General features: G+C 72.4%; 52 protein-coding genes, 1 tRNA gene and 1 pseudogene (1 of these 54 cut by a window edge). 27 read left to right on the plus strand and 27 right to left on the minus strand.

Features of this window, described 5'->3' with window-relative positions; translation table 11 throughout:
* Nucleotides 1-312 precede the first annotated feature (312 nt).
* A complete protein-coding gene (locus IG62_RS0121295; protein ID WP_051798382.1) occupies nucleotides 313-3696 on the plus strand; it encodes a S41 family peptidase in 3384 nt (1127 codons plus the stop codon).
* Between the two features lie 84 nt (nucleotides 3697-3780).
* On the opposite strand, the gene IG62_RS0121300 is transcribed toward IG62_RS0121295, so the two are convergent.
* Nucleotides 3781-4680: a helix-turn-helix domain-containing protein gene (locus IG62_RS0121300; RefSeq protein WP_037838917.1), complete on the minus strand. Its 900-nt coding sequence runs from the start codon at nucleotides 4678-4680 to the stop codon at nucleotides 3781-3783.
* 243 nt (nucleotides 4681-4923) lie between these two features.
* Here IG62_RS0121300 and IG62_RS0121305 point away from each other — a divergent pair, with 243 nt between their 5' ends.
* Nucleotides 4924-5550, plus strand: coding sequence for a L,D-transpeptidase (locus IG62_RS0121305; RefSeq protein WP_030805434.1), 627 nt, complete (start codon nucleotides 4924-4926; stop codon nucleotides 5548-5550).
* A gap of 154 nt (nucleotides 5551-5704) precedes the next feature.
* On the opposite strand, the gene IG62_RS0121310 is transcribed toward IG62_RS0121305, so the two are convergent.
* The 4 genes from IG62_RS0121310 to IG62_RS0121325 all read right to left on the minus strand — a co-directional run bounded on the left by IG62_RS0121310 (nucleotide 5705) and on the right by IG62_RS0121325 (nucleotide 9535).
* Nucleotides 5705-5944 (minus strand): hypothetical protein, encoded by a 240-nt coding sequence (locus IG62_RS0121310; RefSeq protein WP_030413406.1) that lies wholly within the window; start codon nucleotides 5942-5944, stop codon nucleotides 5705-5707.
* A 125-nt stretch (nucleotides 5945-6069) separates the two neighbouring features.
* Complete coding sequence (locus IG62_RS0121315) at nucleotides 6070-6951, minus strand: SDR family oxidoreductase (RefSeq protein ID WP_030805441.1); 882 nt, start codon at nucleotides 6949-6951, stop codon at nucleotides 6070-6072.
* Nucleotides 6948-8000, minus strand: a complete 1053-nt coding sequence (locus IG62_RS0121320) for an alpha/beta fold hydrolase (protein ID WP_030805444.1) — start codon at nucleotides 7998-8000, stop codon at nucleotides 6948-6950. The genes IG62_RS0121315 and IG62_RS0121320 overlap by 4 nt, the downstream gene beginning before the upstream one ends.
* Nucleotides 7997-9535, minus strand: a complete 1539-nt coding sequence (locus IG62_RS0121325) for a flavin-containing monooxygenase (protein ID WP_030805447.1) — start codon at nucleotides 9533-9535, stop codon at nucleotides 7997-7999. The genes IG62_RS0121320 and IG62_RS0121325 overlap by 4 nt, the downstream gene beginning before the upstream one ends.
* Before the next feature lie 303 nt (nucleotides 9536-9838).
* On the opposite strand from IG62_RS0121325, the gene IG62_RS0121330 reads away from it, so the two are divergent.
* The 3 genes from IG62_RS0121330 to IG62_RS0121340 all read left to right on the plus strand — a co-directional run bounded on the left by IG62_RS0121330 (nucleotide 9839) and on the right by IG62_RS0121340 (nucleotide 12212).
* Nucleotides 9839-10573, plus strand: a complete 735-nt coding sequence (locus IG62_RS0121330) for a MerR family transcriptional regulator (protein ID WP_030805450.1) — start codon at nucleotides 9839-9841, stop codon at nucleotides 10571-10573.
* A 98-nt stretch (nucleotides 10574-10671) separates the two neighbouring features.
* Nucleotides 10672-11208 carry a hypothetical protein gene (locus IG62_RS43315; protein WP_158795068.1) on the plus strand — a complete coding sequence of 179 codons (537 nt, stop codon included), beginning with the start codon at nucleotides 10672-10674 and terminating at the stop codon, nucleotides 11206-11208.
* A 65-nt stretch (nucleotides 11209-11273) separates the two neighbouring features.
* Nucleotides 11274-12212, plus strand: a complete 939-nt coding sequence (locus IG62_RS0121340) for a hypothetical protein (RefSeq protein ID WP_158795069.1) — start codon at nucleotides 11274-11276, stop codon at nucleotides 12210-12212.
* A 118-nt stretch (nucleotides 12213-12330) separates the two neighbouring features.
* Here IG62_RS0121340 and IG62_RS0121345 read toward each other — a convergent pair whose 3' ends face one another.
* The 6 genes from IG62_RS0121345 to IG62_RS47315 all read right to left on the minus strand — a co-directional run bounded on the left by IG62_RS0121345 (nucleotide 12331) and on the right by IG62_RS47315 (nucleotide 15053).
* Nucleotides 12331-12510 (minus strand): hypothetical protein, encoded by a 180-nt coding sequence (locus tag IG62_RS0121345; protein ID WP_030805460.1) that lies wholly within the window; start codon nucleotides 12508-12510, stop codon nucleotides 12331-12333.
* 258 nt (nucleotides 12511-12768) lie between these two features.
* A complete protein-coding gene (locus IG62_RS0121350; RefSeq protein ID WP_037838882.1) occupies nucleotides 12769-13623 on the minus strand; it encodes a helix-turn-helix domain-containing protein in 855 nt (284 codons plus the stop codon).
* Nucleotides 13624-13650: 27 nt separating this feature from the next.
* A complete protein-coding gene (locus IG62_RS0121355; protein WP_030805464.1) occupies nucleotides 13651-14178 on the minus strand; it encodes a DUF6879 family protein in 528 nt (175 codons plus the stop codon).
* Complete coding sequence (locus IG62_RS0121360; protein ID WP_030805467.1) at nucleotides 14156-14383, minus strand: hypothetical protein; 228 nt, start codon at nucleotides 14381-14383, stop codon at nucleotides 14156-14158. Before IG62_RS0121360 ends, IG62_RS0121355 begins: the two co-directional genes overlap by 23 nt.
* 261 nt (nucleotides 14384-14644) lie before the next feature.
* Nucleotides 14645-14773, minus strand: a complete 129-nt coding sequence (locus tag IG62_RS49590) for a hypothetical protein (protein ID WP_267887893.1) — start codon at nucleotides 14771-14773, stop codon at nucleotides 14645-14647.
* Between the two features lie 79 nt (nucleotides 14774-14852).
* The gene (locus tag IG62_RS47315; protein WP_158795070.1) at nucleotides 14853-15053 is read right to left on the minus strand and encodes a hypothetical protein; all 201 of its coding nucleotides are present in this window, start codon (nucleotides 15051-15053) and stop codon (nucleotides 14853-14855) included.
* A 169-nt stretch (nucleotides 15054-15222) separates the two neighbouring features.
* On the opposite strand from IG62_RS47315, the gene IG62_RS0121370 reads away from it, so the two are divergent.
* Together IG62_RS0121370 and IG62_RS0121375 are read left to right on the plus strand one after the other, a co-directional pair.
* Nucleotides 15223-16053: a helix-turn-helix domain-containing protein gene (locus IG62_RS0121370; RefSeq protein ID WP_030805473.1), complete on the plus strand. Its 831-nt coding sequence runs from the start codon at nucleotides 15223-15225 to the stop codon at nucleotides 16051-16053.
* Nucleotides 16050-16250 carry a DUF397 domain-containing protein gene (locus tag IG62_RS0121375; RefSeq protein ID WP_030805475.1) on the plus strand — a complete coding sequence of 67 codons (201 nt, stop codon included), beginning with the start codon at nucleotides 16050-16052 and terminating at the stop codon, nucleotides 16248-16250. The genes IG62_RS0121370 and IG62_RS0121375 overlap by 4 nt, the downstream gene beginning before the upstream one ends.
* Before the next feature lie 96 nt (nucleotides 16251-16346).
* Here IG62_RS0121375 and IG62_RS0121380 read toward each other — a convergent pair whose 3' ends face one another.
* Entirely contained in the window at nucleotides 16347-17150 is an 804-nt protein-coding gene (locus IG62_RS0121380) for an exodeoxyribonuclease III (RefSeq protein ID WP_030805478.1), read from the minus strand.
* A 103-nt stretch (nucleotides 17151-17253) separates the two neighbouring features.
* Here IG62_RS0121380 and IG62_RS0121385 point away from each other — a divergent pair, with 103 nt between their 5' ends.
* The 7 genes from IG62_RS0121385 to IG62_RS0121415 all read left to right on the plus strand — a co-directional run bounded on the left by IG62_RS0121385 (nucleotide 17254) and on the right by IG62_RS0121415 (nucleotide 23493).
* The gene (locus IG62_RS0121385; protein WP_030805481.1) at nucleotides 17254-17772 is read left to right on the plus strand and encodes a GNAT family N-acetyltransferase; all 519 of its coding nucleotides are present in this window, start codon (nucleotides 17254-17256) and stop codon (nucleotides 17770-17772) included.
* A gap of 124 nt (nucleotides 17773-17896) precedes the next feature.
* Nucleotides 17897-18829, plus strand: coding sequence for an ABC transporter ATP-binding protein (locus tag IG62_RS0121390; RefSeq protein ID WP_234326658.1), 933 nt, complete (start codon nucleotides 17897-17899; stop codon nucleotides 18827-18829).
* Nucleotides 18826-19818 carry an ABC transporter permease subunit gene (locus IG62_RS0121395; protein ID WP_030805487.1) on the plus strand — a complete coding sequence of 331 codons (993 nt, stop codon included), beginning with the start codon at nucleotides 18826-18828 and terminating at the stop codon, nucleotides 19816-19818. The genes IG62_RS0121390 and IG62_RS0121395 overlap by 4 nt, the downstream gene beginning before the upstream one ends.
* 148 nt (nucleotides 19819-19966) lie before the next feature.
* On the plus strand, nucleotides 19967-20362 hold the full coding sequence (locus IG62_RS0121400) for a GntR family transcriptional regulator (protein ID WP_030805490.1): 396 nt from the start codon (nucleotides 19967-19969) through the stop codon (nucleotides 20360-20362).
* Nucleotides 20363-20494: 132 nt separating this feature from the next.
* Nucleotides 20495-21280 (plus strand): MerR family transcriptional regulator, encoded by a 786-nt coding sequence (locus IG62_RS0121405; RefSeq protein ID WP_030805493.1) that lies wholly within the window; start codon nucleotides 20495-20497, stop codon nucleotides 21278-21280.
* Between the two features lie 258 nt (nucleotides 21281-21538).
* On the plus strand, nucleotides 21539-22807 hold the full coding sequence (locus IG62_RS0121410) for a glycosyltransferase (RefSeq protein ID WP_030805496.1): 1269 nt from the start codon (nucleotides 21539-21541) through the stop codon (nucleotides 22805-22807).
* Nucleotides 22808-22962: 155 nt separating this feature from the next.
* Nucleotides 22963-23493, plus strand: a complete 531-nt coding sequence (locus tag IG62_RS0121415; protein ID WP_030805498.1) for a murein hydrolase activator EnvC family protein — start codon at nucleotides 22963-22965, stop codon at nucleotides 23491-23493.
* Nucleotides 23494-23610: 117 nt separating this feature from the next.
* Here the strand turns inward: IG62_RS0121415 and IG62_RS0121420 are convergent.
* The 7 genes from IG62_RS0121420 to galU form a co-directional block, all read right to left on the minus strand.
* Nucleotides 23611-23683: transfer RNA gene (locus IG62_RS0121420), tRNA-Ala, on the minus strand.
* A 91-nt stretch (nucleotides 23684-23774) separates the two neighbouring features.
* On the minus strand, nucleotides 23775-24833 hold the full coding sequence (glpR, locus tag IG62_RS0121425) for a gephyrin-like molybdotransferase receptor GlpR (RefSeq protein WP_030805501.1): 1059 nt from the start codon (nucleotides 24831-24833) through the stop codon (nucleotides 23775-23777).
* Between the two features lie 151 nt (nucleotides 24834-24984).
* The gene (locus tag IG62_RS0121430) at nucleotides 24985-25614 is read right to left on the minus strand and encodes a GNAT family N-acetyltransferase (RefSeq protein ID WP_030805504.1); all 630 of its coding nucleotides are present in this window, start codon (nucleotides 25612-25614) and stop codon (nucleotides 24985-24987) included.
* A 14-nt stretch (nucleotides 25615-25628) separates the two neighbouring features.
* On the minus strand, nucleotides 25629-26132 hold the full coding sequence (locus tag IG62_RS0121435; RefSeq protein WP_030805507.1) for a MogA/MoaB family molybdenum cofactor biosynthesis protein: 504 nt from the start codon (nucleotides 26130-26132) through the stop codon (nucleotides 25629-25631).
* Nucleotides 26129-26611 (minus strand): cyclic pyranopterin monophosphate synthase MoaC, encoded by a 483-nt coding sequence (moaC, locus tag IG62_RS0121440; protein WP_030805510.1) that lies wholly within the window; start codon nucleotides 26609-26611, stop codon nucleotides 26129-26131. The genes IG62_RS0121435 and moaC overlap by 4 nt, the downstream gene beginning before the upstream one ends.
* Nucleotides 26612-26698: 87 nt before the next feature.
* Nucleotides 26699-28015, minus strand: coding sequence for a gephyrin-like molybdotransferase Glp (glp, locus tag IG62_RS0121445; RefSeq protein WP_030805513.1), 1317 nt, complete (start codon nucleotides 28013-28015; stop codon nucleotides 26699-26701).
* A 4-nt stretch (nucleotides 28016-28019) separates the two neighbouring features.
* Nucleotides 28020-28922 (minus strand): UTP--glucose-1-phosphate uridylyltransferase GalU, encoded by a 903-nt coding sequence (gene galU, locus IG62_RS0121450; RefSeq protein ID WP_030805515.1) that lies wholly within the window; start codon nucleotides 28920-28922, stop codon nucleotides 28020-28022.
* A 111-nt stretch (nucleotides 28923-29033) separates the two neighbouring features.
* On the opposite strand from galU, the gene IG62_RS0121455 reads away from it, so the two are divergent.
* A complete protein-coding gene (locus tag IG62_RS0121455) occupies nucleotides 29034-29633 on the plus strand; it encodes a 5-formyltetrahydrofolate cyclo-ligase (RefSeq protein WP_267887894.1) in 600 nt (199 codons plus the stop codon).
* 157 nt (nucleotides 29634-29790) lie between these two features.
* On the opposite strand, the gene IG62_RS0121460 is transcribed toward IG62_RS0121455, so the two are convergent.
* Complete coding sequence (locus IG62_RS0121460) at nucleotides 29791-32508, minus strand: penicillin acylase family protein (protein ID WP_030805522.1); 2718 nt, start codon at nucleotides 32506-32508, stop codon at nucleotides 29791-29793.
* Between the two features lie 209 nt (nucleotides 32509-32717).
* On the opposite strand from IG62_RS0121460, the gene IG62_RS0121470 reads away from it, so the two are divergent.
* The 5 genes from IG62_RS0121470 to mscL all read left to right on the plus strand — a co-directional run bounded on the left by IG62_RS0121470 (nucleotide 32718) and on the right by mscL (nucleotide 39132).
* Nucleotides 32718-34238 (plus strand): potassium/proton antiporter, encoded by a 1521-nt coding sequence (locus tag IG62_RS0121470; protein WP_030805528.1) that lies wholly within the window; start codon nucleotides 32718-32720, stop codon nucleotides 34236-34238.
* 324 nt (nucleotides 34239-34562) lie between these two features.
* Nucleotides 34563-35930: an MFS transporter gene (locus IG62_RS0121475; RefSeq protein ID WP_051798387.1), complete on the plus strand. Its 1368-nt coding sequence runs from the start codon at nucleotides 34563-34565 to the stop codon at nucleotides 35928-35930.
* Nucleotides 35931-36137: 207 nt separating this feature from the next.
* Nucleotides 36138-36479, plus strand: a complete 342-nt coding sequence (locus IG62_RS44940; RefSeq protein ID WP_078872135.1) for an FmdB family zinc ribbon protein — start codon at nucleotides 36138-36140, stop codon at nucleotides 36477-36479.
* Nucleotides 36480-36826: 347 nt separating this feature from the next.
* Nucleotides 36827-37660, plus strand: a complete 834-nt coding sequence (locus IG62_RS0121490) for an S-methyl-5'-thioadenosine phosphorylase (protein WP_030805539.1) — start codon at nucleotides 36827-36829, stop codon at nucleotides 37658-37660.
* Between the two features lie 959 nt (nucleotides 37661-38619).
* Complete coding sequence (gene mscL / locus IG62_RS0121495; RefSeq protein ID WP_030805542.1) at nucleotides 38620-39132, plus strand: large conductance mechanosensitive channel protein MscL; 513 nt, start codon at nucleotides 38620-38622, stop codon at nucleotides 39130-39132.
* A 122-nt stretch (nucleotides 39133-39254) separates the two neighbouring features.
* Here mscL and IG62_RS46490 read toward each other — a convergent pair whose 3' ends face one another.
* The 4 genes and pseudogenes from IG62_RS46490 to IG62_RS0121515 form a co-directional block, all read right to left on the minus strand.
* Nucleotides 39255-39560 (minus strand): hypothetical protein, encoded by a 306-nt coding sequence (locus IG62_RS46490; RefSeq protein WP_107053031.1) that lies wholly within the window; start codon nucleotides 39558-39560, stop codon nucleotides 39255-39257.
* Nucleotides 39561-40073: 513 nt separating this feature from the next.
* Nucleotides 40074-41071, minus strand: a pseudogene (locus IG62_RS42100) (MFS transporter); the annotation flags it as partial.
* Nucleotides 41072-41431: 360 nt separating this feature from the next.
* Nucleotides 41432-41980, minus strand: coding sequence for an AMP-binding protein (locus IG62_RS0121510; RefSeq protein WP_078872145.1), 549 nt, complete (start codon nucleotides 41978-41980; stop codon nucleotides 41432-41434).
* 567 nt (nucleotides 41981-42547) lie between these two features.
* Entirely contained in the window at nucleotides 42548-44194 is a 1647-nt protein-coding gene (locus IG62_RS0121515) for an MBL fold metallo-hydrolase (RefSeq protein ID WP_030805551.1), read from the minus strand.
* A 266-nt stretch (nucleotides 44195-44460) separates the two neighbouring features.
* Between IG62_RS0121515 and IG62_RS0121520 the strand changes: the two genes are divergently transcribed.
* From IG62_RS0121520 to IG62_RS0121535, 3 genes are all read left to right on the plus strand, one after another.
* Nucleotides 44461-45474, plus strand: coding sequence for a GntR family transcriptional regulator (locus IG62_RS0121520; protein WP_234326660.1), 1014 nt, complete (start codon nucleotides 44461-44463; stop codon nucleotides 45472-45474).
* A 1-nt stretch (nucleotide 45475) separates the two neighbouring features.
* Nucleotides 45476-46405, plus strand: a complete 930-nt coding sequence (locus IG62_RS0121525) for a sulfite exporter TauE/SafE family protein (RefSeq protein WP_030805555.1) — start codon at nucleotides 45476-45478, stop codon at nucleotides 46403-46405.
* A gap of 111 nt (nucleotides 46406-46516) precedes the next feature.
* Nucleotides 46517-47722, plus strand: coding sequence for an NAD(P)/FAD-dependent oxidoreductase (locus tag IG62_RS0121535; protein WP_030805557.1), 1206 nt, complete (start codon nucleotides 46517-46519; stop codon nucleotides 47720-47722).
* 18 nt (nucleotides 47723-47740) lie between these two features.
* On the opposite strand, the gene IG62_RS0121540 is transcribed toward IG62_RS0121535, so the two are convergent.
* Both IG62_RS0121540 and IG62_RS0121545 read right to left on the minus strand, forming a co-directional pair.
* Nucleotides 47741-48868 carry a MerR family transcriptional regulator gene (locus tag IG62_RS0121540; protein ID WP_030805559.1) on the minus strand — a complete coding sequence of 376 codons (1128 nt, stop codon included), beginning with the start codon at nucleotides 48866-48868 and terminating at the stop codon, nucleotides 47741-47743.
* An 87-nt stretch (nucleotides 48869-48955) separates the two neighbouring features.
* Entirely contained in the window at nucleotides 48956-50275 is a 1320-nt protein-coding gene (locus tag IG62_RS0121545) for an amidohydrolase (protein ID WP_030805561.1), read from the minus strand.
* A gap of 188 nt (nucleotides 50276-50463) precedes the next feature.
* Here IG62_RS0121545 and IG62_RS0121550 point away from each other — a divergent pair, with 188 nt between their 5' ends.
* The 4 genes from IG62_RS0121550 (at nucleotide 50464) to IG62_RS0121565 (ending at nucleotide 55098) form a co-directional block, all read left to right on the plus strand.
* Nucleotides 50464-51495, plus strand: a complete 1032-nt coding sequence (locus tag IG62_RS0121550; RefSeq protein WP_030805564.1) for a methyltransferase — start codon at nucleotides 50464-50466, stop codon at nucleotides 51493-51495.
* A gap of 144 nt (nucleotides 51496-51639) precedes the next feature.
* On the plus strand, nucleotides 51640-52797 hold the full coding sequence (locus IG62_RS0121555) for a low temperature requirement protein A (RefSeq protein ID WP_030805568.1): 1158 nt from the start codon (nucleotides 51640-51642) through the stop codon (nucleotides 52795-52797).
* Nucleotides 52798-53156: 359 nt separating this feature from the next.
* Complete coding sequence (locus IG62_RS0121560; protein WP_030805571.1) at nucleotides 53157-53990, plus strand: L,D-transpeptidase family protein; 834 nt, start codon at nucleotides 53157-53159, stop codon at nucleotides 53988-53990.
* Entirely contained in the window at nucleotides 53983-55098 is a 1116-nt protein-coding gene (locus IG62_RS0121565; RefSeq protein WP_030805575.1) for a P1 family peptidase, read from the plus strand. Before IG62_RS0121560 ends, IG62_RS0121565 begins: the two co-directional genes overlap by 8 nt.
* A gap of 214 nt (nucleotides 55099-55312) precedes the next feature.
* On the opposite strand, the gene IG62_RS0121570 is transcribed toward IG62_RS0121565, so the two are convergent.
* Nucleotides 55313-56017, minus strand: the 3' portion of a protein-coding gene (locus IG62_RS0121570; RefSeq protein ID WP_030805579.1) for a VIT1/CCC1 transporter family protein. 12 nt of this gene lie beyond the right edge of the window; only the last 705 of its 717 coding nucleotides appear in the window; the start codon falls outside the window, past its right edge — the gene reads right to left on this strand; its stop codon occupies nucleotides 55313-55315.

Here is a 56017-nt window from a genome sequence, read left to right on the forward strand (position 1 = left end):
GCGGGGGTGGTGGGCAGGGAACCTGCTCGTTCCGCGCTCGCGGCTCCAGTCGTCACCCTCGGCCCGTACTCGTACTCGTACAGCCACCCTCCGGCCCGTACGCGTACTCGTACGCCTACCCCAGCCCGAAACCCGCGCCCGTGCGTGCGGCTGCGGCCGAGTTGCCCCCCGCCCCCGATCCCCACCCGTACCCCCATCCGAGTTGCCACCCACTCCCCCGCCCGAAACCATGGGGGCGTGAGCGATGCACCCGAGGCCGTCGGGCCTCGCCAGGGGACGGATGTCGTCGAGACGGAGGGGCGGCTGCGCAGGATGCCGGCCGGCCCGGGGGCGTCGGCCGGGCCGGGGGCGCCGCCCGGGGCGTATCTGCGGTTTCCGCATCTGCACGGGGATCTGCTCTGCTTCGCCGCCGAGGACGATGTGTGGGTGGCCCCGATCGCGGCGGAGGGGGAGGAGCCGGGGCGGGCGTGGCGGCTGACCGTGGACCGGACGCGGGTCGGGCATCCGCGGTTCTCGCCGGACGGGCAGCACATCGCGTTCACGACGTGGCGGAGCCTCGACCCGGAGGTGCATCTCGCGCCGGTGGAGGGCGGTCCGGCGCGGCGGCTGACGTACTGGGGCAGTACCGATGCGCGGGTGTGCGGGTGGACGCCGCCAGATCATGAGGGGCAGGCGCACGTCCTCGCGGTCTCCTCGCACGGGCAGCCGTTCTCGTACTACTCGTGGGCCTACAGCCTGCCGACCGACGGCAGCCCGGGCGGCAAGCTGCCGTGGGGGCCGGTGTCCGACATCGCGGTCGCCGATGTGGAAGGTGAGCGGCGCACGCTGCTGCTCACCGGCAAGCCGCCGCACGAGCCCGCCTCCTGGAAGCGCTACCGGGGCGGGGCGATGGGCCGGATGTGGCTGCACGGGACCCGGCTGCTGCCGGATCTGTACGGGCATCTGGACTCGGTGATGTTCGTGGGCGGGCGGATCGCGTTCCTGTCGGATCATGAGGGGGTCGGGAACGTCTACTCGTGTCTGGCGGACGGGACCGATCTGCGGCGGCACAGCGATCATGCGGATTTCTACGCCCGGCATGCCTCGACCGACGGGGAGCGGATCGTCTACCAGTGCGCGGGCGACCTCTGGCTGGTCGAGGATCTGAGTCCGGAGGCGGTACCGCGGAAGCTGGCGGTGCGGCTGGGCGGGCCGCGGGCCGGCCGGCGCGGCTACCAGGTCCCGGCCGCCTCGCACGTCACCTCGCTCGCGGTGGACGCCACGGGGCGGGCCAGCGCGATCGGGGTCCGCGGCAGCCTGTACTGGCTCACCCACCGCGACGGCCCGGCCCGGGCGATCCACGACACCCCGGGGGTCCGCGTCCGGCTGCCCGAGATGCTGGGCTCCAGCGGCCGGATCGCCTACGTCACCGACGCCGAGGGCCCGGACGCCGTCGAGATCGCCAATCTGCCGCGGGCCAGTGATCCTGGGCGGCCGCGCCGGCTGGCCGCCGGTGAGCTGGGCCGGGTCCATGAGATGACCTCGTCGCCGGACGGTGAGCGGCTGGCGGTGGCCTCCCACGACGGCCGGCTGCTGCTGGTGGACGTGACCCGGCCGGACGAGGAGACGACCGAGGAGGACCGCTCGGCGGAGGAGGAGGCCGCCGGTCCGGGCGGGGTCACCGAGCTGATCCGGTCCACCAACGGCCCGGTCCGCGACCTGGCCTTCTCCCCCGACTCGCGCTGGCTGACCTGGTCGCACCCCGGCATCGGCCGTTCGCTGCGGATGATCAAGATGGCGCGGCTCTCCGACCGGCTCGTCGTGGACGTCACCAACGGCCGTTTCGAGGACGAGCAGCCGGTGTTCACCCGCGACGGCCGCTATCTGGCGTTCCTGTCCTGGCGCGGCTTCGACCCGGTCTACGACGTGCACACCGGGGACCTGTCGTTCCCGCTGGGGTGCCGTCCGCACCTGGTGCCGCTGTCGTCGGCGACGCCGTCGCCGTTCGCGCTGTCGCCGGAGGGGCGGCCCGCGGCGGGCGGGCTGGACCCGGACGAGAACCCGCCGACGACCGGCGAGGGCACGGTCATCGTGGAGGTCGAGGGGCTGGAGAACCGCGTCACGCCGTTCCCGGTCGCGGCGTCCAAGTACTCCTCCCTGGAGCCGGTCAGCGGCGGCGGGCTGGTCTGGCTGCGCTGGCCGATCTCCGGCGCGCTGGGTGAGACCTTCGCCAGCCCGGACAACACCTCCGGCAAACCCACCCTGGAGCACTTCGACCTGACCAAGGCCCGGCGCACCGAACTGACCAGCGCGATCGACGAGTTCGCGCTCAGCGGCGACGGCACCCGGCTGGTCGTCAACGACGACGGCGAGCTGCGGGCGGTCCCGGCGACCGAGCCGGCGGACAGCGATTCGATGGTCTATCTGGACCTGCGGCGCATCCTGCACGACGTCGATCCGGGCGCGGAGTGGCGGCAGGCGTACGAGGAGGCGGGCCGGATCATCCGGGCGTACTTCTGGGAGCCGCGGATGTGCGGCATCGACTGGGACGCGGTGCTCGCGCAGTACCGGCCGCTGGTCGAACGGGTCGCCTCGCCGGACGAGTTCGCCGATCTGCTGCGTGAGGTGCTGGGCGAGCTGGGCACCTCGCACGCGTACGTCACCGGCGCCCGGCGCAACGAGGGGCCGCCGCACTACCAGCGCGCGATCGGCCTGCTCGGCGCCAACTTCGTCTGCCGGGACGGGCGGTGGGTGGTGCAGCGGATCCTGCCCGGCGAGTCCTCCGACCCCAAGGCACGCTCCCCGCTGGCCGGTACGGGCATCCGGGAGGGAGCGGCGCTCACCCAGGTCGACGGGCGGCCGGTGGACCCGGTCGCCGGACCGGGCCCGCTGCTGGCCGCGGCCGGCGGCACCACCGTCGAGCTGACCTTCTGCCCGGCCGAGGGCAACGGGCACGCCCGCCGGGTCGCCGTGGTGCCGCTGGTCGACGAACGGCCGCTGCGCTACCAGGACTGGGTCGCCAAACGCCGCGCGGTGGTGCGGGAGCTGAGCGGCGGCCGGTGCGGCTATCTGCACATCCCCGACATGGGCGGCTCCGGCTGGGCGCAGTTCAACCGGGATGTGCGGATGGAGATGTCGATGCCCGCGCTGATCGTGGACGTACGGGGCAACGCCGGCGGCAACATCTCGGAGCTGGTCATCGAGAAGCTGACCCGCACCATCATGGGCTGGGACCTGACCCGGGACGCCGAGCCGGTGTCGTACACCAGCAACGCCCCGCGCGGTCCGGTCGTGGCGGTCGCCGACGAGATGACCTCGTCCGACGGCGACATGATCACCGCGGCCTTCAAGCTGCAGGGCATCGGCCCGGTGGTGGGCATGCGCACCTGGGGCGGGGTGGTCGGGATGACCGGCCGGCACCGGTTGGGTGACGGCACCACGATCACCGTGCCGATGAACGCGGCGTGGTTCCGGCTCTACGGCTGGGGCGTGGAGAACCACGGCGTCGAGGTGGACATCGAGGCGCTGCGCTCGCCGCTGCACTGGGCCGAGGGCCGGCATCCGACGCTGGGCGTGGCGGTGCGGACCGCACTGGAGCTGCTGGAGCGGCATCCGGCGGCGACGCCTCCGGACCTCTCGGACGTACCGGACCGGCGGCGTCCGGCCCTGCCGTCGCGGGAGGCGGGCGGCGACGCCGAGGAGGCGGCGGGGGCCTGAGCGGGCGGCGCGAGGCCGGCCTCTCCGGCCGGTTGCGTTGCCGCGCGTCCCGTCACGCCGGGTCGGCGCGGTGCGGCGCCCGCGTCACCCCGGGACGATCACGAAGGTCTGGTCGTCCGCGCCGGTGCGGCAGGGGACGCCAACGGCCGTGGCACCCGCTGTCCGGCCGCTGAGGCCGACGCACCGGTCGCCGTCGGTCAACCGCAGCCGGTACGCGGGCCGCCCGCCGTCGGTCGGCCCGTCGACCGGCTCGATCCGGAACCGCTGTGCGGGCCCGCCCGCACTGCAGTCGTTCTGCGGCTCCAGCAGCCCGGCCAGGCCCGGTGCGCGCAGCAGGACCAGGCAGCCGGTGCCCTCGTCCGGGTGTGACCACTGGACGAGGTGGCGGCCGTCGCCGGCCGCCGTCAGCCGGGTGTGCGGGGGCACCGCCTGCGCGCAGGGCCGCACCACCGCGACCGTGCGGTACGCGTGCGCCCGCAGCACCCGCCCGTCCGTCAGGCACAGTCCGGGCGCCCCCAGCGGACGGATCCGCACCTCACCGGTGGGCAGCGGGGTGCCGTGCTCCGCGCCGCCGTCCCCGGCCAGCAGCGGAACGCCGACGGCGAGCACTACGACGCCCAGCAGTGCGGCGCCGGTCAGCAGCCGCCGCCGGCCCACGGGCGGAGGGTCGGTGCGAGCGGGCGGGGCCGCCGTGCCCTCCTCGATGCGCCGCCGGGCCGCGAGCCACTCCCCGACCTCGTCCTCCGGGCGGCCGCACGCCCGCAGGAACGCGCCGAGCACCTCGGCCCGCGGCAGGGACTTCCGGCCCAGCACGTCCGCGAGGGTGCTGCGGGCGAGCACCTCGCCGCGCTCCGCCGCCCGCTGCTCCAGCTGACGGTAGGTCAGGCCGCTGTCGTCCTTGAGGCGTTGCATCAGTGCGACGAGCGCAGCGGGGTCGTGGGCCGCCGCGGGCCCCGCACCGCCGGTTCCCCCCGTGCGTGTCATGCCGGTCATTGAACCGCCGCCCGGCCACGGCCACAACACCCCCTCCGGTCATCCCGGACAGCGTCCCTCACCCGTCCGGACAAGCCCCGCACCCCCGTCCGACCTGCCCGGACAGCGCGCGGCCTGTCCGGGATGACCGAAGGGCCTTGCCGGACACCGGCCGACCCAGCAAGGTCGTGTCCTGCCCCGGCCGGGCACACCGCAACAGCCACCGACTACCGCTCACCCAACGGGAGATGACCGATGCGCATCCGTCACCGGATCGTTCCGCTCGCAGCCGCAGTCGCCCTCACCGGCGGCCTCGCGGCCACCGAGGCCGCCCCCGCGCTGGCCGCCCACCCGGCGCCCGGGAAGGCCGTCTCGGCTGCGGCCGGCGGTACGTACCTGTACTTCAACAAGAACTGGAGCAACCCGAGCAAGTCCAAGCTCTTCCTGATGAAGAGCATCCCGAACGCCAAGGACCAGGTGCTCGCCAAGTACCGCGCGGGCTCCGGCAACGGCGGCCGCAACGGCACGAACGAGTGCGCCAGCATGCAGGGCTGGCTGCCCACCGGCACCTACCGGGTGCTGAACCACACCAAGCGCCACAACGGCGGCCGCAGCGGCATCAACGGCTACGCGATCCAGGTGCAGGACAAGGTGTGCAAGAACCACCGGACCAAGCGCACCGAGCTGTTCGTGCACAGCGAGATGAACGTCAATGGCACCCAGGGCCCCCGGAAGCCCGGCCACGACAGCCCCTACCGCTGGGACGGCGACAGCGACTACTACTCGCTGGGCTGCATCAAGCTGACCCCGGCGCACATCAAGAACCTCTTCGCCAAGGCCGCGCACTACGGCTGGCCGACGAGGCTCAAGGTCGTCAACTGACCCTGTAGGGAACCACGGGGAACAGGGGGACAACGGGGCCACGGGCGAACCACGGGGGAACAACGGGGAATGCAGTTGGGGCGCACCCGGTCGACCGGGTGCGCCCCGCACGCATGGCGCGTACGCCGCCACGCGTGACCTTCAGGACTGCGGATCAGCTCTGGAAGCGGTCCCGCTCGTCGTGCAGCTCGTCCATCGGGTCGGGGGCAGGACGACGGCCCTGCTGGCCGCGCTCCTGCTGACCGCGCTCACGACCCTGCTGGCCGCGCTGACGGGCCCGGTCCTGGCCCTGCCGGCCGCGCTCGTCCGCCTCGTCGCGAGCGCTGCCCATGGCCTTCTGGGCCTGGTCCTTGAGCTCGTTGGCCTTGTCCTGGAACTGGTCCTTGATGCCCATGCTGTTCACTCCTAGTGGGGCGTAGGGGAAGGGCCCCGGACAAGAGTGACACGCCCGGACATTGCTCGCATTTCGATCACGTTCGACTACCCGGCGTCACAAACGCCAGGAAGGGAGCGGGTCGGTCAGCGGCCGGCGCGGGCCTTCTCGTCGGCCTCGCCGCCCGCGCCGACCAGGCCGACCCGCATACCGTCCAGCCGGTCGGCGAACCGCCGCATCTCCCGCTGGCCCGCCGCCCCGATGACCGACGGCAGGTACCCGCGCAGCGACTGCATCCCGCGCAGCCACCACTGCCCGTAGACGTGCGCGGAGCGGCGTTCGACGCCCGCCACGATCCGGTCCACCGCCGGCCCCAGCGGATAGGTCTTGTTCGTTGGCCAGGGCATCCGGGCGCGCAGTTCGCGCATGATGTCGTTCTGGTCGGCGCCGCGCACCATGTCGGTGTCGGTCCAGCTCAGATAGCCGACCCCGACCCGTACACCCTTGTGGCCGACCTCGGCGCGCAGGCTGTGCGCGAACGCCTCGACGCCGGACTTGGAGGCGCAGTACGCGGTCATCATCGGCGCCGGAGTGATCGCGGCGAGCGAGGCGATCTGCAGGAAGTAGCCGCGGGACTCCATCAGCACGGGCAGGAAGGCCCGGCCGGTGACCGCACCGCCTATGAGGTTGACCTCGATGACCCGCTTCCAGGAGACCGGGTCGGAGTCGACGAACGGGCCGCCGGTCGCCACCCCGGCGTTGGCGACGACCACGTCGACCTTGCCGAAGCGTTCCTTGACCCCGGCCGCGACCCGGGCCATCGCCTCGTGGTCGGTGACATCGGCGTGCCAGTGGTGCGCCGGGCCGTGCAGGCCCGCGGCCACCTTCGCCAGCTCGTCCGGTTCCAGCCCGACCAGCGCCAGCGTGGCGCCGCGCGCCGACAGCTTGCGGGCCAGCAGCGCACCGACCCCGCGCGCCGCGCCGGTCACGACGACGACCTGCCCGTCCAGGCTCCTGTTCCCGCTCATGTGGTCTTCTCCTTCTCCTGCGCGGTCTCCCCGGCTGCCTGCCCGGTCTCCTGCGCGGCGTTCTGGGCTGCCTTCTGTGCGGTCTGCTGGGCGGGCACGGCGGCGCCGGCGGGTGCCGTCGCGGGCCGGTCGGCGGTGGGCCGGAGGTGGTCCCGGACGAGTTCCCGCAGCAGGCCGGCGACCGCGCCGGGGTCCTCGATGGGCGTCATGTGGCCCTTCCCCGGCAGCTCCGTCAGCCCCTGGAAGTCCGGGAGCACGGAGGCCAGCCGGCGGGACTGCACCGGCGGGGTCAGACGGTCGGCGGACCCCGCGAGCACCACCGTCGGCACCTCCAGCCGGCTGACGCCACCGGTCAGTTCGAGGACGGACAGCACGTTGCCCCAGCGGGCCCGTACGGCCGTCGGGCAGGCGTGCACGATGCGGGCGCACGCCTCGACCTGCTCGGGGGTGGCGTCGGGGCCCATGGTGGCGTACTTCAGCGCGCGCCGGGTGAGGGGCGAGACCGGGCCGAGCGGGGACCGGGAGCCCAGCAGCAGCCGGTGTGCCAGACGCCGGGCGCCCTCGCTGCGGAACGGGAACACCTGTGACGCGGCGGGCAGTCCGGCGCAGCCCGTACTGCACAGCATGGCGGCGGCGGCCCGGGCGCGCAGTTCCGGGCGCTCGGCGGCGGCCATGATCGTCATGCCGCCCATGGAGTGGCCGCCGACCACGGCGCGTTCGTCCGGGCCGAGGGTCGCCTCCAGTACGGCCACCAGGTCGTCGGCGAGCGCCGTCGTGCCGTAGCCCGCCGGGCCGGTGGCCGGGCTGCGGCCGTGGCCCCGCTGGTCGTAGACGACGACCTTGTGGTCGGCGGCCAGGTCGCGGACGACCGGAGCCCAGAAGGCGGTGGAACAGGTCCAGCCGTGGGCCAGCACCACGGCGGGGGCACCCTCGGGGCCGTGGGTCTCGGTATAGATGCGGGCGCCGTCGGCCGAGGTGACCTCGGTGGTGGTGCGCGGGACCGGCGGCGCGTAGGGGCCGCTGGTGACGTGGCCGGGCCGGCGGCTCATGCGGCCACCTCCGCCCGGGCGTCGGCGGAGGTGCCCACGGGCCCGGCCGCGGTGCCGGTCTTCGGGCGCAGCACCTCGTACTCGGCGAGGTCGACCTGACGGGTCAGCCGCTTGAACTCGCCGGTGGTCCCGGGCCAGGCGGTGGTGTTCCGCCCGTTCGCGTCGAGGTACCAGCTGTCGCAGCCGCCGGTGTTCCACACGGTGCGCTTCATCCTCTCCTGAACCATGCGGTTCCAGTCCTCCACGGCCTCCGGGCGGGCGCTCAGCGCGGTCTTCCCGCCGAGCAGGTCCAGCTGCCGGAGGTAGTCGGCCAGGTAATTCAGCTGGGCCTCGATCATCAGGATCATCGAGCTGTTCCCGAGTCCGGTGTTGGGCCCGATGAGGGTGAGGAAATTCGGGAATCCGGCCGCGCTGGCGCCGCGCAGCGAGGCCATTCCGTCCTTCCATTCCTCGGCGAGCGTGGTGCCCTTGGCGCCGGTCACCCGCTGGGCGATGGGCATGTCCGTCACATGGAATCCGGTCCCGAAGACGATGGCGTCGGCCTCGACCTCGCTTCCGTCGGCGCCGATGAGGGTGTTTCCGCGCACTTCCTGGAGCCCGGAGGTCACCAGGTCCACATTGGGCCGGGCGAGCGCCGGATAGTACGTGTTGGAGAGCAGGATCCGCTTGCAGCCGATGCGGTAGTCGGGCGTCAGCGCGGCCCGCAGCGCCGGGTCCTTGATCGCCTTCTTCATGTGGTTCCCGGCCAGGAACTCGATCAGGCCCAGCTGGTCGGGGCGCTTGGTGAACGCACTGACCTGCAACTCCCGGATGCCCCAGAGCAGTTGGCGGCGGGCGGCCCGGGTGGCCGGGACCTTGGTGTGCAGCCATTTCTCGACGGCGCTGATCCGGCGGTCGGCGCGCGGCAGCACCCACGGCGCGGTGCGCTGGAAGAGCGTCAGCCGCTCGACCTCCGGCTGGATGGCGGGCACGATCTGGATCGCCGAGGCACCGGTGCCGATCATCGCGACGCGCTTGCCGCGCAGCTCGTATTCATGGTCCCAGCGCGCGGAGTGGAAGACCTTCCCCGGAAAGGAGTCCAGCCCCGGAATGTCCGGGACCTTGGGATCGGACAGCGGGCCGGTGGCCGACACCACCACATCGGCGGTGAGCCCGCCGTTCGCCGTCTCGATCTCCCAGTGCAGCGCGTCCCCGTTCCACCGCAGGTGCCGTACCTCGGAGCGGAAGCGGATATGCGGCCGCAGCCCGAAGATGTCGGTCACCCGCTCCAGGTACGCCCGGATATGGGGCTGTCCGGAGAAATTCCGCGGCCATTCCGGATTGGGCGCGAAGGAGAACGAGTACAGATGCGAGGGCACGTCGCACGCGCACCCCGGATAGCTGTTGTCCCGCCAGGTTCCGCCCACCGAGTCGGCCCGCTCCAGGACCACGAAGTCGGTGATCCCCTGACGGCGCAGCCGTACCGCCGCCCCCAGACCACCGAATCCCGATCCGATCACCGCCACCCGCACGTGTTGCTCTTCGCGCCCGGCCATCCGCCGCCTCCCGAGTCCGACGCTCTTCCTGCCCGCCCGCGGCCACACATACCGCGGCCACGGGGCGTTCCGCACACCGCCCGTCAATCGCGCCAGCAATCACTGGCACGATTGGGCACAGGGGGAGCGTAGGGCAGCCACGTACCGAGCGGTAGGGGTCGGGCGGCAGGAAGTTACCGGCAGTTGCACCCCGGACCGCCGTCACATTCCCGGCATAGGCTGACCCCCGTGGCAGCGAACGAGAAGCCGAAGGACGAGCGCGCGGAGCCCGGGGACGACCACCGCCCCGCGCGCGAATTCCGCATGACCGAGCTGGCCGAGGAGGCCGGCATCACGGTCCGCACGCTGCGCTTCTACCGCGAACGCAAGCTCATCCCGCCACCCCGCCGCGAGGGCCGGATCGCCTGGTACAACGAACACCACCTCGCCCGCCTGCGCACCATCGGCGCCCTCCTGGAGCGCGGTCACACCCTCGGCGGGATAGCCGAGCTCCTCGCCGCCTTCGAGTCCGGCCGCGACGTCGGCGAACTCCTCGGCCTGCGGGACCCGTTGCTGCCCCCGTGGTCCGAGGAGACCCCGGTCCGCCTCCGCCCGGAGCAGCTCGCCGACCACTTCAGCGAGGACATCACCGCGGAGAACCTCTCCGCCTCCCTCGACATCGGCTATCTGGCCGTCGACGGCGACGAGTTCGTGCACATCAGCCGCCGTCTCCTGGACGCCTCCACCGAGCTCGTCGGCAAGGGCATCCCGCTGGCCGCCGTCCTGGAGGCCGGCCGCAAGGTGCGCGCCCACGCCGACGCCCTCGCCGACGTCTTCACCACCCTCATCCGCACCCACGTCCTCGCCGACATCCTCGAACGCGCCACGGCGGCGAACCCGCCCACCGCACAGGAGGTCGAGCAGTTGGCCCGCACCATCGAGGCCCTCCGCCCGCTCTCCAAGGGCGTCGTCGAGGCCGAACTCTCCATGGCCATGGACCGCCGCATCCAGGCCGAACTGGACCAGTGGCTGAAGGAGCAGGGCCAGGAACCGAGCTGACATCTCGTCACCTCACCGAGCGGGCCGGCCGTTGTCCCGCCCTGTCCCGGAGGACAATTGCCGGTGGATCGCGTGCGTGGTTGGGTGCGGCGTCAGGTATGACACGACCGCATATCGAGGGGGAAATCCACGTGCGCATCCGTACGGGGGCCGCATCCGCTGCGCTGGCCGGCCTGCTGGCCGTCGCCGCCACCGCCCCGGCCCAGGCCGACGACCGCGAACCGACGCAGCCGCCCAGGAGCACCTACAGCAACGGCCACGGCCCGGGCCTTGCGGCCGGCGGGGGCGTCGGTGCCTTCGTGACCGAGGGCGACCGGGTGCACTTCTCGCACACGGTGCGCGGCGCCATCAACGCCCACGGCTGGTGGAAGCGGCTGAACGGCCCGGCGAAGAAGGCCAAGGTCACCGTCTGGCTCCAGGTCAAGAACAACGGCCACTGGTACACCCTGAACAAGGGCGTCAAAACCGTCTACTCCGGCGGCGGCAGCGGCAAGCGGGCGTCGGCCGCCTGGAAGTGCACGAACCTGGTCGCGAAGTACTCGTTCCGGAGCGTCATCGACGTGGACATCGTCGGGTACCCCGACGACGCGCACAAGAAGATCACCGACACCCAGACGCTGTTCTGCGGTACCTGAGCAACGGCTGACGGCGGCGCTGGAAGATAGCCTTCCGGCGCCGTCCGTCTTTCCGGGAGTTGCCTGTGTTTCCCCCTACCGTGATCATCGGCCTGCACGGCATCCTCCGGCGCGCACCGTGGTACGAGCGCGTCGTCGAGCAGTACAGAGGAGAACCCGACGAGGACGAGGAAGAGGACCGGGACGAGAACGGGGACGAGGACGGGCACAAGGACGGGAACGACGGCTCGGTCGAAGAAACCTCCGTCGAAGAGGACGTGCTCAGCAGCCTCGTGATCGAACGGGCCGGTGCCTACGGCTGGCAGACCGTGACCAGTTGGCTGACCGAGAACGGGCAGGTCACCGCCCGTCACGAGCCGACCGTGTGGGCACACGAGGAGGTCGGCGGCGACTGGACGCCGGACGGCCGGGTGCACCAACTGGCCTGGCTGCAGGCCGGAGTGCGCACCGACCCACCGCCCCTCGGTCTGCCCGTCCGGCCGATCACCCTGGTGCTGGCCGAAACGCTGGCCCGCATGGGCACCGTGACCTTCACCGGTCTGCACGCCCTGCTGCCGTTGCCCGCGGCCCGGCGCAACACGGCCTTCCACCAGACCGAGCTGGCGCCCTGGTTCGCCCTGGCGGATCCGGACGCCCGGCACGAGGTCGTGGTCACGGTCTCCTGCCACCCCGGGAAGGGCGCGGTGACCGGGGAGGATGCCGAGGCGGTGAGCGAGGCGGTGCGGGAGACGGCACAGGGGGCGGTCGAGGTCACCCTGGCCGGTCCGCACTCCGCGGCGCCCGGCATGTCCCCGGCCCCCGTCCCACCCGGCCTGGACCTCGACCTCACGCACGGGGTGCACACCGAGGGCATGCGCGAGGCGTTCCGGTTCGGCTGCACCACCCGGGAGTGGTCACCGGACCTCGCGGTCTGGCTGGTGGAGCTGGCCGCCGACGCCCTGCGCGCGGCGGGACGGGTGACACCGGTGGTGGTGACGGCCTCGCTGGTCCTCCCACCTGCGTGAACCGGTTGTTGCGGAAGCTCACGGGGTGCCCGCCCGGCATCCGGCGTCCGGCGTCCGGCTGCGTGCATCCTTCCCCTCCCCCCGGCCATCCCGAGGGCGGGAGTCTCCGAAGGCCGGCTTACTTGCCTCCGCCGCTGGGCTGCGGGGCGGGCTCGCGGGGCGCCTCCGGGGGCATCGGGCCGCCGTCGTGCTTTCCGCCGTCCGTCTCCATATCGGCAGGGTGCCGGAACGGGACGCCGCGCCAGCCTTCCGCATCAGGGGCGCGCGTCTCGAACGTCTCAACCGCTACCGCGCTCATCCATCAACCTCCTCTTCCGTGAGGGGCCGCGCCGCCGTACCGTCGAAGGCACGGCCCGAACGTCCGCAGGATTCCTGCGGTGGGGTCACCCGCCCCGGCTGCTCGACTGTCCAGGTTTCCGCCGCCGGGGCGGGAGTTCGATGTCAGTGGTTTCGGTTCGTCATAGCATCTCCGCAGTTCTCCCTCGCGCGTTGTCTCACTCCAGTCAACGGCTACGGGCCAACGCAACTCAACGAACTTCTACGGACTTGTATGCATTCACCCGAGGGCGTCAATTGCTGACGTGATCAGCTTTCTGGCCGAGGCTCCATAGACGGCGATACCTGCCAGCTCGCTGAAGGTCTTCGCGTACTCGGCGATCTCGCGTGGTTGCATCACGGTGAGGCCGGCGGACACAAGCTCTGCGGATACCTGTTTATCGTCGTACATGGAGAAGGATTCGGCAGGCCATGCGTTGCCTCGCGCCACGCCCATGGGGATCACGCCAAGGCTCAGAGCGGGGGCGGCGGTCACCCCGATGAGGTGCCCGAGTTGATTCGCCATCGTGGCGTGTGTGCCGATGATGGAGCGAAGGACCCATTCCTCGATCAGGAAGGCGAAGCGGCGCCCTCCCTTGTGCAGAATGCGTTGACGGTTCATGCGTGCGGCAACGGCCTCTTCGACGTCGTCGGGCGTCTGCCTCATCGCAACGACCGTGTTGAGGATGGCTCGGGTGTAGTCCTGCGTCTGGAGCAGGCCGGGAACGACCTGGGACTGATAGAAGCGGAACCAGCCGGTTCGCTCGAAGAGTGGCAGTACAGACTCCTGGACGCGTTTCAGGCCCGCGCTTTCCAGGCGGCGCCACTCGACGTACATGCCGTCGATGCCACGGGCTGTGGCAATGAGGTCCGGGGCTTCTTCCTCAGCGTGGCAGATGCGGGTCCAGATCCGAATGTCCTCATCGGAAGGGAGAGTCCTGCCGTTCTCAAGCCGTGAACTCTTCGATTCGTGCCACCCCGCCGCCGCTGCCAGGGCACGAGCAGTCAGGCCAGAGTCTTTGCGGATCTCTCGGAGGCGCTTCCCGAGCGCTTCCCTGGCTTCCTGGACACTGGAAGGCGGCGACGACGAGGACACAGACGTTCAGCCTTGGGTGAGCGGGGGTCAGACCGGCCTGTACTCCTCATGAGGCACCGCACGTTGCCAAACCGACTCGAAGGCTGCGGAGCACAGACGCACCACTGACGGCTCGGTCATGCGCTCCTCATCGCCCTCGGGGGAGAGTTCCCCTTCGCCGGTGAAGTGCAGGAACACGACGAGGCTGTCATCGAAGAGCCAGAAGTCGTTGCCGGGGAGAGCCAGATCCGAAGCCCTGCGGCGCGGGAGCCACCGAACCTGTTCTCCGGCCGCAATGTTGGCCGGTGCGAGGCAGTGCTCAAAGCGAAGGTAGTCACTCATCGGCTCCGAGAAGACTCGGGCGCGACGAACCTCCACCCCGCGGTCGGTGATCTCCTGCATCAGGGCGAGCCAGGGGCGCGACTTCGGATCCCACTCGGACAGGAGGCTGCCGGGATCGTCCTGCCAGGAGATGAAGCTTGGGTCGGATCGCATGTAGCCATCCCGCATCTCCAGATGCACGGCGGAGTGCTTGGCCTGTCGGAACAGGTCTTCAAACGTCGGTTCCTCGACCACCGCTCACCTCCGGGAAGAACTGCATCATGCGCTTGGGGATCTCGACAACCGCCTCGTGGGACGGGAGGTCGAGCTGGGACAATCGCTCGTCGTCCAAGACCTTCCACCCCTGTACCAGGTAGTTGTCGGTCTGGTCGTCGTAGTACACGGTCGGCGACTTGCCCTCGGGCGACTCTGGGTCCTTGCCGAGCATGTGCAGAGCCATGGTGACCTCCCTCGTTCGCGGTAGACGATCTGTACGAGCTTGCCCTCAACCCGCCTCGTAGCGCACCGGACTTGCATGGACTTGCACGGGCTCAAGGTTCCCGTGATGCGGCCATCCGCAGTTCCCGCGCCAGAACCGCGGATGGCCTCCGCACTCCCCTCTTCGTCCCGCTGGGACTGGGGCCAGGGGGATTATGTGGGGCCCTCCGTGAGGAGCACGCCCGGCCACAGGTAACCGGGGGTTGGCTGGAGTGAAACGGGATCACTGCTGGGATCGCCGGGGTCGGCCGGCTCCCCATGTGGGCTCCGTGACCTCCGCGTACTCGTGCTCGACCCGGCCCAGCCGGCCGGGGAGGTCGAGGTGCACCGTGTCGTGGATCACGACTGTCACACCGTGATCGTCACAGCGGAACATCCGGCTGCACATCTGTGCGAGCTCGTGCGATCCGAAAGGGCATCGCATGTGCTGCTCAGGCATGGTGACCACGTCCGTGGTTTCTGATCCGCTGGCTTGCCACAACAGCAACGGCGAACTTCCGGCGCTTCCGGGCCTCGTATCGCTCCTCGTCCAGCGCGCTGCACTCGGCACAGCCGGGAACAGGGTCGGGGATGAGATCGGCGTACGGCTCGCCGAGCGACACAGGACGTTCCTGGTACCGGTTGCCGCTCATCGCCGCACGGTCTTCACGATGCGGGTAAGCCGGGCGGTCCGGCTGACAGCGGTGGTCATGGCGCCCTCCATGCCTCTCTGTAGTGGTTCCACTACCGGGGCGACTCAGCGTGGCCTACAGTCGGGGTGTCTTCAACTTGCGCCGTTTGAGCGGAGAGTTGGTCGCCTGGATGGTGAACCGCAAGGAACTGGACCCCAACACATCGCCCGGAGCACGCTTCGGGCAGCGTTTACGCAGGTTGCGGGATGAACGCGGCTGGACACAGGATGAGCTCGCGGAACGGATGGGATGCTCCGGAACGCATATTTCCGCTGTGGAAACTGGCCGTCGTCCCCCAACTCCTCGGTTCACTGCAAGTGCTGACAGGGTGTTCGGCACGGGTGACCAGTTGGAGCGTCAGGGTCGGGCGGTACGGAACAGCGCGATACTTGAGGGGTTCCCGGAGTTCGTTGCGCACGAGGTACGCGCGGCGGAGATCAGGCTCTTCGAGTTGGGCATCATTCCTGGGCTGCTCCAGACCCCGGAGTACGCTGCCGCCATCACGACCGGCGCCGTCCGCCGAGGGGCCATCACAGAACAACAGGCAGAGGAGCGGTTGTCTCTGCTCGCGGAGCGGCAGGCATCCCTGGAGCGCACGCCTGCACCGATGGTCTACGCGGTGCTGGACGAGAGCTGCATACGGCGGCCGGTAGGCAGCCCCGGTGTCATGACGGCGCAGTTGGACCGACTTGCCGCGTTCGCCGAGCTGCCGTCCACGGTCCTCCAAGTGGCCCCGTTCGATCTTGGCGAACGCCGAGCGTTCGATTTGCCGGTAACACTGTTGACCCTCGCCGATCGATCCCATGTCGCCTACGCCGAGTCCGCACAGCAAGGGCGGCTGGAGCGCGAATTGAGGTGCGTGCAGCCTCTGCTGACGGCCTACCATCAGCTACAGGCCGAAGCGCTGTCGCAGGCGGCATCCGTGGCCATGATCGAACAGCTTCGAAAGGGTTCCCAGTGACGACCGAATCCCCTCGCTGGTTCAAGTCCTCCTACAGCAGCAACGGCGGTCAGTGCGTCGAGGTCGCCACCAACCTCGTGACCTCTCAGGGCGTCGTCCCCGTCCGTGACAGCAAGGCGCCGCGGCGCCCGGCCCTCTCCCTTTCCACCGCGTCCTTCTCCGCCTTCATCGCGGCCCTCAAGAACGACGCGTTCTGACCCCGGAGCGCACCGTGAGCGCAGTGGAACGGCCCTCTTCACCACGATGGCGAAGAGGGCCGTTTTCGTGGACCGTCCCCCGGACCCGCGCCCCGGCTACTGCCCGTAGACCACCGTCACCGGCGCATGGTCGCTCCACCGCTGGTCGTACGCCGCCGCCCGCTCCACGTACGCCTTCACCGCGCGCTGGGCCAGCCCCGGCGTGGCCAGGTGGTAGTCGATGCGCCAGCCGGCGTCGTTGTCGAAGGCGCGGCCGCGGTAGGACCACCAGGAGTAGGGGCCCTCGGTGTCGGGGTGGAGGGCGCGGACGACATCGACGTAGCCGCCGCGGGTCTCGGTGAGGACGTCGGTGAGCCAGGCCCGTTCCTCGGGGAGGAAGCCGGACTTCTTCTGGTTGGCCTTCCAGTTCTTGAGGTCGGCCTCCTGGTGGGCGATGTTCCAGTCGCCGCAGACCACGACCTCACGCCCGTCGGCCGCGGCGCGCTCGCGCAGGTCGACGAGGTAGGGCAGGAACTCCGCCATGAAGCGTTCCTTCTCGTCCTGCCGCTCGGTGCCGACCTCGCCGGAGGGCAGGTAGAGGCTGGCGACGGTCACGCCGGGCAGGTCCGCCTCGACGTAACGGCCGGAGGTGTCGAACTCGGACGAGCCGAAGCCGGTCCGGACCCGGTCCGGCTCGCGGCGGGTGAAGAGGGAGACGCCGGCGCGGCCCTTGGCGGCGGCGGGGGCGTGCACGGTGAACCAGCCAGCCGGCTCGCGGACCTCGTCCGGCAGCTGGGCGGTCTCGGCCCGTACCTCCTGCAGGCAGAGCACATCGGCCGCGGTCTCCGCCAGCCACGGGACGAAGCCCTTCTTGGCCGCGGCGCGCAGCCCGTTCACATTCACAGAGGTCACGGTGAGCATCCGGGCACGATACCCAGACCGGGGCGGTGATCGTCTTCGGGCCGGGCGGCGTGGACGCCCACAGCTCGCGGGGACCGCCGCCCGGCCCCGTACCCTTCCTCGCATGGAGACCCGCCCCGTCCGGACCGGCCCCGTCCAGATACGCCCGGTCCGCTACGACCACCCCGACGCCAGGACGCTCGACACGCTGGTGCAGCAGGAGTACGTCCGCCGCTACGGCGACGGGGACATGACTCCGCTGGACCCGGAGATGTTCGTGCCGCCGCGCGGGACGTTCCTGGTCGCGTACGAGGGTGACCGTCCGCTGGCCACCGGCGGCTGGCGGGTGCAGGAGGACGCCGCCGAGGGGTACGCCGTCGGGGACGCCGAGATCAAGCGGATGTTCGTGCTGCCGGAGGCGCGCGGGCGGGGCCTGGCGCGGCGGATCCTGGCCGCCCTGGAGGCGGACGCCCGGGCCGCGGGGCGGGCGCGGATGGTGCTGGAGACCGGCATCAAGCAGCCCGAGGCGCTGGCGCTGTACGCCTCCAGCGGCTATCTGCCGGTGAAGAAGTTCGGGCTGTACCGGACGTACGAGGACAGCCGCTGCCTGGCGAAGGCGTTGGGGGACGCGGCGGCCGGCTGAGCCGCCGGGGCGGTGCCCGCCCGCCCGGTGCCGCGGCCCCGGCGGCACCGGACGCTGTTTGACAGTGATCGCGGCCGCTCCCCATACTCATTCCACTAATCAACTAGCTAAAGGGGGAATCCGGGTGAGCGACGACCCGAGCCCGTGGGCCATCGAGGCGGTAGGACTGGGGAAGAAGTACCGCCGCGGCTGGGCACTGCGGGACTGCTCCTTCCGGCTTCCCGCCGGCCGTATCTGCGCCCTCGTCGGTCCGAACGGCGCCGGCAAGAGCACCTTCCTCGGCACCGCGACCCGCCTGGTGACGCCGACCACGGGCACGCTGCGGCTGTTCGGCGTCCCGGTGACCGACCCGGCCGTCATGGCACGGACGGCGTTCCTCGCCCAGGACAAGCCGCTCTACCCCCGCTTCACGGTCGCCGAGATGCTGCGGCTCGGCCGGGAGCTGAACCCGCGCTGGGACCAGGCACTGGCCGAGCGGGTCGTACGGTCCGGCAACGTGCCGCTCACCGCCCGGATCGGCTCCCTCTCCGGCGGCCAGCGCACCCGCGTCGCCTTCGCCCTGGCCTTCGGCAAGCGGCCCGATCTGCTGCTGCTCGACGAGCCGATGGCCGACCTCGACCCGCTGGCCCGACACGAACTGTCCGGCCTGATGATGGCCGAGGCCGCCGAGCACGGCACGACCGTGGTGATGTCCTCCCACCTGGTCTCCGAGATGGAGGAGATGTGTGACTACCTCCTGCTGCTCGCCGAGGGCCGGCTGCGGATGGCCGGGCCCACCGACGCGCTGGTGCCCGCACACCTGCTCGTGACCGGGGTGGCGTCCGGTGACGACGGGGTCCCCGAGGAGCTGCGGCAGCGGCACACCGTCGTCGAATCGCGGGTCACCGGGCGGCAGTTCAGCGCCCTGATCCGGCCCGGCGGCCCGCTCTCCGACAGCTGGGAGGCCCTCGTGCCCGGCATGGAAGAAGTACTCCTGGCCTATCTGCGGTCACCCGGCGCACCGGACCTGATCGCCGGCGAAGCGCGGCCCGACGCCTCCGGGGAGGTGGCGGCATGACGACCACCACCGCCCCCGCCCCCACCACGGCAGCCCCGGGCCGCGGCCCGCTGCGCGGACTGCCCTGGGTGGTCTGGCGCCGGCACCGCACGTTCCTGCGCGCCGCCCTGCTGCTCACCCTCGTCGGCTGCGCCCTCTTCGTCTACCAGCGCATCGGCGTCATGGACTTCCTGCACGGCAAGGGCGTCCCGCCGGGGGGCGACGAGAAGCTGATGACCGAGTTCCAGAGCCGCTTCGGGGCGGACTTCGCGCGCGACATGGAGTACCTGCAGTACGTGCCGCTGGTCGTCGGCGTCTTCCTCGGCGCACCCCTGATCGCGAGCGAGCAGGAACACGGCACCCTCAAGCTGGTCACCACCCAGTCGGTCAGCCGCAGCCGCTGGCTCGCCGCCACGCTCGGCCTGCCGCTGGCCGTCGCCGTGGGCTGCTCCGCCCTGCTGTCGGCCGTCTTCACCTGGGTGTGGACGCCGGTCCACGGCCTGGCCGTGAGCGGGGACTGGCTCACCGGCGGCGCCTTCGAGGCCACCGGCCCGGTGCCGGCCGCCCGGACCCTCTTCCTGGCCTCCTGCGGCATCGCCCTGGGCATGCTGATCAAGCGGGTGGTAACGGCCATGGCCGCCACCGCCTTCGTCGGCGTGGCCACCTCCGTCGTGTGGGGTGAGAGGCTCCGCGGTCACCTCGCCGCCGTCCGCAGCGTCACCTCCCCCTACGACGGCGACGGTCCGAACCTGCCGTTCGACGCCGCCCGTTTCGACGACTGGGTCGCCACCGCCGACGGCAAGCTCTACGGCTTCGGCACCTGTGTCAGCCCCGACAGCGCGGCCGACCGTGTCTGCCGGGCCAAGCTGGGCATCGTCAACCGCGTGATCCAGTACTTCGACTACGACCAGATGGCCGGGATGCAGTGGCGCGGCGCGGCCGTCCTGGTGACGCTGGCCGTCCTGGTGCTGGCGTTCGTGGTCTGGCGCACCCGGAGGCGGCCGCTCTGAACGGCGCGACCCGGCGCCACGCCACGGGTGGCGCTTTGACACCCTTCACGGGCGGGCCGATCATCAAGCGGTCGAGCCGCACGGCCCCGGCGCCGCCCGGGCGGGGCGCGGGGGCGGTTCCGGCGGCACGGGGGAAAGCAGCAGAGAGGTGGTGAGCGCCGTGGAATTCCGCATCGACCGCCGCAGCGGCGTCGCCACCTACCTCCAGATCGTCCAGCAGGTCCAGCAGGCGCTGCGGCTGGGCATCCTCGTCGAGGGCGACCGGCTGCCGACCGCCGCGCAGGTCGCCGCGACGACCAAGGTCAACCCCAATACGACGCTGAAGGCCTACCGCGAGCTGGAGCGCGAGGGCCTGGTCGAACCGCGCCCCGGCCTCGGCACGTTCGTCAGCCGTACGCTCGCCCGCCCCACCTCCGCGGCGGACGCCCTGCTGCGCGAGGAACTGCGCGCCTGGATGGAGCGGGCCCGTGCCGAGGGGCTGGCCCGGGAGGACGTCCAGGCGCTGATGAACTCCCTGCTGGAGGAGCGGTATCCGAACGCCTGAGCCGGGCCGGGTCCGCGGTGGACCCGGCCGGCCGCGGCGGTCCGTCCCGCGGGCCGGCCGCCCGCTTGACCCTCACGTCACGTCAGGCCGCACCCTGAAGCGGTACGGCCCCACGGGACGAAAGGCGCTGCGATGAGCTACTCGGTCGGGCAGGTCTCCGGCTTCGCCGGGATCACGGTGCGCACCCTGCACCACTACGACAAGACCGGTCTGCTCTGCCCCAGCGACCGCAGCCCCGCCGGCTACCGCCAATACAGCGACGCCGACCTCGCCCGGCTGCAGCAGATCCTCTTCTACCGGGAGCTCGGCTTCCCGCTGGAGGAGATCGCCGCCATCCTGGCGGACCCCCAGGCCAACGCCCTCGACCACCTCCGCGCCCGGCACCGGCTCCTCAACGAGCAGATCGTCAAGCTGCGGCGGCTGGTCGAGGTCGCGGAGCATGCCATGGAGGTGCAGCAGACCGGGGTCGAGCTGACGCCGCAGGAGCGGTTCGAGGTCTTCGGCGAGGTGGCCTTCGACCTCACCTACGCCACCCAGGCCCATCTGAAGTGGCAGCACAGCGAGGGCCACCAGCGCTCGATGGCCCGGGCCGCCGCGCACTCCAAGGACGACTGGGCCACGCTCATGGCCGAGGCCGCCGACTGGCGCCGGCGGCTGCTCGCCGCCTTCGACGCCGAGGAGCCCGCGGACGGCGAGCGCGCCATGGACCTCGCCGAGGAACACCGCCGGCACATCAGCCGCTGGTTCACCCCATGCCCCACCGCTATGCACGGCCGGATCGCCGATGACTTCGCCGCCGATCCCCGCGCGTTCGCGCTGATCGTCCCACCCACCGAACAGCGCCCCGGCCTCGCCGCGTACCTGCGCACCGCAGTCCACGCCAACGCCGTACGCCACCCGGACGGCGACGGCTCCTGAAAGGCCCGGCGCGCCCCGGGCACCTGCATGGCCTGCATGACCTGCATGGCCTGAGACTTCCGCGCCCCGCGGGCCGCCCCCGTCAGCCGTAACCCGGTACGCAGGTATCCCGTACGCCGGTATCGCGTACGCAGGTATCCCGTACGCCGGTATCGCGTACGCAGGTATCCCGTACGCCGGTCTCACAATCTCCCGGTTTTCCCGGCCACCCCGAACCCCCCGAACACCCCGAACACCTCACCACCCGAAGGCTGCCCCATGCCCAAAATCCTGCTCACCGCCGCCGGTTCGTACGGCGACGTCGCCCCCTACACCGGCGTCGGCGCCCGGCTCCGCGCCGCCGGCCACGACGTCACGCTCGCCACCCACGACGCCTACGAGCCCCTCGTCCGCGCCGCCGGCCTGACGTTCCGCCGGCTGCCCGCCGACCCGCGCAGCCGGCGCCCGGCCGACGACACCGCACCGCCGGAGGGCGCCCCGCCCGGCCGCCGTGCGCTGATGCGCCGGGCCGCCGCCTTCGTCGAGGAACTGGGCGGGGGCATGGCCGACGCCGCCGACGACGGCACCGAGCTCCTGCTGCTCTCCGCCACCACCGCACCGCTCGGCCACCACCTCGCCGAGGCGCACGGCATCCCGTCGCTGGGCCTGTTCCTGGTCCCGCAGGCCCCCACCGGCGACTTCGCCCCCGTCGTCAGCGGCGGCCGCACCCTGGGCCGAGCGGGCAACCGCGCCCTGGGCCGCCTCTCCCTCCGCGTCATCGACCGTCTCTACGCCGGCGCCACCCGCACCCTGCGCGCCCGCCTCGGCCTGCCGCCCACCACGCCCGCCACGGTCCGGCGCCGCGCCGAAGCAGCCGGATGGCCGGTCCTGCACGGCTTCAGCGAAACCCTCCTCCCCCGCCCCACCGACTGGCGCGCCGGCCTCGACGTGGTCGGCAACTGGTGGCCCTGGCACGCCCCGGACGCCCAACTCCCGTCCGCTGTACGGGACTTCCTCGCCGCCGGCCCGCCCCCGGTCTTCATCGGCTTCGGCAGCATGGCGGGCGGCGAGGGCGAACGCCTGGGCGAGCTGGCGGTACGGGCCCTGCGCCGCGCCGGGGTCCGCGGCATCCTCCAGTCCGGCTGGGCCGGCCTGTCCGCCGCGCACGCACCCGGCGCGGACGACGTCCTCACCATCGGCGAGGTGCCGCACGCCCTGCTCTTCCCGCACCTGGCGGCGGTCGTCCACCACTGCGGCGCGGGCACCACCGCGGCCGGACTGCGTGCCGGGGTCCCCACCGTCCCCGTCCCGGTCACCGCCGACCAGCCCTTCTGGGCCGCCCGCCTGGCCGCCTCCGGCGTCGCCACCGCCCCGATCCCCTTCGCGCACCTCACCGGGGAGACCGGCGTCGCCCGCCTGGCCCACGCCCTCACCCAGGCCACCACCGGCCCCGAACGCCTCACCCGCGCCCGCGCCGCGGCCGCCCGCCTCGCCACGGAGGACGGCGCCGGCGCGGTCGCCGAAACGATCGACCGCCTCATGGCCTGAACCACCGGGCCGTCGCATCCGGACGCAGAACGACGGAAGACACCACCGCCCGTCGCACCACAGCTCACCGCACCGCGGCGGACTGCCACCCGATCGGGGGCCCGTCAGCCCGTCCCGGGATGCGACCGCCCGCCCGAGGGCGTGGGCTCGCAACTATGACCACGTTCCGCAAAGGCACCCCGCTTCGCAGAGCGCTCCTCCGTGCCGCCCTGCTGGCGGCCGCGGGCCCCGTCGTCACCGTGACGGCGGCCCAGGTCGCCCTCGCCGCCCCCGCCGGCAACTGGACCCACCCGGTCGCCGCCCACTACCGCATCAGCTCGCCCTACGGCGTTCCCGGCGCCTGGCAGGCCGGTCACCACACCGGCGTCGACCTCGCGGTCCGCGCCGGGGCCAAGGTCAGGTCCGTCGGGCCCGGCACCGTCGTCCTCGCCCGGCGCTCGGGCGCGTACGGCAAGGCCGTCACGGTCCGGATGCGGGACGGCCACTACACGCTCTTCGGGCACCTCTCCCGGATCACCGTCCACCCCGGCCAGCGCGTCCGCGCCCGCACCCGCCTCGGCTACGCCGGCGCCACCGGCCGGGCCACCGGCCCCCACCTCCACTTCGAGGTCCGCACCCGCCGCCACTACGGCTCCGACATCAACCCCCTCGCCTACCTGGCCCGCCACGGCATCCGCCTGACGTGACGTCCGACCCTGCATGCGGCCCATGACGGCGAACTCCCCCTGCCGCAAGGAAAGTCCGCCCCACACAAACGAAAATCCCGCCCGATCTGACCGATCGGACGGGATTCGCGAAGTGCGTGGACCTGAGGGGATTCGAACCCCTGACCCCCTCGTTGCGAACGAGGTGCGCTACCAGCTGCGCCACAGGCCCTTGCGACGAGTGAAACTCTAGCATCTCGGTCGCGGTGCTCGGAAATCGCTTCCGGTGCTGGTCAGCGGAGGGGCGGCCGGTGTGGTGCGGGTCACTCGTTGGCGGCGCGGGGGCGGTCCTCGTCCTCGTACTGGTCGAAGAGCGGGGTGCGGCCGCGGGTGCGGCGGCCGGGGGCCGGGCGGTCCTGCTGGGGGGTGTCGGGCTGCGGGCGTTCGGCGGCGGCGCTGGAGCGGGCGGAGCTCCAGGCGTCCTCGGCGTCGAGGTCGACGTGGCTGGTGGCGCGCGGGGCGACCGGGGCGGTGACGTAGGTGGGGAGCGGGACCGGGACGGGGTCCCAGCTGCCGGCGGCGGGGCGTGGGCGCTCGCGTTCGCGCTGCTGGTCGACCCACTCGGCGTGGTCGGTCTCCTCGACGACGGCGCGGCGGCCGGCGGTGGGGGAAGGACGGGAAGGCGGTGCCGGGCGGGGGGCTTCCACCGCGGCGTCGGCCGGGTGGTCGGCGCGGGCGTCGGCCGGGTGCTCGGTGCGGACGTCGGCAGCCGGCTGGTCGCCGGCCTGACGGGGGCGGCGGCCCTCGCGCAGGCGCCGGGCCGCAGCCTCCGCGCGGCGCTGGTCCATGGTGAAGACGAAGCGGCGGCGCTCCTGGGCGCGCAGGTAAATGATGTACGCGGTCAGGAGGAGTGCGGGAAGGGCGGGCGCCCAGAGGAAGGGGGTGCCGCCGACGGCCGCGACGATGGCGCCGGTGGTGAAGGTGAGGAACAGGATGGTGATGGTGCGCCGGCGGCGGGCGAGGACCTTGGCGCGCTTGGTCCGCTCGGCGAGCGAGGGCCGCGGCGGGGCGGGCTGCACGCGGGTGGGCGGGGCCACCTGCTCCTCGTCGGGTACGGGGTCGGTGAAGGGCCCGGCGGCGGCCTCGTCGGCCGGGTCGTCCGGGTCCACGTCGTCGCCCGCCTCGTCGGCGGGGTACTCCCCGTGCGCCTTGTCGTAGCGGCGCTGCATGGCCGCACGTCCGGACAGCAGCCGGATGGCGGTGCTGAAGCGCTCGGTCGGACGGGCCTCGTTGAGCTCATCCTGTCTACGGAGCCACATCGGCACCAAGTAGGCGGCCCAGGCCCCGACGATGACTGCGTAGATGAGGCCGCTGCTTCTCACAACTCACACGGTAGAGGGGTTTGCAGGGGGCCATCCGCCAATTGGGCCGGTGTGTCGCACGATCTGGCTGATATCTCGAACTTTTTTGTGATGGTAGAGATCCGCACCCACCCCAATCCGGCCAATTGGGGATTGCATTCGAACGTTTATTTTATTTGTGGGGCGTAGTACCGGGGGCGGTGCCGGGCCTGCTGGGTTTCTCCCGGCGCCAGCGGCTGAGCAGGCCCTCGGGCACTTCTTCCGCGGTGAGGGCGTAAACCGCGTGGTCGCGCCAGGCGCCGTCGATGTGGAGGTAGCGCGGGCGGATGCCTTCCTCGCGAAAACCGAGCTTTTCCACCACCCGCCGGCTCGGAACGTTCTCCGGGCGAATGCAGACCTCGATGCGATGCAGTCCGACGCTGCGGAAGCAGTGGTCGACGGCGAGCGCGACGGCGGTCGGGATGACACCGCGGCCGGCGACTTCCTGGTCGACCCAGTAGCCGATATGGCCGGAGCACATCGAGCCCCAGGTGATGCCGGCGACGGTGAGTTGCCCGACGAGGCGGCCCTGGAATTCCACGACGAACGGGAGCATCCGGCCGGCGTGCGCCTCCGCGCGCAGATGGCGGACCATCTGGCGGTAGGTGGGCCGGTGCGGCGGGACGAGACCGGGCGGGGGCGGCGGAATGGTGGCTTCCCAGGGCCGCAGCCAGTCGCGGTTGCGGCGGTTGACCTCGCGCCAGGCCCGCTGGTCGCGCAGCTTTATGGGGCGGAGGGTGATCTCACCGTCCGTCAGGACCACGGGCCAGGGCGCGTTCAGCTCGTGCTCCCGGAGGGTCTGGGGTGGTCGCCGCCGCGGATCTGGTCGACGGCATGCGGCAGCAGGTCCGCCAGGACGGCCAGGCCGTCGCGGACGCCGCCGGAGGAGCCGGGGAGGTTGACGATCAGGGTCCTGCCGGCGACGCCGGCGCGACCGCGGGAGAGCGCCGCGGTGGGGACCTTGTCGCGGCCGGCTGCGCGGATCGCCTCGGGGATGCCGGGGACCTCGTAGTCCAGCACCCGGGCGGTGGCCTCGGGGGTGCGGTCGGTGGGCGAGATGCCGGTGCCGCCGGTGGTGAGGACCACGGCGTAACGCGACGACTCGACGGCCCGGCGCAGGGCGGCCTCGACCGGGTCGCCGTCGGGGACGACCTCGGGCCCGTCGACCTCGAAGCCCATGGCGGCCAGGCCCTCGGCGAGCAGCGGGCCACCCTTGTCCTCGTAGACGCCGGCCGCGGCGCGGTTGGAGGCGGTGACGACCAGGGCGCGGGCGGGGGTCATGACCGGCTCCAGTCGCCGGACTTGCCGCCGGTCTTCTCCTCGACGCGGATGTCGGAGATCACCGCGGCCTTGTCGACCGCCTTGATCATGTCCACGACGGTGAGGGCGGCCACGGAGACGGCGGTGAGCGCCTCCATCTCCACGCCGGTGCGGTCGGTGGTCTTGACGGTGGCGGTGATCTCCACGGCCTCGTCGGTGACCGAGAGGTCCACCTTCACCCCGGAGACGGCCAGCGGGTGGCACAGCGGGATCAGCTCGGGGGTGCGCTTGGCGCCCATGATCCCGGCGATACGGGCGGTGGCCAGGGCGTCGCCCTTGGGCATGCCCTCGCCCCGCAGCAACTCGATGACCTGCGACGACACCAGCACCCGGCCGCGGGCGCGGGCGGTGCGGGCGGTGACGTCCTTGGCCGAGACGTCGACCATGCGGGCCGCGCCCGCCGCGTCGAGGTGGGTGAGGTGTTGCTGGCCGCTGCTCATCGTTCTCCCGGTCCAAACTGCCGCCTGTGGGACGACACCGTACCTCCGGTGGCCGCGGAGCACCCGGTACGGGTTTTCGGGGGCCGGTTATCCGAGCGGGACGACGCCCACGTCCGCGCCCTCGGGGACCTCGGTGGTGTCCTCGGGGACGACGATCAGCGCGTTGGCGTGGGCCATGGCCTTGATCAGGTGGGAGCCGGCGCCGCCGACCGGGGTGACGGTGCCGGCGTCGGCGTCGTAGGAGCCGCGCAGGAACTGCCGCTTGCCCTTGGGCGACGAGGCGAGGGCGGCGGTGCAGCGGGCCGTGGTGGTCGGGCGGTGGACGTCCGGCAGGCCCATCAGGGCGCGGATGACCGGGCGGACGAACAGCTCGAAGGAGACGTAACTGCTGACGGGGTTGCCGGGGAGGGCCAGCAGCGGGATCTCGTCGGGGCCGATCAGGCCGAAGCCCTGGGGCTTGCCGGGCTGCATGGCGAGCTTGCGGAACTCGACCTTCCCCTCGTCCGCGGAGAGGCCGGCCAGGGTCTCCTTGACCACGTCGTACGCGCCGACGCTGACGCCGCCGCTGGTGACCAGGACGTCGGCCCGGATGAGCTGGTCCTCCAGGGTGGCGCGCAGGGTCTCGGCGTCGTCGGCGACCGCGCCGACGCGGTAGGCGAGGGCGCCGGCGGCGCGGGCCGCGGCGGTGAGCTGGAAGCTGTTGGAGTCGTGGATCTGGCCGGGGCCCAACGCCTCGCCGGGCTGGACGAGTTCGCTGCCGGTGGACACCACCACGACGCGGGGGCGCGGGCGGACGAGGACCGTGCCGCGGCCGAGGGCGGCGAGCAGGCCGATCTGGGAGGGGCCGAGGAGGGTGCCGGCGCGCAGTGCGAGCTCTCCTTGGGTGACGTCGCTGCCGCGGGCGCGGATGTGGGCGCCGGCCGGGGCCGGGCGGTGGACACGGACCTCGCCGCCGGCGCCCTCCGGGGCGGCGCTGTGGGCCCGCATCGTGGCGGCCGGGCCTTCTCCGGCGCCGCCGTCGGTCCATTCGACGGGGACGACGGCCTCGGCGCCGGGCGGGAGGGGGGCGCCGGTCATGATGCGGGCGGCCTGGCCGGGGCCGACCTCGGGGAGCTCGCCGCTGCCGGCCGCGACGTCGCCGATGACGGTCAGGGTGGCCGGGGCGGCCTCGGTGGCCTGCGCGACGTCGGCGGCGCGGACCGCGTAGCCGTCCATGGAGCTGTTGTCGAAGGGCGGCAGGGGGACGGTGACGGTGACGTCCTCGACCAGGACGCAGCCCTGGGCGTCGAGGAGCTGCAGCTCGATCGGGTCCAGCGGGACGATCTTCGACAGGACGTCGTCGAGGTGCTCGGCCACCGACCAGACGCGGTCCGGGTGGCTGGTCTGGCCGGTGGCGTGGTTCAACGTCCTACATCTCCTCGGTGACGTAACTGCGAAGCCAGGTCCGGAAGTCGGGGCCCAGGTCTTCACGTTCGCATGCGAGTCTGACAATGGCACGCAGATAGTCGCCACGGTCACCGGTGTCATAGCGCCGGCCCTTGAAGACGACGCCGTGCACCGGGCCGCCGAGCGACGGGTCGGCGGCGAGCGCCTGGAGGGCGTCGGTGAGCTGGATCTCGCCGCCGCGGCCGGGGTCGGTCTTGCGCAGCACCTCGAAGACGGCCGGGTCGAGGACGTAGCGGCCGATGATCGCGAGGTTGCTGGGGGCCTCGGCCGGGTCGGGCTTCTCGACCAGGTCGGAGACGGTGACCACGTCGTCGTCGCCGGTGGGGGCGGCGGCCGCGCAGCCATAGAGGTGGATCTGGGCCGGGTCGACCTCCATGAGGGCGATGACCGAGCCGCCGTACTGTTCCTGCACCTCGACCATGCGGGCCAGCAGGGGGTCGCGGGGGTCGATGAGGTCGTCACCGAGGAGCACGGCGAAGGGCTGGTCGCCCACGTGGGGCGCGGCGCACAGCACCGCGTGGCCGAGGCCCTTGGGGTCGCCCTGGCGGACGTAGTGCATGGTGGCCAGGTCGCTGGATTCCTGGACCTTGGCGAGCCGGGACTCGTCGCCCTTGCGGTGCAGGGCCTCTTCGAGTTCGTAGTTGCGGTCGAAGTGGTCCTCGAGCGGGCGCTTGTTGCGGCCGGTGACCATCAGGACGTCGGAGAGCCCGGCGGCGGCCGCCTCCTCCACCACGTACTGGATGGCGGGCTTGTCGACGACCGGGAGCATCTCCTTGGGTGTGGCCTTCGTGGCGGGGAGAAACCTGGTGCCGAGGCCGGCTGCCGGAATGACAGCCTTGCTGATCCGTGTGTGCGATGGAGTCATGCGCGACACCATAACCGGCCCTTTCGGAACGATGATGAGGGTCCGGTGAATAGAGCATGAGAGCGGGAGCAAGGGCACACAGTGAGCAAGCAGCACGATAGGAAACGAAGGTTGCGGCGGGATCTCCAGGAGGTAAGGAGATCATTGCCGCCGGATGTCCTCGCGGCAGCGGGCGAGGCGCTGGCCCGACGGACCCTGGAACTGGAGGAGTTGGCGCCGTTCCTCGCCCCGTCGACGGCGGACGAGGGCGCCCGCCGGCCGACGGTCGCGGCGTACGTCTCGATGGGCTCGGAGCCGCCCACCGGGGCCCTGCTGGACCGGCTGCGGGAGGCGGGGGTGCGGGTGCTGCTGCCGGTGCTGATGCCGGACAACGATCTCGACTGGGCGCCGTACGAGGGTGCCGACCGTCTGGTGCCGGCGGGCTGGGGGCTGCACGAACCGGCCGGTGAGCGGCTGGGCCCGCAGGCGGTCGCGCAGGCGGACGTGGTGCTGCTGCCGGGGCTGGCGGTGGACCGCGACGGGGTGCGGCTGGGCCGCGGCGGCGGCTCGTACGACCGGGTGCTGGAGCGGCTGGACCGGGCCGGGTCCCCGGCGCACCTGGTGGTGCTGCTGTTCGACGCGGAGGTGCGGGACGAGGTGCCGGCCGAGCCGCACGACCGGCGGGTGCACGCCGCGGTGACCCCGTCGGGGGTGCACCGGTTCCGGCACTGAGCCCGCCGGCCCGCCGCGTACGCCGGAGCCACCGGACCGCGGCCGGACCCGCGGCCGCCACCGGTCCGCCGGACCGGGCCCGAACGCCGCCGGGCGGGCCGGAGATCGTCCCGTGGGAGATCTCCGGCCCGCCCGGCGGCTCATGACGGCCGCGGCCTTACGGCGACAGCGTCAGGGTGTCCTTGCCGGCCTTCTTGACGGCGTCCTCGCTGTACGCCCAGGGCAGCAGCTCGCCCTTGGCCCACTTGTCGGTCTGGTCGTAGTAGTGGGCCTCGTAGGCGTGGCCGGAGGCGCCGGTGAGGTTGATCCAGCGGGACTTGTCGAGGTCGGCGAGGTTGACGACCATCCGCATCGACGGCACCCAGGTGACCTTGTAGCCGCCGGCCGCGTTCCAGCCGGTGGCGTCGACCGCGGCCTCACCGCCGCCGAGGTTCCACGGGCCGCGGTTGAACAGGCCCTGCAGCATCCCGGGGCCGTCGGTGCCCAGGGTCTGGTTCTTCAGGAACATCTGGTGCAGCCGGCCCCAGGTCCAGTTGTCGATGTTCTTGCCCAGCTTGGAGGTCAGCTCGTAGCGGGCGTCCTTCATGGCGTGCGCGAGGAGCTGGTCGCGGTTCTTGTCGCCGGGGCGGCCGGGCCGGTCCTCGGTCTTCCACCAGGCGTTGCCGGGGTCGTCGAGGATGTCGCGGACGACCTCGTACCAGCGGTCGCCGCCGTCGGGCTGGGCAGTGTCGCCGGCCCGCTCGCCGCACTCGCGGACGTAGGTGTCGTTCTCGTCGGCGGGGCCGGTCTCGTCGGCCGGGCGGACGGTCAGGCACTGGCCCTCGGGACGCAGCTCCTTGGGCATCTTGTTGCCGAAGGCGAGCTTGAGGGTGTTGCGCCAGACGGCGTTGAAGTAGGCGGCCGCGGCGGAGTCGGGCTCCTGGGTGAAGTCCCAGCCCTCCAGCAGCTGCTGGGCGTCGCGGACGTATTTGTCCTTGATGTCGATCTTCGTCAGGTAGGGCGTCAGCAGCCGGGCGATCTCACTGCTGTTGTCCTTCTGGAAGGCCTGCATGTCGTCGGTGGAGACCTTGCCGCCGTCCTTGATCTTCGACTCGATCAGGTCGTTGATCCGCTGACTGCGGGAGCCGTAGCCCCAGTCCTTGGTGATCAGGTACGGGTACTTCTCGTCGGTGACGGCCTGGTTGGCGGTGACGATGTAGCCGCGCTCGGGGTTGTACTCGTACGGCAGGGCGGACTGCGGGATGTAGCCCTTCCACTGGTAGCGGGAGTCCCAGCCGGGCGCCGGGTAGGTGCCGTCGAAGTGGCCGTCGCCCTTGCCGCGGACCGGGATCCGGCCGGGTGCCTGGTAGCCGATGTTGCCCTTGGTGTCGGCGTAGACCAGGTTCTGCGAGGGCACCTCGAAGTGCGCGGCGGCCTTGCGGAAGCCGGTCCAGTCGTGGGCGCGGTTGAGCTCGAAGACGGCGTCCATGGAGCGGCCGGGGTCGAGCGCGGTCCAGCGGAGCGAGACGGCGTAGCCGTCGCCGCGGTCCGGGGCGGCGTTGCCCACGGGGGCGTCCTTGCCGACGTTGCCGAGTTCGTCGTCGCGGTCGGAGACGATCGGGCCGTTGTTGGTGGCGCGGACGGTGATCTGGTGGCTCTCGCCGCCGGCGACCTTGATGGTCTCCTTGCGCGTGAGGAACGGCCGCTGTCTGTTGTCGTAGAGGTAGCCGTCGGCGTTGACCTTCTCCAGGTACAGGTCGGTGACGTCGGCGCCGAGGTTGGTCATGCCCCAGGAGATGTCCTGGTTGTGGCCGATGACGACGCCGGGCATCCCGGAGAAGGTGAAGCCGGAGACGTCGTAGCCGCACTTGGGGCCGGTGTTACGGCAGTGCAGGCCCATCTGGTACCAGAGCGAGGGCATCTGCGGTGCCAGGTGCGGGTCGTTGGCGAGCAGCGGCTTGCCGGTGGCGGTGTGCGCGCCGGAGACGACCCAGGAGTTGGAGCCGATGCCGTTGCCGTTGGGGCCGAGCAGCGCCGGGACCTCGTTCACCGTCTTGGACAGCGAGGACAGCTGGGACCGGAGTCCGGTGACGGCGCCGCCGGCCGGGGTGGCGTTGGCCGAGCCCTTGGGCGTGAACTTCTTGGTGGCCGGGTCGACCGCGCCGCCGTCCACGATCGGCTTGTTCCGCTTGTACGGGTATGCCGGGTAGAGCTCGTTGATCTGCTGCTGGCTGAAGCGGCTGGTCATCAGGGACCGGTCGATCTCCTCCTGCATGTTGCCGCGCAGGTCCCAGGCCATCGCCTTGAGCCAGGCCACCGAGTCGGCCGGCGTCCACTTCTCGGGCTTGTAGTCGTTCTCGAAGTCCAGCGCCGCGTACTCCAGGGAGAGCGCCGAGCCCTCGTGGTCCTTGAGGTAGGCGTTGACACCGGCGGAGTACGCCTGGAGGTACTTCTTGGTGCTGGGCGAGAGCTTGGTGTCGTATTCCTGCTGCGCGACCCGGTGCCAGCCCAGCGTGCGCAGGAACTCGTCGGTCTTGACCTGGCTCTTGCCGAACATCTCGGACAGCCGGCCGGCGGTCATGTGGCGCCGGACGTCCATCTCCCAGAAGCGGTCCTGGGCCTGGACGTAGCCCTGGGCGCGGAAGAGGTCCTCGTCGGTGTCGGCGTAGATCTGCGGGATGCCGTTGGCGTCGCGGACGACGTCCACGGGGTCGGCCAGGCCCGGGAGTTTGAGTGAGCCGGTGGTCTGCGGGAACGAGGCCCGTACGGTGCTGACTCCCCAGAACGCGCCGAAGCCGATGCCCGCCACGAGCAGCAGCACGACCGTGATGGCGACGAGGCGGCCGCGCCGCCCCTTCTTCTTCCTGGGGACTGGGCCGGACTTGTTGGCGGGCATCTCTGTCCTTCGAGGGGCAGGGTGGGAGTGCTGGAGCAACCATAGGCGCACGGGTTCGGCGACCCCTACGCGGAGTCACCACCAGCACCCCCAACCTTCAAGCAATGGTAAATTGTTAGCCTCAGTAACTAGATAGGGTAAGGAAAGAGCGCCCGAAGACCACCCCCGGACCGTCGTTTTTCGGAACCCGTGCGAGGAAGGACCAGCTCCTGACTGTCGACCACCTCAACGAACTCCTGCTGCTCTGCTCGCTCGTACTGCTCATCGCGGTCGCCGCGGTACGGCTCTCCTCGCGCAGCGGGCTCCCCAGCCTGCTCATCTACCTGGGGATAGGCATCGCCATCGGCCAGGACGGCCTCGGCGGGGTCGTCTTCGACGACGCCGAGCTGACCCAACTCCTGGGCTATGCCGCGCTGGTCGTGATCCTCGCCGAGGGCGGTCTGGGCACCAAGTGGAAAGAGATCAAGCCGGCACTGCCCCAGGCGGCGGTGCTGTCGACGGTCGGCGTCGCGGTGAGCGTGGGGGTCACCGCGGCCGGAGCGCACTATCTGGCCGGCCTCGGCTGGCGGCAGGCGCTGCTGATCGGCGCCGTGGTCTCGTCCACGGACGCCGCGGCGGTCTTCTCCGTCCTGCGCAGCGTGCCGCTGCCGGCCCGGCTCTCGGGTGTCCTCGAAGCGGAATCCGGCTTCAACGACGCCCCGGTGGTCATCCTGGTCGTCGCCTTCTCCACCGCCCGAGAGGTCGACCACTGGTACGTCCTCCTCGGTGAGATCGCCCTGGAGCTGGCGATCGGCGCCGCCCTCGGCCTCGCGATCGGCTGGCTCGGCGCCTACTGCATGCGGCACGTGGCGCTGCCGGCCTCCGGTCTCTACCCCATCGCCGTCATGGCCATCGCGGTCTCCGCCTACGCGGCCGGCGCACTGGCGCACGGCTCGGGCTTCCTCGCCGTCTATCTGGCCGCGATGATCCTCGGCAACGCCAAGCTGCCGCACGCCCCGGCCACCCGCGGCTTCGCCGAGGGGCTCGGCTGGATCGGCCAGATCGGCATGTTCGTCCTGCTGGGCCTGCTGGTCACCCCGCACAACCTCCTCGACGACGTGGTGCCGGCCCTGGTCATCGGCATGATCCTCACCCTCGTCGCCCGCCCGACCTCGGTGTTCGTCTCGCTGCTGCCCTTCCACGTGCCCTGGCAGGAGAAGACCCTGCTGTCGTGGGCCGGGCTGCGCGGCGCGGTCCCCATCGTGCTGGCCACCATCCCGATGGTGGGCGCCGTCCCCGGCAGCGAGGGCGTCTTCAACGTCGTCTTCGTCCTGGTCGTGGTCTACACCCTGATCCAGGGGCCGACCCTGCCCTGGCTCGCCCGGCACCTCCGGCTGGGCGACGGCGAGGAGCCCGCCGACCTGGGCATCGAGTCCGCCCCGCTGGAGCGGCTGCGCGGCCATCTGCTGTCGACGTCCATCGGGCCGGCCTCCCGGATGCACGGCGTCGAGGTCGGCGAGCTGCGGATGCCGGCGGGCGCCGCGGTCACCCTCATCGTCCGGGACGGCTCCAGTTTCGTGCCCTCGCCGTCGACCGTGCTGCGGCGCGGCGACGAACTGCTGGTCGTCGCCACGGACCCGGTGCGCGACGCGGCCGAGCGGCGGCTGCAGGCGGTCTCCCGCGGCGGCAAGCTGGCCGGCTGGCTGGGCACCGGCGCCGCCCCGCGGCGCCGCGGTCACGGCCACCACTGACGTCCGCGGGGCCATGGTGGCGGGCTGCCCCGCAATGTGGCGGACATCTCCAAGAAAGCCAAGGAAAAGCGGGTGAAGCGCTGGCTAATCCCAGGGCCTCCCCCGCTCGGGCCTGTACAATCAAGAAGGAACAACGACGAACCACCTCTGCCTGATGCAGAGCTGGCGCGACCGCTCGGCGGCCGCGGTCCCCTGCCACCTGCAGCCACCTCTCGGGGTGCGGACCACGCGGTATCACTCGGTCCAGCGCGAGAGGACAGCTCTCGGCGCGTACCCGTGACGACCTCTCGGCGACGCGCTACCAGGCGGCAGAAAGGCCCGGCCGTGGCATCCGCGGTCAAGCACTCCCGTCCCGGTTACGGACAACTGCTCCGCACCCCTGGTGCGTGGACCTTCCTCCTGCCCGGCTTTCTGGCCCGGCAGCCGTTCGCGATGCTGACCATCGGCATCGTGCTGCTCGTCCAGTCCACCACCGGCTCCTACGGCACCGCCGGCGCGGTCTCGGCCGCCACCGGTGTCTCGATGGCACTGTTCGCCCCGCAGAGCGGCAAGCTCGCCGACCGTTTCGGCCAGCGCGCGGTGCTGATCCCCGGCATCCTCGTGCACACCGCCGGTGTCGCGGCGCTGATCGTCCTGGCCCTGGCGCACGCGCCCCTGTGGGCGCTGCTCGCCGTGGCCGTCCCCACGGGCGCCTCGACTCCGCAGGTCGGCCCGATGGTGCGGGCCCGCTGGGCGTCCCGCCTCGGTGGCAGTCCGCTGATGCCGACGGCGGCCGCCTTCGAGTCGGTGACCGACGAGTTCACCTTCGTGGTCGGCCCGGTCCTGGCGACCGCGCTGTGCACCGGCATCCACCCGGCCGCCGGCCTGATCGCCGAGGCCGTGCTGACCCTGGCCGGCGGCCTGCTCTTCGCCTCCCAGCGCCGCACCCAGCCGCCCGTCCACCAGGCGCGGGCCGACGACCGGCCGCGCGTCTCGGCCCTGTCGGTCCCCGGCGTCCGCGTGCTGATCGTGGCGTTCCTCGGCATCGGCGCCGTCTTCGGCGGCATGCAGGTCTCGCTGACCGCGTTCACCCAGGCCATCGGCCAGCCCGGCATCAACGGCCTGCTCTACGGGATCTTCGCCGGCGGCAACATGCTCGCCGGGATCGCCTGCGGCGCCATCGCCTGGAAGGTCGGCCCGCGCCGCCGGCTGCTGGTCGCCTACGGGCTGCTGGCGCTGGCCACCACCCCGCTGTGGACGGTGACCGCGGTGCCGCTGCTGGGCGCCGTCGGCCTGGTCGTCGGTCTCTGCATCGCCCCCGCCCTGATCACCGGCTACACCCTGGTCGAGTCCCTCGTCCCGGCCGCCGCCCGCACGGAGGCGTTCACCTGGCTGACCGGCGCGGTCGCCCTGGGCCAGGCCGTCGCTGCCACCTCCGCCGGCCAGCTCACCGACCGCTTCAGCCCCAGCACCGGCTTCCTGGTCCCCCTGGCCGGCACGGCCCTGGCCCTGGTGGTGCTGCTGGCCCTGCGCGCCCACCTGCTGCCGCGCTCCTCGTCCGTGGTGACCGGCTCGGACCTGCCGGACACGGCGGCCGAAACGGACCCGGCGACGGAGCAGACGACGGAGCCGGCCACGGCGTCCGGGAGCGACTCCGCCACCGGGACGGGCCCGACGGCCGAGGACCGCGGGCGGGAGCTGGCGAACGCCTGACGGGACGGGCGCGGACAGGTGCTGGCGGATCAGTGCCGGCGGAGTGCCGGCGGGGTGCCGGCGAACGCCTGCCGCCGTCCGTCGCGGACCGGCCCCGGACGTGGGGTCGGTCACCGTCTGCCCGGTCGCAGTGGACTGACGCGCCGGAATACTGCAATATGGAGCGTCGTTAGCACTCATCGAGTGAGAGTGCCAGGAGGAAGTCAAGTGCCGACCTACCAGTACCAGTGCACCGCGTGCGGCGAGGGCCTTGAGGCGGTGCAGAAGTTCACCGACGACGCGCTGACGGAGTGCCCCAGCTGCAACGGACGCCTCAAGAAGGTGTTCTCCGCGGTCGGCATCGTCTTCAAGGGTTCCGGCTTCTACCGCAACGACAGCCGCGGTTCGTCGTCCAGCAGCAGCCCCGCGAAGAGCTCCTCCTCGTCGAGCACGACGTCGTCCTCGGACTCCGCCGGCTCCTCGTCGAGCAGCTCCAGCTCCGACAGCAAGCCGTCCGCGCCCGCCACGTCGTCCTCCGGCAGCGCGTCGAGCACCAGCTCCGCGGCCTGAGCCCGACCCGGCAGCGCCGGCAGCACAGCCACCTTCGGGCCCCGCCGTCATCGGACGGCGGGGCCCGCTGCATGCGGGTCCACGCGGGTCCACACTCCATGCCGGTCCGCCGCATCCCGGCGCCACGGGCGGGTCCAGGCCATGCCGGTCCATTTCCTCCCGGCGCCACGGGCGGGTCCGCGCCATGCCGGTCCATTTCCTCCCGGCGCCGCGGGCGGGTCCACCAGCCATGCCGGTCCACTTCCTCTCCGCCCCCTGCCGCCTCGGTCCGCTGCATGTATGCCCACGGGGTGGCGGATCCCGGGGTGGCGGATCCGGCGGTGGCCGCCCCCGCTAAGGTGACCGCCATGGCTGACGCGGAAATAGGCGTAATAGGCGGTTCGGGCTTCTACTCCTTCCTCGACGACGTGACCGAGATCACGGTCGACACCCCCTACGGTCGCCCCAGCGACTCGGTGTTCCTCGGCGAGGTCGCCGACCGCCAGGTCGCCTTCCTCCCCCGGCACGGCCGCGACCACCGCCTCCCGCCGCACCGCATCAACTACCGCGCCAACCTGTGGGCGCTGCGCTCGCTCGGCGTACGCCAGGTCCTCGGCCCGTGCGCGGTCGGCGGGCTGCGCCCCGAATACGGCCCCGGCACACTGCTGGTCCCCGACCAGCTCGTGGACCGCACCAAGGCGCGGGTCCAGACCTACTTCGACGGCGAGCCGCTGCCCGACGGGAGCGTCCCCAACGTCGTCCACCTGACGTTCGCCGACCCCTACTGCCCCGCCGGCCGCCAGGCCGCCCTCGCTGCCGCCCGCGGCCGCGAGTGGGAACCGGTCGACGGCGGCACGCTCGTCGTCATCGAGGGCCCGCGCTTCTCGACCCGCGCCGAATCCCGCTGGCACGCCGCCCAGGGCTGGTCCGTGGTCGGCATGACCGGTCACCCCGAGGCGGTCCTGGCCCGCGAACTGAGCCTCTGCTACACATCGTTGACCCTGGTCACCGACCTGGACGCGGGCACCGAGACCGGCGACGGCGTCTCCCACGAGGAAGTCCTCCAGGTCTTCGCCCAGAATGTCGGCCGGCTCCGCGAGGTCCTCTTCGACGCGGTCGCCGCGCTGCCCCGGTCCACCGACCGCACCTGCCCCTGCGCCGACGCCCACGCGGGCTGGGACCTGGGCATCGAACTGCCGTAGGACGCCTGACGGGCCGGGGACCGGGGCCGGGCCGGGGTCAGGCCGGCGACCAGGGCCGGGACCAGGGCCGGGGGTCAGACCCGGGCCCGCTGCCTTTCCCCTGCCCCGCTCGTCCCCCACCCGAGTGGCGAAGTTATCCCCATCCCGAAGCTTCTCCACAGGCCACAGCGGGCACGGGCGCGATACGGCACGGTGGTGCTCGCCGATTCCACCGAGGCTCGTCCGATCTCCGATCTCCGATCTCCGATCTCCGATCTCCGACCTCCGCGTCGCCGACGAGCCGTCACCACCCAAGGCGGTCCCACCATGCCCACTACGCCGTACACCCCACTCGCCCCTCTCGCCTCGTGCTCTCCCGTTCCCTCTGCTGCTCTCCCGTCCGATCGCTCGGCTGATCTCTCGTCGCCGCCCCTCCCCACTCCCCCACGGTGTGAAGTGCCCCACTTTCCACCGGTACGAGCCGGCGGCGGCGGGGGCGGATGGGGCAGGGCCGGGCCACGCCGGATGCTGATCGCCGGGCTCGCGATGACCGCCGCAGCACTGGCCGGTGCGGCCTCGTACGGGGCCGTACGAGCCTTACCCGCGACGGGCTGCCCGTCGACGGCGGCCATCGGAGGGCGGTAGCCATGCCGCAAGATCGAGTGGCTTCTCCGCACACCGCCCGCGAAACTGCTGCGAGTGGCGGGGCACCTGCCGCGGGGGCCTGGGCCGGTCGCGCCAACGGTGGCGCGCCGCCCGTACCGGAACCGTCGGTCCGGCCCACCGCACGAAACCCATCCGCCGGACCAGCACCGACGCACTGGCCGATCACTGGTTCAGTCGCCGGCTCGATCGCGGCTTCGGTCGCTGGTTCGTGTTGCCCGACTGGACATCGCTGCTGTGCCCTGCCGTAAGTTGCGGTGCTGATTGTTCGTGCACCGTCCGTGGTGAGCGTCGTGAGCGTGGAAAGAGGCTGTCAGGTGAGCGAGAGCAAGGGCGTCCTGCAGGGGTTCCGGGAATTCCTGATGCGGGGCAACGTGATCGAACTCGCGGTCGCGGTCGTTGTCGGTGCGGCGTTCACCAACATCGTCAACGCCGTGGTCAAGGGCGTGATCAACCCGATCGTCGGCGCTCTGGGTTCGCAGAACCTCGACAACTACAAGGCGTGCCTCACCACCTGCCACACGGACAAGAAGACGGGCGCGTTCACCGACGGGATCTACGTCCTCTGGGGTTCGGTGCTCAGTTCCGCACTGACCTTCCTGATCACCGCCGGGGTCGTCTACTTCCTCATGATCCTTCCGATGAACAAGTGGAAGGAGCGCCAGGCGGCCAGGAAGCCGGTCGACAACAACCCGCTGGCCCCGACCGAGGTCGAGCTGCTCACCGAGATCCGCGACGCCCTCATCGCCCAGCGCACCACCTCTGCTGCTCCCGTGCCCTCCTCCACCTCCGGCACGATCGGCACCCAGAAGACGCAGACGCAGCGCTAGCAGGTCAGAAGCGGCCACACCCGGCGGCCGCCCCAGAGATCTCCGAGGCCTCCAGAGTTTCAGAGCTCTCCGAGGTCTCCCAGGTCTCCGGAGTTCCGGGGACCTCCGAGATCTCAGGGATCTCAGAGGTGATGGGGCGGCTTCTCCGCGAGAAAACGGGCGAGGTCGGAGGCGCTGTCTCCACCGGCCGGGCGTTCGCCCCAGCCCCTGTCGGTGTCGTCCGAGGACTGCTGGTTCAGCGGGTCGTCGAAGATCAGCGCCGCGGCAGACTTGGGAGCCGCCCGCCGAGGGGCCACGGCCGCGGGCTCAGACACGGCCTCGGAGGTGTCCGCCGGCCCACGGTCACCGTCTCCCTCGACGGCGGCGTCCGGGGCAGCAGGACCGGCCTGAGGCTCAGCGTCCCGCTCGAAATCAGGGGTGGTACTCACCTCTCCAGAGTACGGGCGGGCCCAACGAAGCCACCGAGCGGCAACGACCCTCGGCACTCCCTCCGGGGTACGCCGCCCCCTCAGCCTCTGTCCCCTCCGCTCAGCCACCCTCCACCCTCCCGCCAGCGTGCGTGCGTGCGTGGGTATCGGCTGCCGGGCCCGCCGCCCCCCTCCCATCCCCTCCCGTCGCCAGAGCTCCTCGCAGACCGATTCCAAGGCAGAACGGCCGGGGGATGCCTCCGGCACGTAGACGCACCCCCCGCTTTCCCGCTCCCCCCAGGGCGGCGCTGATGTCTAGTGGCCCTTGTCGTGGGTGGGTATGGGGCGCGGGCGCTGGCCGCCGTTGGGCCGGGTCGGCGGGCTCTGTGAGGCATGGCTGCGTTTGTGGGGGCGAGTCCGGTCGGTGCTGCCGGGGAGGGAGTGGCGAGCGGGTGCGGATGATGAGTGAGGGGAGGACATGGGTCGGTCACCTTTCAGATGGACCTGGAACAGGTACGTCACTTGAACCCCGTCGACCTGGGAGAGGTGGGCGCCGCCGCGCAGTACGGGTTTGCGGCGGGGCCGTATTGGTGCATGCGTCGAAGTCGAGGCGGAGGTCGCACAGGGTGCTGCGGAGGTTCTCGACGTAGGGGCGATGTGGATGAGGGCGCCGCCGTGCCGCAGTGGCGGCAGGCGAAGAGCTCGTCGTCCTTCCGGGCGGCGTATTTGAACACCGTGGGCCGCAGGGCGAGGGAGGGGTCGGCGCCGCCGCGCAGGAAGGGCGCGGGGAACGTCAGCCGGAGTCCGGTGACGGAGACGGCGAGCAGGGGCAGCAGCGGGACGACCTCGTAGGCAAATCGCTGGCGGGTGCCGGCTGTTCGGTCGTGTAGGTGGCTCCACAGGAAATGGCCGGCGCCCGCGATGACGAGGCCGGCGGCGAGGTCGAGGCCGTGGAACACGGCCCGGCCGACGGCGTCGGAGGAAAGGAAGCCGAGGGCTTTCGGGCCCCAGAGCCGCATCTCGTAGCCGGGGCCGGCGCCGGCGCCGGCGCCGGTCGATGCGGGGAAGGTGAACCATCCCCAGGCGAGGGGAAAGGTGATCACCCCGGTGAACAGGAAGCCCCGGAAGGCGAGTTGGTGGGCGGCCCAGCGGGTGGCGGAACGGGCGCCGAGGAATTTCAGGGAGCCCAGGTAGGTGGTCGCCAGTTGGGGCAGGGCGGTGGGCGCCTTACGGAAATTCTCGCGGGAGATGAGGGGGTGCCGGCCCTGCCGGAGCAGCCCGCGGGCGAGTGGTTCGCTGCCCCAGAGGGTGTGGCGGTAGGCGACGCGGATGGCGAAGAAGACGGCGGCCACGGCGTACGGGAGCAGCGTCGAGTCGGAGCCCCGGAGCAGGCGGCTGCCCAGAACGAGGCCGTTGGTGAGGGTGAGGGTGACGGCGAGGACGAGGAGCAGCGCGACGGCGGAGGGCGTGAGTGGGGCGCGGACGTTCCCTGTTGACCTGGTCCGCGTTGACCTGGTCCGCGGCGGGGCCATAGGTGCCTGAGGTCGGCCGGTCACCTCGCTACCGCCGGTTACCTGGCTACCGTTGGTCGCCTGGCTACCGCCGACCACCTCTCTGCCGTCGGTCGTCTCGCTACCGCCGGTCGCCCCGCTTTCGTCGGTCGGCCCGGTGTCGTCGGTCGATTCGGTGGCGTCGGTCGGCTTGGGGCTGCCGGTTGCCGCAGGTATACCGGTTGCGTGGTCCGCCTCGGTCCCGGCCGGGGTGGCGGCAGGGGCGGGTGGGGCGGCGTCCGGGTGCTGGGGCACGAGGCCCACGCTAGGAAGATACTGGGCGGTTCGCCCGTTTTTGTGGCCTCAGTGGGTGACGTATGCGGGAGGGATCGAGGCCCTCTCCTACCGGCAGGCGGGGGTCCGTCCCTCCAGGGCCTCGTGCCACCACAGGTCGCGGCCCGGCTTCCAGGACACCGGCCGGGAGCAGCGGTTCACCACCAGGACCGTCCGTACGGGCGTCTCCCCCGCCGCGGCGGCGCGCGCCAGTGCGTGGTCGAGCAGCGGTTTCACCGGCCGTACCGCCCCGTCCCAGAACGCCGCGTCCGCCGTGATCACCACCCGCGTCGACGACTCCCGCGTACGCGCGACGAGTTCGGGCACCGTCAGGGAGACCGGCAGGGTCGTCCGGATCGCCTCCAGTCGACCGCAGGCGAGCGTGGCGATCACGGATTCCGGCACCAACGGCAGGTGCACCGCGACCCGGTCACCGGCCCGGACCCCGAGCCGGGCGAGTGCGCCGGCGGCCCGTTCGGCCTGGTCCAGGAGCATGCCGTGGGTGAGCTCTTCCAGGCGGCCCGGTTCCCCGCTCCAGGTGAGGGCGACCCGCGAGGAATCGGGCTCTTGTATTTCCCCGGCGGGGTCTGCATGCTTGGTGATCACACGGCGCAACATGCGGATCAGCATGGAGATCACGGATCAACGATCGCTGAACGTCCGCTGTACGGGGCCCCGCGCCCGCCCCTTCTCGCACCCAGGCAGCTGGCTCGCGCTCTGAAGTCCTGCCCCCTTCCGGTGCACTTCATCCCTCCTCTCCACTTCCGTTTTTCCGTCTTCCGTTGCCTGCCGTACGTCGCACGGAGCCGTCGCACGGAGCCGTCGCACGGAGCCGTCGCACGAGCACGTCGTGTACGGCATGGCGCACGGCCAGCCGTACGTGACGCTGACCGCGGCCGGGGCGGTGGCCAGGCGGTGATGACGGCCACGGCGGGCCTCGGGCTTAGGGCCGGCGGCGGGTCGGGCCCGTCCTTGGCGCTCCCGGCCGCGGCCTGCCTGGTCGCAGGCGGGGCGCTGGTACTCGTCCGCGTAGGGCGCCCGGGGCGGCGGCACTGACCGGTCGACGGGCCGGGGAAAGGGGCCGGAAAAGGGCCGTCCCACGATGGCCGCCCCTTCCGGTCTGCGGCTGCGCCCACCCCTACCGGGCCGCGCCTCACACCCGCCCCTCCCGCCTCAGGTCCCGCCTCAGGTCCGGTCGCAGCTCCCGGCCATCGCCTCATAGCCCCCTTCCACATCGCACACGTCCCCGAACCCCCGCGCCTCCAGGAGGGCCGCCGCGATCACCGAGCGGTTTCCGCTGCGGCAGTAGAGGACGACCGGGCGGGCCGGGTCCAGTTCGGTGATGCGGTCCGGGAGGGTGGCCAACGGGATGCTGCGGGCGCCCGGGAGCGCGCCCGCCGCGTACTCGGCGGGATTGCGGACGTCCACCAGCTGGGCCCGGGAGAATCGGCCGCCGGTATCGGGACCCGTAGCCGTATCCGTATCCCAACCCGGATCCGTACCCATCGCCGTAGCCGTACCCGTAGCTGTACCGGTAGTCGTATCCGAAGCCGCAGTCAGGTCCGCATCCGGGGCGCCGACGGGCAACTCACGCCACGCCTGCGGGAGTTCCTCAGGTCGGACGCGGTGGCTGCGGCGGACCAGTGCGGGTTCCTGGTCCAATACGGCGGCTGGGTCGGGGAGATGGCCCAGGACGTGGTCGTAGCCGATGCGGGCGAGCCGCAGGCGGGCCTCCCGTTCCTTACCCGGGTCGGCGAGCAGCACGATCGGGGTGCCCGGGGCGACCACGCTGCCCGCGTACTCCGCGAACCGCGTGTCCAGGCTCGTGTGCAGCGACCCCTTCAGATGCGCCCGGGTGTAGGAGGCCAGCGGCCGGCAGTCCAGCAGCACGGCACCCTGCTGGTCGCGGGCCGCGAGGGCCTCCTCCAGGGTGAGGGCGGGCGGTTCGGCGGCATCCAGGAGCGGGTGCCCGTCCCGGTTGAGGGCGGCGTCGTGGGCGAAGTAGCCGGGTGTGGCGGGCTGTCCGGCGGTGACCAGCCGCACGAATTCGGCCACCGGCATGGGCTGCAGGGCGTAGTTGAGGCGTCGCTGGTCCCCGATGGTGGAGCTGGTCTCGGTGGACAGGCTCCGGCCGCAGGCCGATCCGGCGCCGTGTGCGGGAAAGACCCGGGTCGCGTCCGGGAGCGTCAGGAGCTTGGTGTGCAGGGAGTGGTGCAGGCGTACGGCCATGTCGTGCGGGGAGTGGCCGGCGGCGGAGAGCAGGTCGGGGCGGCCGACATCACCGACGAACAGGGTGTCGCCGGTGAGCACGCCGAACGGCACGGGATCGTCGGGGTTTTCGTGGACGACCAGACAGAGGGACTCCAGGGTGTGGCCAGGGGTGGCGAGCACGGTGAGGGTGACGCCCCCGCGCCTGCCCCCGCGCGCGCCACCGTCCTGCTGACCGCCCCCGCCCTCATCCCGGTTCCCCTCATCCCGGTTCCCCTCACCCCCGTTCCCGCAGGTCCCCCCGTTCGCCCCGTTGCCCGCCTCCCCGAGGAAGATGCGCTCGCCGTCGCGTAACCGCCGTATGGGGAAGCCGGTTCGGGCGGCCTCTCCGAAGGCGATGGTGGCGCCGGTGGCGCGGGCGAGTTCGAGGTGTCCGGAGAGGAAGTCGGCGTGCACGTGCGTCTCGATGACGAGCTCGATGCGCAGGCCGGCGGCCGCCGCGTCCTGGAGGTAGTCGTCGATGTCACGGCGCGGATCGACGAGGACGGCGCGTCCGGTGGTCTCGTCACCGATCAGGTACGACGCCTGGGAGAGGCAGTCGAGGTAGTACTGCGCGAAGTGCACGGTCGGCCTCCAGGGGTGGGCGCCCCGGGCGGCGGCTGAGGTCCGCTCGGGCGGGCGGGACGATGCGTTGTGCGGATGCACGGATGTACGTACATTAGGGAGCCGGGTTGGCGGGCGACAAGCCGGGTTCCGATGCGAGCGCCCCGAGCTGACCCGGCATCAGCCGATCCGATCCGTCCCCCAGGCCGCGGAGGGGTATCCCGCACATGTCGACCGAACCGGCAGACCCCCCGCACGGTGGGCACGGTACGAACCGTGAGCACGGCATGAACCATGAGCATGGTGCGCACAGCGCTCGCGAGGCGCATGCCGCCCCCGGCGCGCACGCCCCGCGCCCCCTGGACCGGCGCTCGCCGCTCCCCCTCTGGGCGCAGCTCCTCGCCGATCTGCGCCGTCGGATGGACGCCGGCGCGTTCACCGAGGAGTTCCCCGCAGAGCACCGGCTCACCGTCGAGTACGAGGTCAGCCGGCACACCGTCCGCGAGGCGCTGCGCAAGCTGCGCGCCGACGGCCTGGTGATCGCCGAACGCGGGCGCGCCAGCCGCCTGGACCCCCGCCGCATACAGCAGCCGCTCGGCTCGCTCTACAGCCTCTTCCGGGAACTGGAGGGGCAGGGCGTGGAGCAGCGTAGTGAAGTGCTGCGTCTCGAACGGACCGCGGACGGCACGATCGCCGGCCATCTGGGGCTGGTGCCGGACGCACCCCTGGTCGTACTGGAGCGGCTGCGGCTCGCGGACGGTGAACCGCTCGCCCACGACACCGCGTATCTGCCCGCCGAGATCGCCGAGCCCCTGCTGGACGCGGACTTCGGGCACACCTCCCTCTACGGCGAGCTGTCGCGGCGCTGTGCGGTGAAGGTCACCGGTGGCCGGGAGCGGATCCAGCCGTTCCTGCCGGACATCCGGCAGGCGTGGCTGCTGGGGCTGGCCGACCGGGAGCCGGCGTTCGCGATCGAGCGGCTGGGGCGGTCCGGGGAACGGCCGGTGGAATGGCGCGAAACGGTGGTCCGCGGTGACCGGTTCACGTTCGTGGCGGAGTGGTCGGACAGCAGCCCGGCCGTCGCACTGGCCCCGCGCGCGGCGACCCCGCCCGCCGCCCCACCTCCGCACGCCGCGGGCCCCGCCGCCCGGCACGCCGCGGGCCTCTCCGCCCCGCACGCCTCGTCCCCGCCCCCGGCCCCCTCCCCGGATCCGTCCGCGCATGCAACCTCGGATCCGAATCCGTCCGCGCATGCGCCCTCGGAACCGTCCGCGCATCCCTCCTCGTGTCCGTCCGCCTAGCGTGTCCGTCCTCATAGCCGCCGCGGCGCTGCCGTGCGGGCTGCTGATCGGGCTGCTGCTGGGGGCGCTCGGCGGTGGCGGTTCGGTGCTCGCCGTGCCGGTGCTGGTGTACGTGCTGGGCCAGTCGCCGCACGAGGCGACCGCGGGTGCGCTGGTCGTCGTCACGGTCGGCGCGGTGTCCGGGCTGCTCTGCCATGCCCGCGCGGGCCGGGTCCGGTGGGCGTCCGGCGTCACCTTCGGCGCCCTCGGTACGGCCGGCAGCTACCTCGGCTCCCGGTGGAGTGCGGCGGTGCCCCCCGCCGTCCTGATGGCGGCGTTCGCCGGGCTGATGCTCGTCGTTGCAGCGCTGCTGCTGTTACGGGGCCGGAGCGAACGGCGTGCGGCACGGTCTGCCCCGCCTCCCCGCCGATCCGCGACCCGGTCGGCCCGATTACGCACGCCCCACCCGGACCACCCGAACCGCCCAGACCGCCATCCGGACCACTCGGACCACCATCCGGACAACCCGCCCCACCCGGACCACACAGGCCGCTCCCGCCCTCCGCACCCCGCCCTCCGCTCCGGCCGGGTCGCCGTGACCGCCTCCGCCGTCGGCCTGCTCACCGGCTTCTTCGGGGTCGGCGGTGGCTTCGTCGTCGTCCCGGCCCTCACCCTCGTCCTGGGCCTGGAGATGCCGGTCGCCATCGGCACCTCACTGCTCGTCATCCTCCTCAACTCCCTTACGGCGCTGGCGACCCGGGCCGGCACCGGCGCCCTGGACTGGCCGCTGCTGGCCGGCTTCGCGGCCTGCGCGGCGGTCGGCAGCCACCTGGGCAACCGCCTCACCAACCGGCTCCCCACCCAGGTCCTGACCACCGCCTTCGCCACCCTCGTCACGCTGCTCGCGCTCACCACGGCAGCGGCCGCCGTCCCCCGCCTGTGGCCCCCGTAGCCGCGGACACCCACACCGGGACCGCCAGCAAGAACAACAGCAAGACCACCAGCAAGACCGTCAGCAAGAACCCCAGCGAGAACAACTCCCCACCCCCGTAGGAGGAACCAGATGTCCACCGCCCCCGCCCGCCACCAGGTCCTCATTGTCGGCGGCGGCACCGCAGGCATCACCGTCGCCGCCCGGTTACGCCGGGCCGGGGTCACGGACATCGCCCTGCTGGAGCCGTCCGAGACGCACTGGTACCAGCCGCTGTGGACCCTCGTCGGCGGCGGGCAGGCGCCGTTGCGCGCCTCGCTGCGTACCGAGGCGGAGCTGATACCGCCCGGTGTGCGCTGGCTGCGGGAGCGCGCCACCGGCGTGGACCCGGTGGCGCGTACCGTCACCACCGCCTCCGGCCGGGTGCTCTCCTACGGGCGGCTGGTCCTCGCGCCCGGTCTGCACCTCGACTGGGACGGCGTGCCGGGGCTGGCCGCCGCCCTGGGCCACGGCGGGGTGAGCAGCAACTACCGGCCCGACCTCGCCCCGTTCACCTGGGACCTGATCCGCCGGATGCGGCGGGGTACCGCGCTGTTCACCATGCCGTCGGGGCCGGTGAAGTGCGGCGGCGCACCGCAGAAGATCGCGTACCTGGCGGCCGATTACTGGCGCAAGCGCGGCGTGCTCGGCAACATCCGCACGATCCTGGTGCTGCCCGAACCGGCGATGTTCAAGGTCCCGGTCTTCTCGCGGGCGCTGACGGAGACGGCCCGGCGCTACGGCATCGAGGTGCGACTGAGTTCGGAGATGACCCGCCTGGACGGTGCGGCACGCGAGGCGGAAATCACCGATCACACCACCGGCGCCACGGAGACGGTCCGCTACGACCTGCTGCACGCGGTACCGCCGCAGCGGGCCCCCGAGTGGCTGGCGAACGGCCCGCTGGCCGACCCCGGTTCCCCCCAGGGGTACGTCAAGGCCGACCGCGAAACCCTCCAACACCCGGATTTCCCCACGGTTTTCGCCCTGGGGGACGTGGCGGCGCTGCCCACCTCCAAGACGGGCGCGGCGGTCCGCAAACAGGCCCCGGTCGTGGTCGCCAACCTCCTCGCGGGTCTGCGCGGCCGCCCGGCCACCGCACGCTACGACGGGTACACCTCCTGCCCGCTGGTCACCGCGCGGCACAAGATGCTGCTCGCCGAATTCGACTACGACCTGCGGCCCGCCCCCTCGTTCCCCTTCCTCGACACGACCCGGGAGCGGACCGACATGTGGTTCCTCAAGCGGTACGGCCTGCCCCAGCTCTACTTCAAGGGCATGCTCAAGGGCCTTGCGTAGCCGCGGCGCTGACGTGGGCTACGCCGCCGCCACCGCGGCCGTGCGTTCCGCCCGCACGTCGGCCACCACGCACCCCACGTTGTCGGGGGCGCCCGCCGCGCGGGCCAGGGCGATCAGCTCCGTCACGGCCTCGGCGGGGTCCGCGGCCGTGGCGAGCACCTGCTGGAGCGTCTCCGGCGGGACCACGCCGGCCAGGCCGTCGGTGCAGAGCAGGTACCGCTCACCGGGGCGGGCCTCCAGGAGCGTCACGTCGGGGGCGAAGTCGGTGGTCGCGTCGAGGGAGCGCAGGAGCAGGGCGCGCTGGGGGTGGGTGGGGGCCTCCTCGGGGGTGAGGCGGCCCTCGTCGATCAGGGACTGCACGAAGCTGTGGTCCTGGGTGAGGCGGATGAGGCCGGTGTCCCGCAGGACGTAAGCGCGGGAGTCACCGATGTGCAGCAGTCCGAGCCGGCCGCCATGGTGGAGGAGGGCGGTGAGTGTCGTACCGGTGGTGTGGGCCGTACTGCCGGCGCCCGTGGGGCCGCCCGCCGACGGTGCGTCCCGGAGGGCCTGGTGGGCGCGCCCGGCCGCCTCCTCCAGCGCGGCCAGGAGGTCCGCCGGCGTCAGGTCGCCCCGGTCGTCGGCGTCGAGGTGCCGGAGGGCGTCGATGGCCGCGGTGGCGGCCGCGGCGCCGTCGGGGCCGTAGCCGTCGGCGACCGCCAGCAGCCGGTGACCCGCGTGGGCGGCGTCCTGGTTGGCCGGGCGGACCAGGCCGCGGTCGGTACGGGCGGCGGCGCGCAGGGTCAGCGGCGTGGACGATGCGGTCATGGTGGTGGGGTCCTTCCTGGAGAGCTGGTCCACGAGGAAGGCGGCCAGGTCGCGGCGGGCTGCCGTGTCGGCCTCGACCTGCGCCCAGTACGCGGCGACCGCCTCGGCCGCCGCGGCCGGTGCCAGCTCGCACACCTCACGGATGCGGGCCAGCGGCATGCCGAGCCGGCGCAGCCAGGCGACCAGCCGGGCCCGTTCCAGCTGGGCCGGCGCGTAGTGCCGGTACCCGCTGTGCGGGTCGACCCGGGCCGGGCGCAGCAGACCGAGCTCGTCGTAGAGGCGCAGGGCCTTCGGCGAGAGCCGGGAGGCGCGGGCGAACGCGCCGATGGTCAGCAGTTCCACGCCGCACCTCCCCTCTGCACGCCGTCCTCCTCGTGCCGGGCACCTCGCCCGGCTCCACCGATGCTGGGGCTTCCCCCAAGGGCAAGGTCAATCGCCCGCCCGCGCCCCGTCTCCCAGCTGGTTGAGCGCCGCCGCCGTCAGTGCCTCGACGCCCATGGTGAGGGTGGGCCGGACGACCGGGGCGAAGTGCGGCGAGTGGTTGGAGGGGATGTCCTGGGCCAGCCGGCCGGCGGCCAGCGCGGTCCGGAAGGCGTCGGGGTCCCAGCCGCCCAGCCACCAGTAGTAGAGGGGCGCACCGGCCGCGGTCGCCAGCAGCCCGGCGTCCTCGCTGCCGGTCGCCGGTTCGTAGGCGAACAGCCGCTGTTCGCCGAAGAGTTGGGTGAAGTCCCGGTTGACCTGCGTCAGGAGGTCGGTGTCGTTGACGGTGACCGGGAAGGTGTCGAGCGTCGTGATCTGCGGGTCGCGGTCGGCACCGGAGGCGGCGGCCTCGGCACGGGCGATGCGTTCGATGGCGGCCAGGACGGCGGTGCGTACCGTCTCGTCGAAGGTGCGGACGCTCAGCCGGACGACGGCGCGGTCGGGGATGACGTTGGCGGAGTCGCCGGCGTGGAAGGAGCCGACAGTGACCACGGCCCGGTCCTTGGGCGCGACCTCGCGGGCCACCACGGTCTGGACGCGCTGGACGAAGGAGGCCGCCATCAGGATCGGGTCGATGGTGGTCTCGGGCCGGGAGCCGTGGCCGCCGGTGCCGTGGAAGGTGATCTCCAGGCTGTCGGCGGCGGCCATGCAGGCGCCGGCGCAGTACGCGATGAGCCCGGCGCCGAACGGGGCGACGTGCTGGGCCAGCACCACGTCGGGGGTGGGGACCAGGCGCTCGCTGTAGAGGCCGGCCTCGATCATCGCCCGGGCTCCGCTGCCGACCTCCTCGGCGGGCTGGAAGAGGACGACGAGGGTGCCTGACCAGTGCGCGCGGCCCGCGGCGAGCAGGTCGGCGGCGCCCAGCAGGCAGGTGACGTGCACGTCGTGGCCGCAGGCGTGCATCCGGCCGGGGACGGTGGAGGCGTAGTCGAGGCCGGAGTCCTCGGTGACCGGCAGCGCGTCCATGTCGGCGCGCAGCAGCACGACCGGGCCGGGGCCGTTGCGCAGCACCCCGGCGACGCCGGTCTTGGCGATGCCGGTGGTGACGTCGTAGCCGTGGCCGGTCAGCCGGCGGGCGACCTCGGCGGCGGTGCGGGTCTCCTGGAAGCCGAGTTCGGGGTGGCGGTGGAGGTCCTTGTAGAGCGCTTCGAGGTCCGGGAGGCGGTCGTCGAGGCCGGCGAGGACGGCGCCGGGCGTGGTCGCTTCCGCGCTGTCGGTCCGTTCTGCCGTATCGGTCTTTCCGGTCTGGTCGCTGTCGCTGTCGCTCATACGCGCATTCGACCATGAACCGCCGCCCGGCATCGAGCGCCGGCCCACCGGCCGTACGCCCGCTGCCCTGGCCGGACTTAGCGGTTGGTCAGCACCGTCTCCGTGACACCACCGCCGGCTGCTGCAACCGTAAATCACCCGCCTGCGAGCGTCGATCCGCAGGCCGAGCCGACGACCGGAGGCAGACGTTGGCCACCTCATCCCAGCGACCGACCGGCGCGCCCCAGGACATCGCGGCCCACCTGATGGACCACGCCATGGGGCACCTCTTCTCCGCGGCGTTACGCACCGCGGCCCAGCACCGCCTCGCCGACCACCTCGCCGGCGGGCCGCGCACCGTCGAGCAGCTCGCCGCCGCCACCGGCACCCACGCCCCGCACCTGCGCCGGGTGCTGCGCTACCTCGCCGCGCGGGGCATCTTCCACGAGGACGCGACCGGTGCCTACCGGCTGACCCCGGCCGCCCGGCCGCTGCGCACCGACGTCCCCGACTCCCTGCACACCGCCGTCCTGATGGCCACCGACGAGCTGTTCCTGCGGACCGCGGCCGGGATGCCGGAGGCGGTACGGCACGGCGGCGCGTCCTTCGAGCGGCTCTTCGGCACGCCGTTCTTCGACCATCTGGCGACCGCGCCGGCCACCCGGCAGCTCTTCGACGACGGGATGGCGTCACTGTCCGCGCCGGTGGACGAGGCGGTGGCCGACGCCTATCCGTTCCCCCCGGCCGGCACGGTCGTGGACGTCGGCGGCGGCCGCGGCGGGCTGCTGCGTGCCGTGCTGCGCCGCCGTCCGCAACTGACCGGGGTGCTCTTCGATCAGGCTCCGCCGCTCGCCCACCACCTGCTGGACGGCGACGAGTTGAAGGGTCGTTGGCGCACCCAGGAGGGCGATTTCTTCGCGGCCGTGCCCGAGGGCGGGGACGTGTACGTCCTCAAGCACGTGCTGCACGACTGGCCGGACGACCACTGCCGGCGGATCCTGCGGGCCTGCCGTGCGGCGATGACCCCCGGCAGCCGGTTGCTGGTCGTCGACTGCGTGCTGCCGCCGGGCAACGCCCCGCACTTCGGCAAGACCCTCGACGTGGCGATGATGGCGGTCCTCGACGGGCAGGAGCGGACCGCGGAGGAGTTCGCGACGCTGCTGTCGGCGGGCGGGTTCCGGCTGACGCGGGTGCTGCCGACCGCGGCGTTCCCGTCGATCGTGGAGGCCGTCGCCGAGTGACCGCCGCGCCGCGCCCCCGGATGCCGCGCGACACGCCGTGCGCCCCTCGTGGGCGGCATCCGCCACCCGCGCTCTACTGGTCACGTCCGCCCCGGCCGACCTGCCTTCCCGGCCGGCCGGCCCCGGCCGACGAGAGGAGCCGATGTGCCGGTCCGCATGCGCGCCCGCCCCCGCGACGAGGCGCACCGCGCCGCCACCCCGCTGGAGCTCTTCTTCGACCTGTGTTTCGTCGTGGCGGTCGCCCAGGCCGGCCGCCAGTTGGCGCACGCACTGGCGGCGGGCCACTGGGGGCACGGCGTGTCGGGCTATCTGATGCTCTTCTTCGCCGTCTGGTGGGCGTGGATGAACTTCAGCTGGTTCTCGTCGGCGTACGACACCGACGACCCGCTGTACCGCGTGGTGACGCTGGTCCAGATGGCGGGTGTGCTGATCCTGGCGGCGGGCGTGCCGCGGGCGTTCGTCCGCAGCGACTTCACCGTCATCTGGTTCGGCTTCCTGGTGATGCGGCTGGCGATGGTCGCCCAGTGGCTGCGGGCCGCCGTGGGCAGCGCGGGCGCCGAACGGCGGACCGCGCTGGGCTACGCCCTGGGGGTGACGGTGTGCCAGGTCGGCTGGCTGGGTCTGCTGGTCCTGCCCCGGCCGGACGTGCCGTGGGTGTTCCTCGTCGTGGGCCTGCTGGAGCTGGCCGTTCCGGCGCTGGCGGAGCGGGCATGGCAGACGACCTGGCATCCGCACCACATCGCCGAGCGGTACGGCCTGTTCACCATCATCGTGCTGGGGGAGACGGTCGCCGCGGCCACCGTCGCGGTGCAGGCGGTGCTGGACGAGCACGGCGCGCTGGGCAGCCTGCTGCCGATCGCGGCCGGCGGGCTGCTGGTGGTCTTCTGCGCGTACTGGATCTACTTCGCGGTGCCCATCCACCTCCATCTGCGCTCGAACCGCCAGGCGTTCGTGTGGGGCTACGGGCACTACCTGGTGTTCGCGTCGGCGGCCGCGGTCGGGGCAGGCATCGAGATCGCGGTGGAGCAGGCGTTCGGGAAGACGCGGCTGTCGACGGCGGCGGCCGCCGCGTGCGTCACGGTGCCGGCCGCGCTGTTCATGTCCACCGTCTGGCTGATCCATTCCCGTCACCAGAAGCGCGGGGCGGCGCAGCAGCTGGTGCTGCCGGTGTCGGCCGTACTGGTGCTGGTGTGCACCTTCGCGGGCCGCTGGGCGGTGCTGGCGGCCGGGCTGGTGGCGTCGGCCGCGGTCGCGGTGGGCGTCACCCTTACGGCCCGTCAGGGCACCGCTCTGGCGGAATAGGCCCGGACCGGCCCGACGGACCCCCGGCAGGGCGTCCCCCATAAGCGTGCCGAACGGCCGTACCTGTCCGGGCACCACCCTGATTCCGCATCAGATCCGGCCATCTTCGGGCCCACCCCGGGCCCCTGGTCAGCAACACCGGCGGCGCCGCCCGTCAGCCCATTCCCCGTCAATTACCCACCAATGGATCCCACTTCCCAGGAGCTCGCGCTGTTGTTCCCCCGGCTTCCCCCCGGCCAGCGGAGGCGCCCCGACACAGACGCGGTAGGGTGCAGATTGCCCTTTTTATGACAGGGGGAGTCCCTTACGGGAGGCCCCGGAGGGCACGCCCACCGTCCGTACCTGAGGAGACGCCAGACATGGCCCGCCACGCCCAGACCCGCGCGCGGACGAGACTGTCCCGGCGCAGCAAGGCCGTGAGCGGTCTCGCCCTCTCCACGCTCGTCGGCACCGCCCTGTGGGCGTGGCCGGCATCGGGTGACGACCACGAAAGCCGGACCGACGCCAAGAGCACCATGTCCACGATGGCTTCCGGCCCGGACACGCCACGCACGCCCGCCGCCGCGGCGAAATCCGCCCCGAACGCCGCACCCGGCGTCCCGGCCGGCCAGCCCATCCCCGGCCTCAGCGACGCGGCCCGCAAAGCGATACCGGCCGACTCCCGGCAGGTGCTCGTCGTCACCGGCAAGGGCATGGACTCCTACGAGTCCCAGGTCGTCCTCTACACCCGCGCGGAGGACTCCGACACCTGGGAGCCGGGCCCCACCTGGTCCGCGCACAACGCCGCCCACGGCTGGACCGACGACCACCGCTACGGCGATCTGCGCTCCCCCATCGGCGTCTACTCCCTCACCGACGCCGGTGGCCGGCTGCCCGCCCCGGACGGCACCAAGCTCCCCTACGACCACAACGACAGCTTCGTCGCCGACGGCACCGGTGTGGAGGGCGAGCCGCTGGCCGGCGCCTTCGACTACGTCATCGCCATCAACTACAACCGCGAGCCCGGCACCTCCCCGCTGGACCCGCACCGCCCCTGGGGCGACTCCAAGGGCGGCGGCGTCTGGCTGCACGTCGACCACGACGGCCCGACCCAGGGCTGTGTGAGCCTCAAGCCCAAGGTGATGCGGGAGCTGCTGCGCACCCTCGACCCCGATCTGCACCCGGTCATCGTGATGGGACCGGCCCATTACTGAGCAGGCCGCGGCCGCCGGGCTCCCCGCCGGGCCGCGGGACGCGCTGACCGACGTCCTCGGCCTGCGGGTCGGCCACGCCCGGCGTACCGGCGGGGGCGCGCTGACCGGCACCACCGTCGTCCTCGCCCCGGAGGGCGGCGTGGTCGCGGCCGTCGACGTGCGCGGCGGCGGCCCCGGCACCCGGGAGACCGACGCGCTGGACCCGCGCAATCTCGTGCCGCGCATCGAGGCGGTCGTCCTGACCGGCGGCAGCGCCTACGGTCTTGACGCCGCGTCCGGTGTCGTCGGCTGGCTGGAGGACCACGGCCGCGGCTTCCGCGTCGGCCCCGACCCCGCCCAGGTCGTACCGGTCGTCCCGGCCGCCGCACTGTTCGACCTGGGCCGCGGCGGCGACTGGCGGGCCCGCCCGGACGCCGCCCTGGGCCGCGCGGCCGCCGAGGCCGCCGCGGCCACCGGCCCCGGCGCGCCGGTCGCCGAGGGCAACACGGGCGCCGGCACCGGCGCCGTGGCCGGCGGCTTCAAGGGCGGCACCGGCACCGCCAGCGCGGTCCTTCCCTCGGGCGTGACGGTTGCCGCGCTGGCCGCCGTCAACGCCGCGGGCTCGTTCGCCGATCCCCGCACCGGCGCCCTCTACGGCCTGCCGCACGCCACCCCGCCCGACCCCGAGGTGCACACCGCCGCCCTCCGCCGCCTGGCCGAGGCCCGGAAGACCTCCGCGGCCCGCTTCGCCGCCTCGGTCCGCCCTCCGCTGAACACCACCCTCGCCGTGGTCGCCACCGACGCCGTGCTCACCCGCGCCCAGGCCCAGAAACTCGCCGGCACCGCGCACGACGGGCTGGCCCGCGCGCTCCGCCCGGTGCACCTGCTCTCCGACGGCGACACCGTCTTCGCGCTGTCCACCGCGGCCCGCCCGCTGCTCCCCGACGAGACCGCCGCCACCGACCCCGCCTTCGGCGTCCATGCGGAGGCCGGTGCCCTGAACGACGTACTGGCCGCCGGTGCGGACGTACTGACCCGCGCGGTGGTGCGGGCCGCACTCACCGCCCGGACGGTCGACGGCCCCGGCGGCTACTTCCCCTCGTACCGGGACCTGTACGAGGGTTGCTGAGCGCCCCTTCGGGGTGCGGAGGGTTTTCAGCGGGCGGGCGTGAACCGGGCGGGCAGCCGCCTCCCCTCGTACCCGGACCGCCACCAAGGCGGCCGAGCGACCTACCGGGGTGCGGACGGTTTTCACCGGGCGACGGTGAACCGGACGGACGGCCGCCTCCCCTCGTACCGGGACCTGTACGGGGGCGGCCGAGCGGCCTTCCGGAGCGGTCGCGTCAGGCGCCGGCGGCGCCCAGCAGGGTTCCTGCCACGTAGGTGACCGCCATGGCCAGTGCGCCGCCGCCGGCGTTCCGCAGTACCGCGCGCCCGGGCGGCGCGGCACCCAGCCGGGCGCTGGACCAGCCGCAGACCGCCAGCGCGACCAGCACCGCCACCACCGTGATCCACAGCCGGTGCGCGGCGGGCGGCAGCACGATCGCCAGCAGCGGCAGCAGCGCCCCGGCGGTGAAGGCGAGGAAGCTGGCCGCGGCCGCGTGCCAGGGGTTGGTGAGTTCATCGGGGTCGATGCCCAGCTCGACCTCGGCGTGCGCGCGCAGCGCGTCGTGTTCGGTGAGCTGCTCGGCGACCTCGCGGGCGAGCTGCCGCTCCAGCCCCTTGCCCTCCAACAGGTCGGTCAGCTCGACCAGTTCGGCCTGCGGTGCGGTCGCCAGCTCCCGCCGCTCCAGGGCCAGCGCCGCCTTCTCCGAGTCGCGTTGGGTGGACACCGAGACGTACTCGCCGGCCGCCATCGACATCGACCCGGCCAACAGCCCGGCCAGACCGGCCGTCAGCAGAGTCGTGCGGTCCTGGGTCGCGCCGGCCACCCCGACGACCAGCCCGGCCGTGGACACGATGCCGTCGTTGGCGCCGAGCACCGCCGCCCGCAGCCAGTTGAGCCGGCTGCCGAGGCCGCCGCCGTGCGCCTCGTCGTGCTCCGGAGT

Source organism: Streptomyces sp. NRRL S-337, from assembly GCF_000720175.1.
In the GTDB taxonomy this organism is placed as follows: Bacteria; Actinomycetota; Actinomycetes; order Streptomycetales; family Streptomycetaceae; genus Streptomyces; species Streptomyces siderophoricus.

What these genes read in the sequence shown, in the direction of transcription:
- IG62_RS43315 (WP_158795068.1), top strand. Translation starts at nt 10,672, where the DNA reads ATGACACGACCGCATATCGAGGGGGAAATCCACGTGCGCATCCGTACG.
- IG62_RS0121520 (WP_234326660.1), top strand. Translation starts at nt 44,461, where the DNA reads ATGAACCATGAGCATGGTGCGCACAGCGCTCGCGAGGCGCATGCCGCC.
- IG62_RS0121385 (WP_030805481.1), top strand. Translation starts at nt 17,254, where the DNA reads ATGGAGACCCGCCCCGTCCGGACCGGCCCCGTCCAGATACGCCCGGTC.
- IG62_RS0121360 (WP_030805467.1), bottom strand. Translation starts at nt 14,383, where the DNA reads ATGGCTCTGCACATGCTCGGCAAGGACCCAGAGTCGCCCGAGGGCAAG.
- IG62_RS0121535 (WP_030805557.1), top strand. Translation starts at nt 46,517, where the DNA reads ATGTCCACCGCCCCCGCCCGCCACCAGGTCCTCATTGTCGGCGGCGGC.
- IG62_RS0121415 (WP_030805498.1), top strand. Translation starts at nt 22,963, where the DNA reads ATGACCACGTTCCGCAAAGGCACCCCGCTTCGCAGAGCGCTCCTCCGT.
- IG62_RS0121435 (WP_030805507.1), bottom strand. Translation starts at nt 26,132, where the DNA reads ATGACCCCCGCCCGCGCCCTGGTCGTCACCGCCTCCAACCGCGCCGCG.
- IG62_RS0121490 (WP_030805539.1), top strand. Translation starts at nt 36,827, where the DNA reads ATGGCTGACGCGGAAATAGGCGTAATAGGCGGTTCGGGCTTCTACTCC.
- IG62_RS0121305 (WP_030805434.1), top strand. Translation starts at nt 4,924, where the DNA reads ATGCGCATCCGTCACCGGATCGTTCCGCTCGCAGCCGCAGTCGCCCTC.
- IG62_RS0121560 (WP_030805571.1), top strand. Translation starts at nt 53,157, where the DNA reads ATGGCCCGCCACGCCCAGACCCGCGCGCGGACGAGACTGTCCCGGCGC.
- IG62_RS0121405 (WP_030805493.1), top strand. Translation starts at nt 20,495, where the DNA reads ATGAGCTACTCGGTCGGGCAGGTCTCCGGCTTCGCCGGGATCACGGTG.
- IG62_RS0121320 (WP_030805444.1), bottom strand. Translation starts at nt 8,000, where the DNA reads ATGAGCCGCCGGCCCGGCCACGTCACCAGCGGCCCCTACGCGCCGCCG.
- IG62_RS0121330 (WP_030805450.1), top strand. Translation starts at nt 9,839, where the DNA reads ATGACCGAGCTGGCCGAGGAGGCCGGCATCACGGTCCGCACGCTGCGC.
- IG62_RS0121315 (WP_030805441.1), bottom strand. Translation starts at nt 6,951, where the DNA reads ATGAGCGGGAACAGGAGCCTGGACGGGCAGGTCGTCGTCGTGACCGGC.
- IG62_RS0121345 (WP_030805460.1), bottom strand. Translation starts at nt 12,510, where the DNA reads ATGAGCGCGGTAGCGGTTGAGACGTTCGAGACGCGCGCCCCTGATGCG.
- IG62_RS0121410 (WP_030805496.1), top strand. Translation starts at nt 21,539, where the DNA reads ATGCCCAAAATCCTGCTCACCGCCGCCGGTTCGTACGGCGACGTCGCC.
- IG62_RS0121310 (WP_030413406.1), bottom strand. Translation starts at nt 5,944, where the DNA reads ATGGGCATCAAGGACCAGTTCCAGGACAAGGCCAACGAGCTCAAGGAC.
- IG62_RS0121510 (WP_078872145.1), bottom strand. Translation starts at nt 41,980, where the DNA reads ATGTTGCGCCGTGTGATCACCAAGCATGCAGACCCCGCCGGGGAAATA.
- IG62_RS47315 (WP_158795070.1), bottom strand. Translation starts at nt 15,053, where the DNA reads ATGAGCGGCAACCGGTACCAGGAACGTCCTGTGTCGCTCGGCGAGCCG.
- IG62_RS0121325 (WP_030805447.1), bottom strand. Translation starts at nt 9,535, where the DNA reads ATGGCCGGGCGCGAAGAGCAACACGTGCGGGTGGCGGTGATCGGATCG.
- IG62_RS0121370 (WP_030805473.1), top strand. Translation starts at nt 15,223, where the DNA reads ATGGTGAACCGCAAGGAACTGGACCCCAACACATCGCCCGGAGCACGC.
- IG62_RS0121395 (WP_030805487.1), top strand. Translation starts at nt 18,826, where the DNA reads ATGACGACCACCACCGCCCCCGCCCCCACCACGGCAGCCCCGGGCCGC.
- IG62_RS0121545 (WP_030805561.1), bottom strand. Translation starts at nt 50,275, where the DNA reads ATGAGCGACAGCGACAGCGACCAGACCGGAAAGACCGATACGGCAGAA.
- moaC (WP_030805510.1), bottom strand. Translation starts at nt 26,611, where the DNA reads ATGAGCAGCGGCCAGCAACACCTCACCCACCTCGACGCGGCGGGCGCG.
- IG62_RS0121380 (WP_030805478.1), bottom strand. Translation starts at nt 17,150, where the DNA reads ATGCTCACCGTGACCTCTGTGAATGTGAACGGGCTGCGCGCCGCGGCC.
- IG62_RS0121300 (WP_037838917.1), bottom strand. Translation starts at nt 4,680, where the DNA reads ATGACACGCACGGGGGGAACCGGCGGTGCGGGGCCCGCGGCGGCCCAC.
- IG62_RS0121295 (WP_051798382.1), top strand. Translation starts at nt 313, where the DNA reads ATGCCGGCCGGCCCGGGGGCGTCGGCCGGGCCGGGGGCGCCGCCCGGG.
- IG62_RS0121460 (WP_030805522.1), bottom strand. Translation starts at nt 32,508, where the DNA reads ATGCCCGCCAACAAGTCCGGCCCAGTCCCCAGGAAGAAGAAGGGGCGG.
- galU (WP_030805515.1), bottom strand. Translation starts at nt 28,922, where the DNA reads ATGACTCCATCGCACACACGGATCAGCAAGGCTGTCATTCCGGCAGCC.